The following is a 52,190-nucleotide window of genomic DNA, read 5'->3' on the forward strand; positions in this document are numbered from 1 at the left end:
AGCCTTGCGCCCGTCGCGCCCCTTGCCCACGCGACGATCCGCCCTTAAAGCGGGCCGCCATCAAAGCCGCATTTACGGACTTTCCTCCATGCTTTCAGTCTTTCGCCGTTTCATCCACTCCAAATTCGGCGCCTTCGCGGCCCTGATCTTCCTCGGAATCGTCGCGGCGGCCTTCATCTTGGGGGACATCACCAGCGGCAAGTTCGGCTCGTCGCTGGGCGCCGGGGAAACCGCGGCGAAAGCGGGCGGATCGCGCCTGACGGTGACGGAATTGCAGGAACGGGTGCAACGCGTGTTCGAAAATGCGCGGCGGTCCAATCCTGGCCTACAGATCGGCGATTTCCTGGCGCAGGGCGGTGCGGCACAGGTCTATGACCAGCTCGTCTCCTCGCTGACGCTGAAGGAATATGCGAGCGACCAGAAGATCCATATCTCCAAGCGGCTGGTCGATGCGCAGATCGCGCAGATCCCCGCCTTCCAGGATGCCGCCGGCAATTTCAGCCAGGAGAATTTCCGCCAGTTGCTGATGCGCGAGCGCATCACCGAGCAGGCGCTGCGGGACGATATCAGCCGCGAGATACTGGAACGGCAGATGCTGGCGCCGCTCGGCCTTGGCGTGAAGCTGAGCGATTCCATGGTTCTGCCCTATGCCTCGCTGCTGCTGGAGGCACGGCAGGGCACGATCGCGGCGGTCCCGGCCAGCGCGTTCAAGGACATCAAGGATCCGACCGACGCGCAGCTCAATGATTTCTACAAGAGCAATGCCGCGCGCTACACGATCCCGGAACAGCGCCGCATCCGCTATGCCGTGATCGACGTGGAGCGCTTCGCCCAGGCGGCGCAACCCACCGATGCGGAGATCGCCGCCTATTACAACCAGAACAAGACGGCCTATGCCGCCAAGGACAGCCGCAGCTTCGAGCGGCTCATCCTTCCGACCGAGGCGGGCGCCAAGGCCATTGCCGATCAGGTGAAGGGCGGCAAGTCGCTGGCCGCCGCCGCGCAGGGCGCGGGCCTTTCCGTCTCGGAACTGAGCGACGAAAGCCGCGAGGCGCTGACCGCCGCATCGTCCGCCGCCATCGCCAATGCGGGCTTTGCCGCCAAGCAGGGCGAACTGGTGGGGCCGATGCGCGGATCGCTGGGCTGGGTGCTGCTGCGCGTCACGGCGGTCAAGACGACCCCTGTCCGCACGCTGGAAGCGGTGCGCAGCGAAATCGTCGCCACGCTGCGCACGCAGAAGGAGAAGAAGCTGCTCAGCGACTTCACCGGCAAGATCGAGGACCAGATCGCCAATGGCGGCAGCTTCGAGGAAGTGGTGAAGGACAATGGCCTGAAGCTGGAAACCACCCCCTTCCTCGTGTCCACCGGCAAGCAGGTCGAGGATGCGGCCTATCAGCTGCCGGCCGATGTGAAGCCGTTGCTCGCCCCCGTCTTCGCGATGAGCCAGGACGACGATGCGCAACTGATCCCGATCGCCGCCGACCAGCGCTATGCGCTGGCCGCGCCCGGCGACGTCCAGGCCGCGGCGCCGCCGCCCCTCGCCAAGATCAGGACGCTGGTGGTGATGCAGTACAAGCTGGCCCAGGGCAATGAGAAGGCGAAGGCCATCGCCGAACAGATCCGGGCCAAGGTGGCCAAGGGCACGAAACTGTCCGACGCGATCGCGGCGGCCGGCGTCGCCCTGCCCGCACCCCAGACCGTAGGCGGCCGCCGGGCCGACATCATGCGCAGCGGGCAACGCCCCCCGGCGGAAGTCGCGATGCTCTTCTCGATGGCGGCCAACAGCGTGAAGATGCTGCCGATCGGCGAGGATCGCGGCTATTTCGTGGTGCAGTTGAACGGCATCAAGCGCGGCGACGCGGGCAACGACAAGGCGCTGCTGAACCAGGTCCGCGACCAGCTCAGCGATGTCGTCGGCCAGGAATATGGCCAGCAGTTCGAGCGCGCCGTCGAAAAGGAGATGGGCGTCAAGCGCAACCCGGCGGCCGTCGCCAGCGTCCAGCGCGCGCTGACCAGCAGCAATGGCAGCGGCCAGTAAGATGGCGGGCGGAACGGCGGGAATGGATGGCATCGACAGCGCGCGCAAGGCACTGGCGGCGGGGCAATCCGCGCTGGTGTGGCGGCGCCAGATCGCCGACACCGACACGCCGATTTCCGCCGCCCTCAAATTGTTCGAAGCCGATCGCGGCGACTTCCTGCTCGAATCGGTCGAGGGCGGCGCGGTGCGCGGCCGTCACAGCCTGATCGGCCTGGCCCCCGATCTCGTCTTCCGGGCGCAGGGACAGGTGGCGCAGATCAACCGCCAATGGGCGACCGACAGGGAGGCATTCCAGCCGGAAAGCCGGGGGGCGCTGGACGCATTGCGCGCACTGGTCGCGGAATGCCGGGCGCCGCTCGATCCGGCACTGCCCGCCGCCCTCGCCTGCCTCGTCGGTTATTTCGGATATGAAACGGTCGGGCTGGTGGAAAAGCTGCCCCGTCCGCCGGAAAACCCCATGGCCCTGCCCGACATGCTGTTCGTGCGGCCGACCGTCATATTGGTGTTCGACCGGCTGGCCGACGCCCTCTTTCTGGTCGCGCCGGTCTGGAAGGGCAGCTTCACCGATGCCGGCCGCGCCGTCGAAGAGGCGCTGGAGCGGATCGACGCCGTCGCCGCGCGGCTGGCGGCGCCCCTGCCCGCACAGACCGCTCCTGCCGAGATCGCCGATGTCGCGGTGACGCCGGTGCTGGAACCGGGCCGCTATGCCGCGATGGTCAACAGGGCGAAGGATTATATCGTCGCGGGCGACATCTTCCAGGTGGTGCTGGCACAGCGTTTCACCAGCCCCTTCACCCTGCCGCCGATCGCGCTTTACCGCACGCTGCGGCGAATCAATCCCTCGCCTTTCCTTTATTATCTCGACTTGCCGGGCTTTGCGATCATCGGGTCCAGTCCGGAGATCCTGGTCCGGGCGCGCGACGGCGAAGTCACGATCCGTCCGATCGCCGGCACCCGCCCGCGCGGCAGGAATGCCGTGGAGGACGCGGCCAACCGCGAAAGCCTGCTGGCCGACCCCAAGGAGCGGGCGGAGCATCTGATGCTGCTCGACCTCGGCCGCAACGATGTGGGCCGGGTCGCGACGGCAGGCAGCGTGACGGTCACGGACAGCTATACCGTCGAATTCTACAGCCATGTGATGCACATCGTCTCCAACGTAGTCGGGCGGCTGGCGCCGGAAAAGGATGCGCTGGACGCCCTGTTCGCGGGCTTCCCGGCGGGCACGGTTTCCGGCGCGCCCAAGGTGCGGGCCTGCGAGATCATCGCCGAGCTGGAGCCGGAAACGCGCGGCGCCTATGCCGGCGGCGTCGGCTATTTCGGACCGGACGGCAATATGGACAGTTGCATCGTGCTGCGCACCGCGGTGCTCAAGGACGGCGTGATGCATGTCCAGGCGGGCGCCGGGATCGTCGCGGATTCAACCCCTGAATATGAGCAGCGCGAATGCGAGGCGAAGAGCGGCGCGCTGCTCGCGGCGGCGCGGGAAGCGGTCGCGCTGGCCCGTCAATCCGGCTTCGGCCAGTAAATCAGGTCTCAATCCGCCGTCGTCGGATCGATCGTCGCGCGCACCTCGGCAATGCTGTTGGCCGGGAACCCCGCCATCTTGGCATGTTGGCGGATCAGATCCTCGCTGGGCGCGCGATAGACGCAGTAGATCTTGTCGTCCGTCACATAGCTGTGCACCCACTGGATGTCCGGGCCGAGCTGGCGCAGGACATTGCAGGACCCCTGCGACGCGCCCTTGAGCTGCTCGCCCGACAATTGGCCGACGCCCGGCATGTCCCGTTCGATCACATATTGCGGCATGATATCCTCCCCGTCTGAGGGCCGGGGGAGTGTACGCCTTTCGCGCCCCCGGTTCGAGAGGCGATATCGGGGTAGGCTTCCACGGCAGGCGTGGCGAATCCGGTCTGCCGATCACAGGTCGCCGTGCCTCAGCCGCGCCGGACGGTCCCTATGGATTCCGACGTCACCGGATAGCCCAGATGGGCGGGGATGCACAGATGCCGCTCCCCATCCCTGTCCTCGAACCAGGGCGTCACCTTCTCGACCGGGATCGACCAGGCGTGGGCCGCCAGAGCGCCATAGCTGCCAAATTGCGCCAGCCGCTCCAGATTGCGCCGCGTCGGAAAGACGATCCGCGCCTCTCCCCGGTCGCAATATGCCAGCGTGTCGGCAGCGCCGCTCCAGAAGAGCCTCACATTTTCGGTGGCATCGACGCTCGCCACCTGCCCTTCCGGTGCGCGGGCGAGATAGAAGCGGGTATCGAACACGCGACGCGCCATCTCGAACGGGGCGGGTTGCCAGCGGGCGAAGGGCACGAGCGCATCCAGTGCAAGCTCCAGCCCGTGGACGTTCAGGACCTCGCCGAAACCCATTCCTTCCGCCAAGGCCCGGCGCATGGCCACGATCCGATCCGCTTCGACAGGCCGGGTAAAGGCGATGGCGAGGCCGCTTTCCTCCAGCGTTTCACGGATCGCCGCGATGCGCGCCGCGGCTTCGTCAAGCGCCAGTTGCCCGCCGATCGCTGTCGCTAAGGCGTGATCGCCCGCATCCAACGCACCGCCGGGAAAGACCAGGGCACCCGCCGCGAAGGCCATGCTCGATGCCCGTTCCATCATCAGGATTTCAGGCGCGGAACCAGGACAATCGCGCAAGATGACCACCGTCGCAGCCTCACGGCTTTCTGAAACACCATCTGTCATGGAACCGCCATATGCATTGAGCATGCCCGCGGTAAAGTCCCTTCCGGACAATCCCGGGGAAGCGATTGTGGGAGCCGAGGTCGGTGATCATCGTCCGCGCTGGGCAAACCCATTCCGGTGACCCACTCGTCGACCGGGCGGGCATATTGCCTTGTGCTTATGTGGGGCAGCAGCATGGTCTGTCCGGCTGAGGAACGCATACTCCTCCTGATTCATCTATTCAGCTGCCCAGAAATGGACATGGATCGGCGTCCAACCTATCGGCCGAAACTGGCCCGTTCCGGTTGCGGTTGATTTTGATTGACCTCCAACATTTTCGGAAGCCGGGGTTATCCAGCCTTTCTTAACCATATCCGCGTAAGAAACGCCCGAGCGGCCATGGTTCCACCTGCCAGTCGCTACTTCGGGACAACTGGCGATAAATATATGATCCCCTTCACGACATTCAGGGGTCAGATTTGGTCGTCGAGCCGCTGGAGCAACGCCTGTCCGTCTTCATTGTCACGACCAAGGATGTAAAGCGCACCGAAAGGCGAAATATTCAGAACCTTTCGCCCCGTGCCCCGTTACGAAGGACGATCGGGTGGACAACAGGGGATAATCCGTATCAAGGCGAGGCCATACTGACTTTTCAATATCGCCGACCCGAAGCGTGCGAATTTTGCTTTTGCTTGCATGGCGCGAGTAGCCGGGATTGACGCAAAGCTGGCAAACAATCTCCAGCCCTTCAATCTCTGCCTTTCAGGTCATCCGGCAACATGTCATGGGCCTGCACCTGATCGATGAGCCCCCTCTCTCCGCCCCACTATGCTGCATGGCCTTGCAAAGGGCATGAAGGCCGGGCATTGCACAACGTCACCGCGCAATGGACGCCGCACTGGTTTACGTCGCGATTGATCCCGAGAATCCGACAGGAACAGCATGAATCGTGACAACGCTTCGTCAAGGCGGTCTTCTGCCACACAGACTGGCATCAGCGATGACCGGCAAACCAGGACCGCCAAAACGAGCCGTCTGCCCATAGAAACGGTGGATGTCGCGGATATTCCGGGCGGTGGCCAATTGCATCTGCTCAAATGCGGCAAGGAATTCTCCATCCAGTTCGGCCGCGACGAGTTGATGGGAAGTCAGGATCATCTCTCGGAAATGGCGCTGGCTACCCTCACGAGCGAGCGCTTGGCCAGGAAAGACGGGCACGTCCTTGTAGGCGGGCTTGGCATGGGCTTCACCCTGGACGCAGTCCTTGCATCCTGGGCTTCCGATGCTTTCGTGACCGTGGCGGAACTGGTTCCCCAGATCGTCGTCTGGGCCAAGGGGCCGTTGGCGCATCTGTTCAAGGAAAACCTCGCCGACCCCCGCGTCAGCATCCGCTTGCACGACGTCTATGATGTCATCGTGGAAACATCCGATCGCTTCGACGCCATCCTGCTGGATGTCGATAACGGGCCGGACGGCTTCATCACGCCCGGGAATGATCGGCTCTATTCCCATGCCGGTCTGGCCGCTGCCTACGCCGCGTTACGGCCGGGCGGGCTCCTCTCCGTCTGGTCGTCCTATGCCGACGACTGCTTTGCGGGGAGGCTTGAGGAATCGGGCTTCGACGTCGATGAAATCATCCTGCCCGCCTATGTCGGCAGCACGGAGCGTTGGCATAATATCTGGTTCGCGACCAAGCCGGGCAACCTCGCCCGGCTATCGAGCGTGCAGTGAAGCCTCTTCCTCCCGGCGCAGAACGGAGATGATCTTGGAATAGGCGCGCGCCTGTTCTTCATGCTTCCTTTTCTCGACAGGACATATGGCGAGATCGGCATGATTCAGTTCCGCTTGCCTGCGACGATCGAGATAATCGAAGCGATCCACGGCCTATTTCCGATGGAGCGAAGGGGCCCATTGCCGGGCCATGTGAGAAGCGGATCGCGTTACGGTGCCCTCGATAAGCTTGTCCTGCATCAATATGCGGAAGGCGTCGGCATCCCTTGGATCCAGCATGACGACCCTTGCGCCGCCGGAAACCAGCGCTTCCACAGCGGATATCCGGAATGCGTGTTTCGCGCATGTCTCCTTGATGACGTCCGTAGTGGCCCAGACGTTGACGACCCTGCTCATGCCGCACCGCCTTCCACGTTGAAGGGAAAGGGATTGAATGGGGTGGAACCATCCGCTCGCCGTGAGCGGTAGGGGTGAGGATGACGGCGGATACGGGCCGCATATCCCTGTGCAAGCCGTTGATGGGCGCGACGTGCGGCCGGGTTATGCGCGATCCGGGCGCGCAGCAACTCCTCCTGCTCGCGTTTCAGCAGATAATTCAGGTCTTCCATGCGATGCTCCTCGGCTGGCAAGCGGGAGCACGATGGTCTCTCTGTCACGGCGAATGCTTGCAGCAAATTTCGCGCAATAATGGCCTAATAGCATGGAAGGTCCTTCCCGTCTCGCTGGAAAAGTCTACAGATCTCAGAAAATTCTGTTCGGTTCGCATGAGGGCTGCTACAAAAGGCTATCGGGTCTTCCTTCCGCACGATCCGACAGAGAGACTTGAGTGCTCCCGCATATATGGGAGCATCTCATGCAGGAAGATTATCTTTCTTTTCAGGCAGCACTGATCGCATCGGTCGTCGTTCTGCTTTTTCTTGGCTGGCGTATTTTCGGACGCGGCGGTTGATACTTGCCCTGCAATGGCGCCGCAGATGCGCCGGTTGTTCAAGACCATGATCGAAGGCCCATGACGATCCAGCCCCAATCTTCCCAATCGCTCTCCAGAATTCAACAGAACTGGCTTGCCGCCAATGAACGGCGGGTGCTCAACTGGCTGTGCCACCGGATGCCTCCCTGGATAACGCCGGATCGACTGACAGCGACGGGCATGGCGGGCGCGGTCATGATCTTCGCCGGATATGCCGCCAGCAACATCGCCTCGTCCTGGCTGCTGCTCGCCATTGCGGGCTATGCCGTGCAGTGGTTCGGCGATTCCATGGATGGCAGCCTGGCGCGATACCGGCGTATCGAGCGTCCTTCCTACGGATATTTCATAGATCATAGCTGCGACGGGCTGGCGACATTGCTCATCCTTGCCGGGATCGGCCTCAGCCCGTTCGTCACGATGAATGTCGCCATGATCGCGCTTGCGGGTTATCTGCTGCTGTCGATCCACGCCTTTCTGTCGGCGCGGGTGCTGGGCGAATTGAAGCTGTCCTATCTTTCCGCCGGACCGACCGAACTTCGGTTCATGCTGATCGGAATGACCGTCATGATGATGGTGCTGGGCACGGCTCCCGGCCTCTTCGGACGCTGGTCGGGCTTCGATCTCTTCGTGGGGACGATCGGTTCGATCCTGATCGTCCTCTTCATCGGCCAGACGTTGGTCACGGGGAGAAGGCTTGCTCTCGCGGAAACGGAACACCGCCTCCTGAAGTGAATGGCAAGGGCATCTTTCCCTCCTCGCCTGGGAACCCCATTTGCTGGAGACCATCATGACCGCCCACCTTGCCAGTTTCGCGATCGAGGCCGAGGCGGAACGTTATCGGCTGAGGCTGACCCTGGACGACGGCACGATCCTGGACATCGGCATATCCTTCGATCAACTCGATGAATTGGGCGAAGAGATAGACCGGCGCCTCGACGCCGATCAGGATTTGCTGCCGCCCGAATTCTGAAAATCCCGGCGGGAAGACGTCAGGCTTCCGCCCATTCGTCCAGACGCTGCTCCGCAGCGCGCAGACCTTCGATGCTTTCTATGGCCAGGTCGAGCGGCCTTCCGCCCAGTTTCTCGTCATTGCCGTTGAGAAAGGCGATGGCCTCCCGCGCGCCTAGCCGAGCGATGGCCAATTGGGAAATACGGCCTTGCCGTGCGGCCTGTTCCGGAGAAAGGCGGGGACCGCTGAAATGTCTGCCTGATTGTCTAGCCAAAGGGCCGCTCCTGCTGGACCGCCTTGTCGGCGGCCTGTTGTTTTCGGTTCCCCTCGCCTTTCAGGACCCGGTCGGCCATGGCTTGCCATGCCGCCTTTGCGCGCAAACAGCGGTCCCGCACATTGGACAGATCGGTTTCGCTTGCCTCGCGATCGCATTGGGCGACTCGCGCAAGATAGAAATCGCTGGTGACGGACATGGGCAATCTCCCGGATGAAGTCGGGCTGCGGTATTTCAGCCGAGCATTTCGGCCACGATGCGGCGCAGGTCCGGGGCCGACAATATACCCGCGGGCGTGGGCCTATTATGGTCCGCCCTACGCATCTTGCGAAAGGGGGAAGGCCGATTGGAAAGGGTGCAGATATTCGGAAATTTGAAATTCATGATGATCCTGATGAACGCCTATGGGCGCACAATGATTGAGAATGGCGCATATTCGGTGCGGCCTATGCCCTCCTTCATAAGGACGGGCTGGATGTATCGAGACGAGTTTCTGTCATCCGACACATGGAAATCGCCAAACCGCAATCGGGCTCGGCGACAGGAGAGGCGTCCTGCCCTCCTTCAAGTCCCTGAACATTCCCCGCGCTCTTGCCAGCCATAGGGGCAGGAAAGCGGGGAATACAGCCCCGGCACCAAGGGGGTCGTGCCGGGGGAAATTGATGTCAAGCGAACGGTCCGCTTGACCGTCCCGTCAGGCGCTGGCGAGATTGACGGCGGACTGTTTGCCGCGACGGTCAGTCTCGACCTCATAGCTCAGCCGCTGGTCCTTCTGCAGTGTCGCCATGCCCGCGCGTTCGACGGCGGAAATGTGCACGAAACTGTCGCTGCCACCGTCCTCGGGCGCAATGAAACCATAGCCTTTGTCGGCGTTGAAGAATTTGACGATGCCGATGGGCATGGGATGTTTCCTTTCACGAAAACAGGATACCCGCCCGCAAAAGCACGAGCGGAGCTGATAGCGCGAGAAGGGAAGGAGCACCCAGTGGGGCAAATTCCGTCGCAGGCGACGTTTAGCCCGCCTCATATGGCAGTCGACGGAGAAAAAGTCAATCCGCCCTCCTCCAATGCCCACGAAACCCTCTGATTTTCAGGTTGCGTTACTATAGAATTGACGCGGAACAATAGGAATTGACGACTGTCTCAATCAATCGATAGCGCTGAAATAACAGATCGCCACCTTCATTATTGTGTCAGCTTATCCAATGCTTCGTTAAGCTGGTGGACCTCCTCTGCTGAAAGATCAAAGCCGCTTTCCAGTTTTGCCTTCGCATTGCGCAAAAGATGGGCAAGACGGTCGAGTTTCGTGAGTGAGCCAGCATCGTCCGATTGCAACTGCCGGGTCGCCCCGATCAGCATATTGGCAAGGTCGAGGCCTTTCGCGGTAGGACCCATGATGCACTCCCGCTTGTTGAGGGAGCGCATATGTCTCTCAGTCGCTTGCAATATGCGGCGATGCCAGAACGTAGCATGGCGGCGCCGTCATTTCCATCACGGCCATCGTTTCAACTATCGCCTATTTGTCTGACCCTTGCGCCACCGGCGGTACGGCGCAGGGCATCGATGGCATTCCGACAGTCCCTTGCATTGGCGTAGCTGCCGCTGGAGGCACGGACATGGCCGTCGGCCGTGCAGAAGCGCCACCGCCAATCTTCATGCCCGGCGCGGTTGGCCAGCATATGCGCAGGCGTGACCCGATAGATTTCGAAATAGGGTTCAGCCCGGTCGTTGGACACCCATAGGGGTATGGAGCGCCAGGGAACCGATCCCGACAGGCCAGCGTCATTCCGGGCGGATGAAGCATGGCCCGGTGGCGACTGTTGGTTGGCCATGTCCGGTTCGACAGGCTTTCCGGAGCGAATCCCAAAGGCATCAAGAAACCTATGATCCAGAGAAGCGGACATCGTCATCCTCCTGCTGTGCAAGCGGGAGCGCATATGTCTCTCTGTCACAGGAAGCTTGCGGCGAAATTCGCGTGATCATGCTCCATAGCACATCCTGCCATGCACTTTGCATCGATTCGCAATGAGGCCGGATTGAAGGCTGGCTTCATATCTACCGGCCCTATATTGTCCATGGATCGTTCGCGCGTTCCTGCAGGCTGCGACCGGCTGAGAGACCAGATTGTGCTCCCGCTTGCCGATGGGAGACTGAAAATGACGGAACCTCTTCTCCATCGGAACATCGTTCAAAGCTGGCACGAGTGGGAGATCGACGGACGCGACCGGCGTCTCATCCTGGTGATTGAAACCGATGTCGAGATGCGCCCGGAAGCGGAGAATTATGACGCGGCTTTGATGGAAGAGGTGCGAACGGCAGCGGTCGCGTTGATGCGCACCATTCCCAGTGCAATCGACCGTATTCGGATCGTCCCGGTGCGCTATTGATCGCTTCCCATCGCGTCACGGCTTCGTCTCTTGAAGATCAAATCGCCAATCCGGCAAATATCGACATGGGACCGCCTTCGGGCAGAGGCGAAGCAGCGGCTCCCCCTATTGGTCATAGAAACAGACCGGGAATTGAATCGACCGATGGCTCTGGTGCATGGCAGAGCGTAACCCACGTTCCGGCTTTTTACGGACAGCATAGCGCTTTGGCAGGATTGAGCAGCTTCGCAATAGACGTTCAGAGCGGATTCCGATCTGAGTCTTTTATTTGCCGTGATTTCTTAACCGTCAGATGATGCCATCTGACTGGAAATCGCTCTAAATTCGCGCGTCCAGATAAGATGGTTAGATTTGCGTGAATAACTGAAGGTTCCGCCGGCACCCTTAACTATAGACGAGGCTTATTTTCCGGCAAAGTTCATTGTCAAAGGTCTGTAAAAGACGAAGCAAGGTCTGACTTTCTCGTTCGAGAGCAACTTTTGGAGAAAGCTGTCGAATCCGAAATACATGAGCCACGCTTCAACGGTTACTTCCCAAAGCATTTAGCATTTGCGAAAGAACATGATCAAAATCATGCATCTTAATTCCAACCGGATTCATAATTGCATCTTGATCTTTTGTCTTAATTCCGTGGATTCCATCAAGCGCGACAACATGTTTATTAATTGCCTGTCGACACATTTTCTCAAATAAATCAGATGATTTAAATGAATTTGTGGGATTTGCGAACTCAGTAACAACATTTATGCTGTAATAACAGCATACAGAAATCAGAGGTTCCGTTACTTTAGAAGTCTGATCGAATTGTCTCTTGCACTGATTCAGGACATAAAGCGATACCCGTTCAAGATATTCTTCAATGGCCGCATGTTGAAGCAAAACATAAGATTTAAGCTTAAGCTCATCCAAATCGCCCCGAATAAGATGATCAGGAAGATCCTCTATGATCTTACGCGCCGTTGCCAGAGCAAGATCAAGATAATGAAACTCAGGAGTTGTCTCTAGCATTTGCGATCACAGGAATAGATAGATCAATGTTATAGCTTTTTTAATAAAACCATACCATGTAGTGAACCGCTCTCGCGTAGCATCAATGCTCTTGGTAGTCACTTCAATTGCTCGACGGAAATTGGCGTCGTCACACGCTTGCTGCCAAAGCTTCACGAAGCTCTCTGGCTTTTTCCGTACTGCATCTTGCACGGCCCGATTGACCAATGATCCTGCAATTACGTCGAAAGCAGCTCGATTGAACGGGCGGTCAAACTTACTTTCATCTGGGAGATAACGGCGACTGAAGAATTTCGGACCAAAAGCTTCAAGCCCGATTGCAATAGCAGCATTCAATTCATCCAGATCAGACAGATTTTCTCCCTGCCTCGCGTAATCCACATTCCTCAACCTACAATATTCATCCAAGAACTCTTTCAGGTTACCTGCGTAGACAACTCGCCCGTCGTTGAAAGCCATGTGCCTGATTGCGATTTCGACATCTCGCATTCGCTTGTCGGGAACTCTCAATCCAAGCATCGCTTGAATCGCCGCCTCTTCACTGGTTTTGCGCACAACGGATGCGATAAAGGGCCCCCGCACAAGAGCCATTCTGAGTTCCATCGGCGAAAGACGAACAGAACCGGAATTTAACCGATGGAAAATCTCATACAAGATGTTGTCATTTCTCCAACCTCGTATAATTGCTGTTCGAATTTGGGCTGCATCGATTGCACGAGCGTCTTTTGGAAAATCAATTACAATGCCGTCCCAATCTCTTCCATTGAGGCGAGAAAGATCATTAAGTCCAGTGAGACGAAATTTTACGCCATCCGATAGCCTGCCCTGAAAAAACTCCTTTATAGTCAGAAGGCGCTGCTTACCATCAAGTACGAGGTAGTGATTCCGCTGTTCGTGGCTTTCTGCTAGCAGAATTTGCGGGATCGGAATTCCCAAGATCAGCGATTCAATGAATTTAGATTTGGCAGCAAGAGACCAAACGCTTCGGCGTTGAAAAGCAGGATCGAGGTCCACGATCTCGTCCAGTTCGCCACGGAGCGTAGATACATTCCAGTCCGACGGGATAACAAAAATATCGGCAAAATCTGCGGGCGTAACACGATAATCGTCGCTACCCTCTGTAAAATCATCATAATCGAGGATGTCGTCATTCTCGCTTGCCATTGTGGCCTTACCTCTGATGCATCGGCCCGCAGTCAACAGACCACGAGTTCGCGTTTGAACTATGGCTTTTAGCATGAAGTTCGGTTTTGGCTATGCTTGGCAACCTCATGCGCAGAGCAAAGATTGGGCGAATGCCTCTAACCTCTCAACGCCGATGCAAAGACAGGGTGACCAACTTCAGTCCCGCCGAATCATAAGCCCAAAGCACATCCCACTGGGAACCCACGACGGACCCATCTTAAAGCGCTTTCAGTAGGAAAAATCTGGCCCATAAAGCCAAGGACTGGTGCCGCTTACGTGACTCGAACACGTGACCCTCGCATTACGAATGCGATTTTTCGAGGGGTTTTCACGGAAAATGGGGCCTAAAATGCTCGGTTTTCCGTGAACAATTCTAGAACAAACGGCAATCTGCGATACCAGTGCGATACCAGATCAGGAGGGTGAAACGCCCTCCCCTACCCCAATGTCTCATGATACTTAAACGGCGATCAGGAACGGAGATCATCAATATGACCTGGAAAGCCTATGCCATCATCCCGATTGATTGGACCTGGGAGTTTCTGCCCACCGTTCAGGAGATGGCTGGTCGATTTGCGGAATCAGATGCTACCCAGAGAGTGGAAAGCGTCGATTATGATCCGCTCTACCTCGACAATTTTTGGAAGCACTTCGAACTCGCGAAAAGGCTCGCAGCCCAAGAAGGATGGGAAGGTGATTTTCGTCAGCACCCCAGGGTGTTCTTCTTGCCCGACGAAAACCAGTTCCGATACGGCTTCGTATGGAAGCAGGAAAACAATGGCACAACCTTCGTGGTCTCTCCCCAGCCGCTTTCCTGGCTTGACGGGTATACATAGACCAGTCCCGACCCATGCCGCTCGACGATTGGGAGCTATGGGCCTGCGCTCAGCAGGTCATAAAACAGTACGGGGCAAAAGCGCCCGTGCATGTCGCCGGCCGCATTGGGGAACTGGCCACGGCGGGCGACCTTGACGGCGTTCAGGCTTGGCAGGCCATTGCGGAGCGCGTCGAGCAACTGATGGATTATCGGACAGGAAGGCCCTTGAGCAAACAGTAACCGCCTATCGACTCTTGCGAAATTCTGCGCCAGCATTGCGGAGGGGGCAGAATGACAGACCAGCCAGAAGAAGACTACATTCTCAAATTCAACCTGGTGCCGGGGCTCTACCCCCGCGCTGAGGCTGTTGCCGAGGCGATAATCGCATACGTCGATACGGTCCGCACTGCGGCTGGGCTAATCGATCCAGTGGCACAAGTGGCGGTCGAAATAGTTGGCGTTGAAGAAGGAAGCCAGATTTTCAAGCTGGCCCTGCGTCGCATGGAAAGCGCTGGCGAGCGTATGAAGCGCGGCGCCGACGAATATCCGCTGGTCGGCAAAGCGGCGATGGCGTTGGGATCAATGATCGCCAGCGCAGTGGTTGGGCAGGTCATCGTAAATGCGATCTCGCCTGACCCACGCATCCCTGATGATCAGATGGAGGTCTTCCAGAACATCGAAGAAGATCTACGCGATTCAGTGGAGTTGCAGCGGCAGTCTGCGGACCTATTCGGCGGCCTTCAGGCGGAACCTGCGTTCATGAGTGTCCAGATACTGTCCAACACGCGCGTCCCCATCATTACTGTTCCGAGAGATGAATTTGCACTGCGGGGAGGCGTGTTCACGCCTAATCCGGAGCCTGAGCCGGACCGGATAGAAAATAGGGTAGCGATCTGGGACGTAACGTTGATTAAACCAGCCCTGATTCCCGAAAAGCGGCGATGGACGTTCGCGCGTGACGGCATTGAGTTCAGTGCGCTCATGGTCGACCAGGCGGTTCTTGATGCCATCCATAACAAGACGTTGCCGATACAGATCGCTGAGGGCGTCGTGGTGAAGATCGAAATTCAATATCGCGAGCGGTATAGCGGGTCGACTTGGATCACAGACCCTACGTCGCGGCGGGTCACGCGGCTTTTACAGCCGCTCCCTCCAGCATCTCCGAGCCTACCCCTTTTTCCCGCCTCCGGCCGCCCATAGGAAGGCGACAAGGCCGAAGAAAATGACTGTGGACACTACAAGCGTCCAGCCGACCGACACACGAGCGAAGCCGATAAACGAAACGATCACCGCGATCACCACGGCAAGGCCAGATAGCCATGCGCGCGTCGCGCCACTCTGATCGTCATTCGGTTGCATGTCGGTTCGCACAATTTAGAATCGCACGTATGCTGGTGCCATGCAACGTTCGCGTTTGCACCTATATGCTGCTGAAATCATCTTTCGGCTCGCGCGGCGGCCAGTCATCGTCGCCATAGCCATCAGGATCAGACGCAGGAGCCCGGCGCTCAACCGGCTTCTCGACCGGCAAGACCGGCGTACTGCCGTCGAACGTCGCCCGGATCACCGCGCCGAATGTGTCCGCACGCTGGAAAATCGCTCGGATCACGGCAAGCTGGCCGCCGATCCATTGTGCTTGTTCGGCAGGGACGTAGCCGATCTGGATACCGCGTTCGGAATAGACCCCAATCGCCCTGCTGTCCGCCGGGTTCTTGGGCTCGCGACGAAGCTCGACCGATTCGCCCGGAACACACATAGCGATCTCGAAGCGCCGGGTGGGCCCGCGCTTGTTCGGGTAGCCTGCGCCGACGACGGCGATGGACATGGGCGGTCGAGCCATAGCGCAGGAATATTATGATGGGCCCTGTATGGCAATGGAGCGGCCCGACGGGGTCGCACCGTCCTCGCACGCGGGGGCACCGCGCTCGTCCGATGGACGGGCCGCATAAGGAGCAGATGCCGCTGCTTGGCAGAAACTGCAACTGCTCACCCTAAGAAAAACTTAGGGTGCATAATCGGGCTTCGGAAACGGCAGCGCCGGATAGCGGCACCCCTTCGCGAATCGGGGCTTGAGGAACCGGAGATACCGAAACTGGCGCAGCTTGTGCCGTGTTGCCCGATCAAGGCCGGCACGGATGGCCATGGCTCTCGGCCCTCCGCTCTTGCCATTGGTGACAAGGCTGTTGTGATAGAAGTCGCCATCCAGTTCCCAGAAGATGCCAATATGCTCGCCGTGGTAACTGAACCCCGCCGCCTGATAGACCGTCCCGAACAGGCCGCACCGCTCATCCGCAAACGACTGTATCCATTTGACGGTCGGCCGGACGCGCCGGATCAGCCGGATCGAAAAGGCGAGCGCCCTGCTCTCGCTGTTGCGCGGCGCAGCGTCCGAGAGCCACATGCGGTTCAGTTCGAGATATTCCGACATGGCCGTACCGGCGACGACGCTGTCCGCGCTCGCTGGGTTCATGGCGAAGCCATATTGGAGCACGCCCACCATATTGGCATCAATATATACGCCAAGGTGAAGCGTGGATGCGGAATAGACCCGCTTGCTGTAGTGGTTGGCGCGGATGATCTCATTGGCCAACAGCCGGTCGATGATGACGACTCGGAAGGCCTGATTACCGAAGCCGATGGCCTCGCGCTGATTGAGAAGGTCCGCAAAGGGATCGAACAGATAGCCGACATCGTCGCCAGCGACACCGAAAGGCGTCTGGCCGTTTAAGGACTCCATAATGGTTTTTGCTCACACAAGCCCCGCCTGGTGCACAGGCGCGGGGCGACGCGGCGCGCGCGGGCCGCTCGTAACGGGGTGTGTCGAACCTTCCCGTTGGTTGCTGGGTTGCCGCCCAGCACCCCCGCTCGCAGTTGTACGATGCTGTCGTACATCTGGCGGCGGACGTGTCTCAGATAAAAAGAAACCTCACGTTACTTTTCGCTTGCGCGATGTAACGTGAGGTGTCATAACCTTCCTTGTCAGACGGCGATACCAACCCGGTGAGCCCGCTGACAAACCCGAAAGGAGCGAGAGATGCATCTCTCAATCCGGCTTCGGATTTGGAAAGTGACCTTCACAGTCACAATCCAACTCTAAGAAGCCCCCCGCCCCGGTCTAGCCACCGGGGCGGGGATAGGGTGAGGATAAGGCTTTAGCGATGGCAATGCAATCTAGCGTCCTGCGGCCATTCCGGCTGGCAGAGAATTACACGGCAGAGGACGTCACAGCCCTATTCTGCGCCTCAAAATCGGCCTTACTCCGCCTCCATGCAAATCTGGAAGTCGAGAAGCAGAGCCTGCGTTGCGGCGACGGAAAGGGCGGTCTGCACCCCTTCTGCATGGATGAACTTTCCGAGGACGATCGGTCATGGATCGGCCGCCAGCAAAAGCTGGTGGATGGCCTCAGCGGCGCCCTCGCTCGTTTTGGATACCAACTATGACCCCGGATGAACTGAAGAATATCAGGAAGGGCTTGGGCTGGACCCAGATGGACATGGCTATGGCGCTGGACATGAGCCGCAAGGCAGTCGTGGAGATGGAGGGCGGGAAGGCTGCTATAGAGCATCGCACGGGGCTTGCCGTCCTGTATCTCGCGGAGCATCCCGAGGTACTGACGGAAAGGCGGGCACTACTGCAGGAATTTGCTCAGCGCGTGGGCATTGAGCAAGCTATGGCCGCTCAAGGAAAAACGCGTGGGCGTATAGGATGACGACGGTGGGCGCCGGTCTTCGGTCCAAGCCGCGAGTGCCATGATCGACGCCATACTGGAGGAAGGCTGACCGAAAACTGGGGCTAATTGCCTCAGTTTTCCTATTGACCACAGGCCCCTCCCGCCGCGAATTAAGATGCTCGGGGAGGGTATGAGATGAAACTGTACGGAATCCTTGGCTTAACGATTGGCGCGCTTATGGCGATCGTGGCATTGACGCTTCTGCCGTCAACCGTCAGCAACGAAGAAATGACCACGCTTCCATATACTGGGGCGGTGATAGGATCTGGCAAGTTCGTCGAAACCTACAACCTGCCGCGCGCTCAGGTTCGCGAGATGGTCTTTAACGGCGGCCTCGCCGTCTTTCTTGCGGGAGCCATATTCTTCGTCGGCGGCTCGATCGGGGAGCGCCTACGCCAGCCTTCCCATCACGCGCCATCGGCTGCTGATGGCGATACCCCCTCTATTCAGACACCGCCAATCCCAGCAGCGCTCGATATTCCGTTTTCCAACGATGAGGCGACAAGGAACAAGATGATCCTCGCCGCCATAATGCTTCCGATAATAATGCTGGTTCTGGTCTTCCTTGCAGCCCAGTTAAGGCTGTCCTGACCCGGTGCCATCTGGCGGCAGAATAAGCCGTGCGGACGGCTCGGCCTTAACTGCCGCCTGCTCTGCCGCCCATTCCCGGAGCTTGATCAGGTTCCACGCCTGCCTCTCGGCTATTCGGAGCTTGGCAAGAAGTCCGTCACAATCGGTCCCTGCATAAGCTCGGCAGGTGGCGTCGCTGGCGGTGGACACTGGAGCCGGGTCGGAACTGCGGAGATCGGCGCGGGCGGCGAGTTCCGCGCGCACGCGCTCATAGCGAGTATCGACATCAGCATAATGGCTCTTGAGGTCATTGACGGTCCTTTCGGTGATGGCGATCTGTTCGGCCTCGACGCGCTTCACGTTCCTGGCCGCTTGGCGCTGGGCTTCGGCGCTGGCGGCGCGATAGTTCGCTTCGGTTTGCCTATGGGCCTGATGCTCTGCCGCGAAATCGGTTCGTGCCTTGTCACGCTCCGCCGTGCGGACATCGACCTTCATCGATGTCAGGGCGAGGGCGACCATCAGGCCGATGATGACGGGTGCCCACCAGAAGCGGCGAGCGAGCGCCAATGCTGCGGCCCAGCTCATGCAGCGGTCGCCACGCGGTTGAGAAGCCAGCCGTAGACGAAAGCCTCTTGCGTCGGATTGCGCTCGGCAATCCCCAGATAGCGTTCGCCCTGAAGCGCGTTCATGGCCTCCAGCAGGACATCGATTCGGCCGCGGCGGGGATGGGCAATATAGGCAGCAAGCGCCGCGTCGCTCTTCGCGCCATAGTTGCCGTCAACCTTCGCCAGATCCGGCCAGAGTTTCCCGCCCTCGTTGAAGGCGTTGAGCGCGCGCTGAAGAAACATGACGCCCCAGGGCGCGCCCATATTGACGCCGGTGTCCAGCGCCTCCGCAGCAAGCGCCGGCGCCCGCTTGGCGAGTAGATCGATGCCGGTCGCCGTGACGAACTGCCGCCAATAGATGTCGAAAGCCAGCGAACGCGGCAGCGCCTTCATGTCCCCCTGATAACCGTTCGCCCGGGCAAGCGTCTGGACGATGCCGAAGCGGGTCGGCCCGCCGCGATCGGCCGGATGGTTCACATAATCGCCTTCGCGGGTGATGACGTCGTCGATCATCTCCTTCGGCGTCTTGGTCATGTCATTCTCCCATGGAAAAGGGCGCCAGAAGCGCCCTGTCGTTCGTCTGTTCCCGGAAATCGGGATTGTCAGTCGCTTACTCGCCGCCGATCGCCCGCTTGCCGGAGGCGATGTCCTGCATCGTGCGGTTCGCGCTCAGTTCAGCTTGCACTTCTTCCCGGATAGCCGCCTTGCGGTGGGCCACTGTGTCCAGAAGGACCGCGTCAACCTGGCGGAGAAACCGATCGGTATAGAGCTTGACCACCCGGTCGGCGCCGACTGTTGCTGCCGCAGTCAGAAGCGCGGCTCCTTCGCCGTCCACGCCCGCCTGCTTGACGATCCAGAACGCTATCAGGGCGACCATCGGCAGCAGCAGAATGTCTGCGATGACCAACCATGCCCTGATCTTAACTCCGCGCTTGATCAGCAGCGCATATTTCGCGGCCAGCCCAAACGTGAGGCCGACCCAGATCCATCCGTATTTGGCGATCAACGCCTCAACCCCTGGCGTCATTGCCGATGTTCCTTGCTGTGTGAATGTTGCGCCCTGCATCGATCACGCTCCGTCCAGCGCACTGAGGCGGGCGGAAAGGGTGGCAATCGTCGCTTCCATGGTCTGAAGCGCGGCATCTTTGCGCGCCAGCTCACGCCGCTGCCATGCCGCCTCCATGGCTTGGCATTCGTCATAGCGCAGGCCCCAGCGGTCGCCGGCTTCTAGCGTCACGCGCGTCTCGCCAGTATCCTCCTCGACCTCATATTCTTCCTCAACCTCGACGGTTTCGAAGTAGGTTTCTTCCACTTCGATCGTCTCGATAAAGGGCTCGAACAGGCTTTCCGGATCGTCGGGATCGAGCCGCCGGAATCCAGGGCGCTCCTGTTGAACGGTGCGCGTGCGGGGTTCTTGGCGCTCCACCATGCGGGTCTTTGTGACCGTCTCGTAAACCGGCTCGGTCTTCTCGTCCCACTGGTCGTAGCAGAGAAGGCCGATGGCCTGAGCGTCCAAGCCTGTCTCAGAAAAAGCGTCCCGGACAGCTTGGGCAACAAGGCCCAAATGCCAGCGGGCATCATCACCCTTGGCCTGTACGGCGTCGATGAACTTGTAGCGCTTCCAGTCCACTGCGGCCCAAGCGTCGAGCCACTCGTCCGGGATGGACGCAATGTCCTGCTTGGCGCGGGCGTCGGAGGTGTTGATGGCGCCGGTTGCGGAGAATACCACGCTTGCACGGAGAGCCGCCGTGCCAAGCGAATATGAGTTATCTACTCCTGCGGCAAAATGACCGTTGTTTTGCACTTGCCACCGTGTATTTGCACCTGCCGTCTGAAACGCAATACTTTCAGCTAACAGAGTGATTTTACGCCAAGCAACACCGGGCGAAATTGCGCCCATTATCGCACCGTCCGTGTCATTGTAGCTAATGCCTAACGCGCCGGAGGATGCGCCTGCGCCCCCGAATACGGCTGTTCCAGCATCCCAGTTGCCACCCCAAAAGAACGACGATGTAAGCCCAGTGTGAAGCCGTCCCGCTGGCGAACTCGTGCCAATTCCAACATTGCCGCCGGTATTAATCCTCATTCGTTCTGCGCCAACATCAACGATAAACGCACCGCTTCGCGTACCAAGTCGGATTGCTGCGACGCTATCACCGATCAGAACGCCAGAATTGGCACTTGTCGAAATGAAGCCCGCAAGATCAACTTCGGAGCCTAGAACATGATGCCGCCACAGCGGGTTGTTTGTGCCGATCCCTACATAGCCACTGCCGTTGATGCGGACACGCTCGGTCCCGTTGGTCGCCCAAGCAATCGTGTTGGCCCCCGGCCTATAGAAGCCGGTATCCTCGTCGCTTGCGAACCTGATACCGGGCGTCCCGACAGTCCCATCGGGAAACTTCCCCTGTCCCACGCCATCACGCACCGTGACGAAGGACAGCACCAGCGCTGCCGCCTGTGTCGCCAGGTCGCGCAGATAGCCCTGCACAGGCATAATCCGGTACGTCTGACCCGACGCCGTTACGCCGCGATAGTTGCTCGCCAGCGTGATGGAGGTCGCTGAGACGACCGAAGCGATCTCATACGGAAGTCCATCGGGCCCGATGAACGACTGGCCGGCATCGACATTATCCGCCCATGTCGTACCGGTTCCGGTAACGGTGGCGCTATTATTGGTGACGGCGACCGTCCCAGCATTGTACCAAGCCAAGCGAAGTCTCCCTGATTGGAGTGTTATGAAGCTGGGTGTTGCGACGGCTTGCAGTCGTCGAATGCCGGTCGCCGGAACGTCTTTCAGCAGATCGGCATGAAGACAGGTGCGCCGCCAATGCCATCGGCAGCGCCGTTGAACGAACCGACCTGGATTGCATTGTCGTTCCGGATCACGCGGACCTCCCGGCCTTCGGCCTTGGCCGCCTGGATGGCCTTTTTCGCGGCGGCTTCGGCTTTGCGGATCTGGTAATCGGCAACGCGCCCGCCGATACCGCAAACGCGACTGTTGTCGATAATCACGATGAGCGGCGGGCGGGCGCCCTGGGGACCAGCCGTCGACGCGGCAAGAGCAAGCAAAATGGTCAGCATAGAGCCTCCTTCTCGAAGAGGCTGCGATTGATCCGCTTGCCTCCATAACTGATATGACTTATCATAAGTGATATGAGTTATGAAGTGCCAATAAGTGATATGAGGAATTAGTTCTTGGCCGAGAAAGTGATATGCGATAGTCCGCGCCGTATGGGACGCCCGCCGCTCTGGTCCGAAAACATGCACGCCCGCTTCCGCGCGGGAACGTTCAATCGGATCAACGCTGTTCTGCGCGAGGACGAGGACAGGACCGATTTCGTTCGCGAGGCGGTGGAGCGAGAGATTGAGCGCCGGACGAAGGAAGCCAAATCATCTGGCGCTGGCGAAAATCGTTAGTAATTCGTCACGTCTAGTATCAGGGCCTTGAGATCGCCGCGCGTTTCGGTGCGAAAATCCACCGGATCGGGCGCTGAATAATTTGTGTACTGCGCAAACCCCATCGTCACTGATCCTGCCCCGTCGTTTATCGTGGCGATGCCCATGCGATCCTGAATGGTGAAATTGCCCCCTCCCTGATCGATCGCGACGCGCTGAGCATACGCCGAAGGCTTCAACACCGCATATCGGCGCGACGAATCGCCAGAAAAAGGCGCCCCGCTATCAGCACGGCCGACGATCCGAGCAGGGCGGCAAGCAAGTGAAAATGTACGCACGCCGCTCGTATTGAACATCTCAAGCCCGCCGGAAACCGCCGGCGGCGGATCATCGGAAAAGATATACGCCGTGACGTCCGCAGTCGCGTTGCTCCGGGTCCAGACCTGATATCGCCAGTTGCCGCCGCTCTGGGAGACGAGATAGAACCCTATCGGTGAAGCGCTGCGGAATGCCACGAGCGGGCGTGCGATCGATGTTGAAAACACGAAGGTCGTCGAGCCCCAGGTGCCGAAATAGGGCGCGCCTCCGACCGATGCAGCCGTCTGCGTGACAACGGAAACCAGATGCAGAGGCGAGAAGCGCGCCGCCCATTGGAGCTTGCCGTCAGCAGTATAGATTTCAGCGTTGGCGTCAGGCATCACCAAAACCCATAAACGAGTGTCCCCGACCATGTAGTCGATTTTGGGTTCGACCAACTGATCGTGTTCCCGGAGATGCTGATCGTGGGGAAGCTGCCCCAGGCGCCACCGATGGCAGCGAAGAAGAAGTCGGCGTCGCCAAGTGCGAAATCGGTATTGGTTATCGACCCACTCGGATTGCTGGCAGAATTGATCGACACGCTCCCCAGGATCTTGAAAACCTTCGTGGTGACGGATGCCACCAGGACGCCCGCCGCGTCATAATACTCCATCCCGGCGGGCATCGATCACCACACGCCCAGTCGGACGCGCAACACGCCGCTGCTATCGTAAACGCGCCAATTGCCGCCGCTAAATTCCGTTCGAGCGCCGCCAGTAGGACTGGAAACTTCGAACAGATCGGCCCTGAATTTGATGCTGCCGGTCGTCCCGTTATTGTTCAGCTCATAGCCGATCGTATAGCCGTTGACGTCCAGACGGAGCGCATAACGGGCGAACAGAGTCGTAATGTTGCCATTGGCTGTCCCAATTGCCGAGGCATTTGCCGAGATGCTCGCCGTATGACCGTTCACCGTGACGGTCAGGCTGTTGATCGAATTAGCCAGGCCCGTGTCTGCGGTCGCTCGCGTCGATGCTTCAGCGTTTATCGACGCTGTATTATCGCCCACGGTAGCAGTCAGCGTATCGATGCGGTTCGAGAGGGCGGTGTCTGCCGTGGCGCGAATTGTTGCTTCACTGCTGATACCAGCCTCGGCCGCACCCATTCGGACGTTGATCGCATCGACTGAGCGAGCGATCACCTCTTCGGAATTGGCGCGAATCGTGCGCTCGCTCGAGAATGCGGCCGATTGCTCGCTGGTCTTGATCGTAGCGGCGAGCAGTGCGCCAGCGACGCTTTCATTGTCAGTCACCATGACGCCGAGCTTGTTCGAAAGCTCGGCCATGGCCTCCGTACTCAACGCTCGGATCTGTTCGGCAAGCAGTTCAATGTCGCCTGAGTTGGTCGCGACATTAGCCTCGATCGTGGAAATGGCAGTGCCTTGCGCTGCTATTGCCGCAACGGCCGTATCGATTTCCGACTGAGCCGTTGCAACTGCGGCGGTAGCGGCGGCCGTGTCGGCGTCAAGCTGGGCAAAGGCGAGCGCTTCGGCATCGGTCATGCCGACGGTCGCACCATCCTCCGGCTTCGGATGATCCGGATCGTCGTCGAGCACCCCAGTCCACGGGATTTCGTCCGTCTTGATGACTTCTGCCGCGATGACGTCCTTGTCTTCGGTGGCGGCAAGCGCTGGCGACGGCGGCGCGGTCCCGGTCCGGCCGAGCGCAAAATCATGCTTCCCGGCCGTCTCGGTTTCGAGGGTCAGGGTGACTTTCATCGACCCCGGATCGACGCTGCGCTTCAATATGACCGCGTCCATGCCGCCGAGGGCATGGTCCGCTCCCAGGTTGAGCGTGATCATGTCGCCGGGGCCAAAGGTCCGCATGTGCGGCTTACAAACTAGTGTGATCGGGCCGATTTCTCGACCGTTCACCAGCCGGTAGGCGGCCAGCTTCGCAACCTGATCCTTGTTCTGGACCAGGTCCCACTGCAACTCCTCGAATTTTTCTTCGCCGTCCTCGGTGATGTAAGAGGGGATCGAAACGAGGTCGGAAGAGACGTAGGTCCATTTGTTGGCTTCGGACCGGTACTTTGGACGGATGCCGTTGCGGCGCTCGCGCCATGTCTTGGCGGCCGGGATCTCGGCGTCATCCTCGGTGAGATCACTGGCTGTCAGGTCATAGATAGACACGCGCGGAGCATTGATGCGCAGGCCGAGCTTGCCGCCGATGAACAGCGGTTCCGCACCGCCCGCCTCAAGGATGCGTTTCAGATTCGCCCAACGGTCGCCCGGCTCATAAATGACGCCGCCGACTTTCCAGCCGTTCGCCTGGCAGACATTGGACAGTTCAACGAAATGCTCGACGATTATGCCATCGACCGGCAGACCGACGCCAAAGACCTTCTTGCCATTCCGGAACCTGCCCAGCGCATAGGCAAGCGCGTGCTGGCCTGGGTCCTCGGAATATTCCCAGGTGCTTTCATCGTTGATGCGATGTGCGCCCGAGCCGCCGGGATAGGTGCTGTCCTTGCGCGCGTCATAGGTCTTCACGCCGCGCCAGACGGCGCCGGTCGCTGGCCATCCGGAGGCGAAGCGCTTGCCGTCCTTGTCGAACTTGCCATTGAGCAGGATCGCCGCCTTGCTCGATAGCTTGTGGTTCGACGTCCAGTTGGGCATGCCCGCGAAATGCGGGGTCAGCGCGGTCTCAGTCGTCAGCCCGACACGAACGTCGCGATAAAGATAGCCGCTGTAATAGCCCGTCGCTGCACCACCGGCGAACGGCACGACGGAATAGTCGACATAGATGTTTTCCAGCCCATCGCAGGGGCCGGCGACCGAATATTCGATCACCTGGCCACGATAGGGGTTCGGCACCTTCTTGAGCGTCGCGCCGTATCCGACGTCGTGACGCAGGACACCGCCCGAATAGGTACGGCCCATCATGTAGGGCGCGGGCGGTTCGGCCGAGATGATGACCTCGTTGACCGTGCCCCGCGCTGGCGGCTTTTTCGCCGTGATCTGGGCGCCGATCGAGGCCGCCATACCAACGGCAGATGCGACGGTGGCGACGGTAGTCGCAGTGGCGAGAATAGACGCGGAGGTGAGGCCAGCGACACCAGCCGCCGCCGCAGATGAGCTTACACCGATAGCACCGATGCTCGCTGCCGCTCCGACGCCAGTCGCAACCAGGGCGACAGCACCAGCAACAAGAGCAACGGTACGCAAGGTTTTGGACATTCGTTAACTTCCCCGGCATACCGTGCGCCTGAAACTCTGAGAGGCGACGGAATGAAGCTTGGTGTTGTGATCGCGGCATGCGTGACTTTGGCGGGATGCATGTCCGTTCAGGACGTTCGATCGCGCCCCGTCATGTTCTCAGGCAGCAGCCCGAAGGCAGTGAACGACATCGCTGCCTGCGTGACGCTGATTTTGCAGTCTGGTAAGGCCGTCATGGTGACGGCAACGCCGCTCAAGAACGGCGTTTCACTGACCCAGTCGGTAAATGGGCAGTTCGGAAACACGGTCTTCACTGTTGCGGACATCGAGACCGTCAGCAGTGGCGAAACATCCGCGCGCGTCTATGCGGTCGGTCGCGTCCCGAAGAACTTCGATCCCGGCAAATCTCGATTCGCTACCTGTATGTAATCAAGCCCGCCAAGCGGCAGGCAACGGGACCAGCGCCATCAACGGCTTGACGCCGTCTGGCGCATCCTCGTTGTAGCCGATCAGCTTCCCGCCCGCCGAAATGACGATGCCCTCCATCCCTTCATCGCCAGGCAGAATGGCAATATCTCCGACAAGCATTTCGGCGGGGGCGATGCGCGGAAGAAGGCTGTCCAGCAATGCGGTCAAATTATCGAACCCTGTGTTCTGAAGCGCCCGGCGGGCGCCTATCACAGATCGAAAATCGGGGATTGGCGGCGGTCTGTGGCCCATGTTGCGCAAATGCGTGCGAGCCATATGAATGCATGTCGATCGCGACTTCCAGTCGAAAGGCCGCGCGCGGTATTTATTGATCGTCAGGCGGGTCGCCTCTGCGCGACGCAAAAGATCACTCATCCCAAAAACCCATCCATCCGTTCTCTCATGGCTGCCGTGTTGGCCGCGATGCTTGTCCAGATCGTCTGCGAATTGCCTCCGGGCTGGGCTTCGGTGCCCCAGGCCACGCCCACGCCGAGGCCCGTCGCGTTGTCCTCCCCCAATTCACCGGGATAGACCGACTTGTGAAAGTTCGCGGCGAGCGTGTTTCCTTCGACGATCGTGAACAAGCGTTCGGAGTAGGAGACGAACTCAATATCCAGTTCGCGCTTCCGAAGGCCGACGCGGAGCACGGTCCGGTCGATCATGCCATCGAATTGCAGGTCAGGCGTCCCGACGGGCAAGCCGGAATCGGGGTTGATCTCCGCTATCCAAATCCGAGCGCGGGAGCCCTGCATACCTGGCGCGGACAGGTCGGCCGCTGCGGTCGTGCTGACGGGCAGAAAGGTAAGCTGGAAGGCGGGCACCTCGTCCCCAACACCCTCCTCCAGCGCCTGCATCGATCCTATCATTCCGAACTGCGTATCGGACGACCGAAATATCTCGGCGCCCCAGAGTACGAAGCCACCATCACACAGCCGAATGATCCTGCCGTCGCGCAATTCGATCTTCATGAGGCCGGATAGAATTACCCGGTCCATCAGCCCATTTCCTCGATCATAAAGGCAAGCCCGGTAATGCGACCGCCGCGTACGATCTGCCAGGATTGTTCATTGCCGCTGATCTCACCCTCGATCATGGGCTGGGCAAGGAACACGGCAGCGCCGTCCGCGAATGCATAGCGCAACATGGGATTGATGGGCAGGGCGAGCAGGCCGCCAGCGTTGGCCGTTGCTTCCGCGCGGACGTTATGCAGGAAGTGCTGACCCGCTTCGTTGACGATGGAGACCCAAAAGCCCTTCCGCGCGATATATCCCGGCGTTAAGCCACGTAGGTTGATGGTCTTGCCCGCCTGCGCCGCTCCGTTGACAACTGGGGCGCCCGGAACTCCCTGATCCACCCCCTGGAGCGGATAGGCCATCCGTAGGCCTTCCTCCTTCGCGGCGATGAGATCGGCAATCAGCCCTGCTGCGTCGTCGGCCCTACTGATCGGCATGGTGACGGCGGCGCGAAAGTGATTGCCGAGGCGGTTCAGGCGAAGGCCCTTCGCATTCGTCGCGCTGCGCATGGTGGCGCCGTTATCGACGAAGGCGGGCGTCACACTCGCGGGCAACTTCGTTGGAGACAGTACGATCACGCGAGGCGCCTCCCCGCCCGTCGCTGCATGGCAGCCTGCGCGCCCTGGCTACTGCCGGCCGCAATGACCGGCGCTGATTGAGCGATGCGAGTGTCGGAAACCATAGATACCTCTGCATCGAACGTTGCGCCCTTGAGGGGGCGCACCTCGAAAATGACATGGCTGGACGGTTGCATCATTTGGCGCGTGTCGCTGGCGCTGTAGATCTTCGATCCGCGCGGAAGATCAACCAATTCGCGCCCCTGCTCCCCGACATAGGTCATGCCGCCGGACCAGTAGGAAGTGCCGACCGCATTATGCCCCGGCTTCTTGCCGATCCCACCGAGGACAGAGCCGAGTGTGGGCAGGCCATCACCAAAGAGCAAATTCTTGATCGGGTTGACGATCGCGAGTTTCATCATCTCGTTCTGAAGCTCGCGCAGGATCGTCTTGCCAGCGCCGCCCCAGCTATCCCACGTGGAGGGAGACAGGACCGTGTCGACGAACCCGCGCCCAAATTCGGTGACCTCCTGCCAGTCGCGCCCGAAGTCTTCGAGCAGCCGGTTCATCTCGATCTGGCTTTGCTTCGCCTTCAGCAGTTCCGCGATCTGCTCGGCCGTGGCGCCGGGGAACTGCCGCGCTATGTCGAGCCGATAACGCTCAAGCTCCAGCATATCCGCCGCAACATCACGGCTCTTGCCGCGCAATTGCCATTCGATGTTCAGAAGCGCGGTGCCGCTGGATATGTCGGAGCGCATTTCCGCCATGGCGCGCCGGTTTTCAGCTAGGCGCTCGCCTTCCTGGCCCAAGGCGGCAGCCGCACCTTCTCCGACATGCTGGCCTTGCTCGTTAAGCCATTCATTGCGCTGCTTTTCCAGCGCTAGCGACTTTCGGACCTCTTCCGCGATCAACTGCCCCATGATCCGAGCGCTGTCCATCTCGCCCTTGCCGCCCGCCCAGGCGACATGGAAATGATCATTATGGCCCTTGTCGCCCGGACCCAGCAATTCCTTGATCTGAAGTCCGGCACCTTCCAGCAAGGCGCGGATTTGCTCTTTGCTGATCGCGCCCATACCGCCCGTGGGCACAAAATCCACCGCCTGGCCGCGATAATGGTACGAACCCTTCACATGCTGGCCGCCAGTGGTGGAAGTGATCGTCCCGCCAAAAGCCTCAAGCAACAATTTGCTGACCTGGCTCGGCGTTGCCGTGTCGCCGTCCCGGCGAGCATTCGCGCTCTTGCGGAGTGCATCCGACTGCTCGTCGATCCGTTTCAGTTCTGCGGCGCGCGCAGCCTCCAGCCGGTTGATCGCGGCGGCCTGCTTGTTCGCGTCCCCACCCGCCTTGATGATGGCGTTGACTTGCTGATCGTACTGCTGGTTGACGCGCCCGGACGGGGTCCGCATGTCACGCAGGATTTGCGCGATATACTGGCCCTGGGCGATATTCGCCGTATCGGTCTGCCGTTTGAGGGCGGCCTGGTTCTCGGCCAGCAGCTTGGCCAGGCGGTCGACTTCCCGAGACGCGCTGACGAAGCCCGGATTGACGACATCGCCGCGCGCCGTGATCTTGACGTCATCACGCTTCTGTTCAGCCACCAGCTTGGCCTGCTCAAGCAGCGCCTGCGTCTTGTTGCGGGTGGCCAGCGCCGATAGCCGTTCGCTTTCGGCCTCGACGAAGGAAGCGCGGGCCCGGTCCTGTGCCGTCAGGATCGAATCACGCATCGCCTTGTTAAGCGCCTCGACCGCGTCGCGATGCTTATCGATCGCCTTTTGCGCTTCCTTGGCGGCATCGCCACCATCGAGCAGCTTTTCCGCCAACATGGCGGCGGCGGGAATTGCGATACCAAGGGCGACGCCCCAGGGGCCGCCCAGCAGGTTCATGAACGAAGAGAACTTGCCTTTACTGCTGTCGGCGTTGTGCGCCATCAACTGTAGCGAGCCGATGAACTGAGGCGCCTGCATTGAGAAAGCACGCAGGGCGCCGGTCCCGCCATTAACCTGCACAAGGAAGTCCTGGACCTGAAACCCCGCCGATTGCAGGCCAGCCTTCATGGCGTTCGACGACGTCGCAACACGACCATGGCCAGCGCTCGCCGCTGCCAGCGCCTGCTGTTCCTGCCACAGCTTCTTCGAATATTCGTCGAGGGAGATCGCCCCGTTTGCGAGAAGGGTGCGCGCCTCCGTTATCTCGGCGTTGAAGCGCTGCTGGGCAGCAAAGGCTGGATCGAGCGCCGCACGCAAACGGGTTGCGCCGCGCTCATATTCTTCCTGCGCCGCCATCGCTTCGCGAAACGCGGCGGCCGAAACACGCGCCGAGCCTTCATTCAGCGTTGATCCCGTGCCCACCGCGTCGTTGATGCGCATCTGGGTAGCAGTCTGGGGGGCGATGGCAGCGATCTTCGCGGCGGCAGCGGCCTGCCGTCGCTGGGCCGCCTCGATGTCGGATGACGCCTTGTCCCAGGCCGTCCGCGCGCGATTGGCCGCCGCTTCGTTGGCGGTGCCGACGCTCTCGACGTCGCGCCGGACATCGGCGGCGCCTTCGGTCCCGAGGCGGATGGCGATATTAGGCCTCGGCATCGTCGCCCTCCCTATCGAACTGCGCCAGGACGACCGCCTCTACATAGGGCAGCGTTTCGGCCAGCATCTTCATGTCGGCCCCCTGCGCCTGCCCCATTGTCAGAACGGCGCTGAAATCGAGCGCAAAAGGCCCGCCCATGTGCGCGCGCAACTGGCGGCCGCAACCGGATATGACGTCCCAAACGCCCGCACCCGCCTCAGTCTGGGCCTCATTCTCGCTGTAAGGGCAGCCCTTTACGCCTTCGGCTTCGTCCGCTTTGCACCTGCCCTCTTTGTGCGCCTGGCAGATGTCGCGGCAGTAGGCGTCGCCCCCGCCGAACTTCCAGTCGGCAAGGGCGATAATCCGTTTTTTTCCAGTTCCCTCGTCACGAAGGGTTGCACATAGGCTTTGTCGAGCCGCTCGAACCGCATCGGGTCGGCCAGGAACTGGCGAAGCCGATCCGGAGTGACCTCGACGGGGGTATCGCCCACGCCCACGCCTTCCCAGGCCTTGATGCCGGCCATCAGCAAACATTCGCTGAGAGCATCGCCCGCCAGTTCGATCAGATCAGCCGGCACTGGCGCATTCTCGTCATCGGGAAGATCGGCATCAAGCACGACCTCACCAGCAGCCCGGCGCGCTGCCCGAAGGGCGATTCGGCCGATCGGATCGAACAGCACCCGCACAGCGGGGCGGCAATCCTCTTCCTTCTCCGCTTCGATTGCGGGGTAGAGGGTAAACCACCAAGGTTTGGACCGGTCCTGTTCAGCTTCAAGATCAATGGCGACGGTCATTCGGCCGGCACCCCTTCCGCCCATTCGAAGCGGATGGACCGATCTTCGGTGATCGTGACGAAGCGGTCGTTCTTGCGGACAAGGTTACCGTTTTCCACGGCGAACCGCGTCACCTGGCCAGCCGCAACATCCGCGGCGATGACCTTTTCGATGGGCTCGCCCGAATCAGCGTCGACCACCTTCACGCGGGCACGCAGATCGACCGGCGTGCGGGTGTCGATCGCCGTCGGCAAAGACTCAATCACGGGCGTAGGATCGCGCTGGTCGACGGGATCGACAATGAGCGCTTCATCCGGGCCCGTCGGGGGCGTCGGGTCGGTCAGGTTCGTGGTTTCAGCGGCAGACTTCGCCGCCTTCGAATTTCCAGCCATGGGGGCGCTCCTCAATAGGTGGCGGTGGTGTTGATCAGCGTCGCGGTGACCTTGTGGCCGCCAGCGCCGGACGCCTGGGCCGTGAAGTCGGCCATGATCCCGCGCGGCCCTTCGATGGGCTTCTTCGGGCGCGGCAGGAACACGCGGGGCAAGGCGAACTTGAGGGAGTTCGCCCCCGCTACCCAGCCGACCTCCAGCGCGATCGGCGTCTGGTTCGTCGCGTCGTTGAAAAGCTGAAGGCTGTTGAAGCGGGTCCGGAGGGTGATTGTGGCCGCAAGAACGCCGGGAACGACGCCATCGATCCGGCCGTCTTCGCGAATCACCTCCACCTTGTCGAGGCCATTGCTGATCGCCAGTTCGGCCGAGACGACCGCGCCCAGAGCCACGCCGCCGCGCTTGATGGACCCGGTAGCCTGCGCGAACCGGGTGCCGGTCAACGCCGTCGGCGTGCCCGCCGCAGACGCGGGGTCTTCGGCGGTCTCGCCCTGGCACATGAGGCTGATGGTGGCGTTCAGCATGCCGCTTCGCGCCAGGGCGATGCGCATCTGATTTGCCACCGCACCATAATGCGTCGAGAAGGAAGGGACGTCCGGATTGCCAATCTCCAGCGACATCGACGGCAGGGACGCCGAACCCGACTGAAACACATGGGTGTAGGGGCCTGCTCCCGTGGTGGCGGGAGCACCGAACATCGCTCGCAACCAGAAGCCGATTGCGGCCTGGTCGACCGGAATGACAATATCTCCGTCATTGGTGGCGACGTCATAGGAGGGGTCTAGCCCTTCGCGGCCGAAACCGAGTTGATCGTCTTCGATCAGCGGGCGCTCCTCGCCCAGCGTCGAACTGACGAAAGGCAGCTTCTTGAAGCCGCTGGCCGGCGAAATGCCGTAGGTGCTTTCGAACACGCCGTTGCAAACGGCATTGATACCCTGGCCGTATCCCATGGAAGACTCCTTGTCGTGAAATCAGCCCAGGGGGCTGCTGGTGCTGTAGGAAGCGATGATTTCGAACTGGCCGACTAACTGGCTCGCTCCACCAGGAACGACCGCGTCGACAATCTCCAGCGCGGTCACGTCGATGAAGGTGCAGAGACCAGCGAGGAACGGATCAGAGGCGATTCCGGCACCGATCGCGCCCGCGCGCTGATCAAGCCGTTCGCGCATATCGACGTTCGGGCTCGCCAACGTCATCAGTTCGACCGGAATGCTATGGTCAAAATGGTAAGCGGGCGGGGAAAGATCGATCGCGGGCTCGCCCGGATCGCCGTCGCGGATGACGATCGTGTCGAGCGGGGAGATCCTGAGGGGCCGATCCGCCTCATTGGTTAGCCCGACAATTTCGCATGTGGGCAGCGCATTGGCGATGACCGCCTTCACGGCGGCGAGGACTTGAAGGCGATGGGACATTTTACCTCCAGCGCGCCTCAAACAGCGCGGGCAGCTTGGCGCCCCAGCGCTCGGCTACGCTTTCGATCTCGAACCTACGCGGCAGCTTAACCGTCTTGCGCAGCACGAACATCAGCACGGGGCGAGAGCGGCGGCCCTGCGCTCGGCGTCCGGCTGTGTCGCGGCGCCACGCGGCGCGCTTGGCGTTCAGCCCGGCGGTCAGGTCCATGAATGCGAGCAAGGAACCCCTCCGGCCGGGTCGAACAGTGAACTCGGTGTTGAAATGCAGTTCGCATTCCTCCGGAGACATCGCGCTCCCGCCACCCGAGCGGCGGCTAAGGTTCGAGCGGTAGCTTCCGGCGCGGCGATGCTTCGGAACGTTCTTGGTCGGTATCCAGAGATACTTCGCGCCATTCACGGGCCGGAGTGTCGCGCCGCGCGCGAACGCATCGATGATCAGCGGGGCGTTCGACCAGACGACGCCAGCCGGATTGATACTCTTGCGGCCATAGACGGAGGGATAGACGTCCGCCCGCCAGGTGTTCGCAAGGCGCTGGCCCATGCCAGCCTCCAACACCTGACCGCGCAATTCATTCTTGAGACCGGCCACCGCGTCACCCATCGCAGCGGTCGCGACGGAGGCGATGGACAGTTCGATATTTTTGAGATCGTCCTTGATCGAGCCGAAGCTCGCCGCGATCTTCACGGCGCGATCAATTCCGCGCCGCAGGACCAGGTCAGGCCCTCGACATCGCCCATAGGCTCGTCGACCAATTGATAGCTGGCCGAAACATCGAGCACGCCGTCAGCATCGCGTTCGCCCACGCGCACTGTCGCGAAGCGGGCCGGGTTCGAAACTTCGGAGCGTCGAATGTCGATCACCATCGTCGCGGTGACGATCTGCTGCCCAGCGCCTGCAAGCACGTCGGGCTGGCTAAGGATCACGCGAATTGGGACGACAGAAAGTCCGTCATCATAGTCCGCCGCCGCAGAACCAGGCGCGTTGAAAAGCGCGTCCAGCGCTGCGGCGAACGGACCAGACATATCAGGCAGCGACGCGCAGAAGCGCCTGCCCGGAGGTGTCGCCGGATGCGGCGGCAGCCGTGGCAAGCGCCACATGGGTGTTGCCAGCGGAGGTCGTGGTGAGACGCTTGTTGGTGTTATCCCAATACAGCTTGACGCCAGCCGTCCAGGCCTCGCCGGTCGCCTTGGGCAGCGTGAATACGCCGCGCGTGACCAGCACGACGGGCGCGCCATTGGCTGCGTCTGCCGATGCCACGCCGAAGATGGAACCGACAAGCGCGCCAGCACCGCTGGCGAGCACATAGGGGGCGGTCAGGGTGAGATTGTCGCCCTGCTGAACAAAGTTCTTCATGACTTACGACTCCTTGATCGCCGCGCCGCGCTTGGGCTTGGCGGAGGTTTCCTGCTGCTCGTCTTCGACGGGCAGATCTTCGGGTTCACCATCGAGGCGGCCAGACTTCTCCAGTTGCTCGGCCTGTTGGTCGGTAACGGTGAGCGCACCCTCGATGGGATAGCGGACGGCTCCGGCGATCACGGCCGGGCCACTGAGATTGACGATCTTCATGTCACGATCTCCATGCCTGACGCCCGGAGGCGTCAGGGCTTGGTGGTGGGGATGTCCGGATTAGTTGCCGGGGTTCTTATACATGCCGCGCCAATCGATCGGCGCGCCGCCAACATCGAGACGCGCCTTCGTCTTGACGCCGTCGACATCGAAGCCTGCCTGGGTCTCGATATAGACGCCCTCCTGACCTTCGAGATGCGAGAACTCGATGGTGTCGATCGATGCTGGGTCCGCGATGAGATACCAGCTATTGTCAGTGATGCGGGGCTCCACGATGAGCTGCAACTTGCCGACGAACGGATTTACGTTCGTGTTCTGTGTTGCGGCAACGGCGGTCAGGAACTGCTCCGCTTCAGTTTCCTTCGCGGGACCGACAACCAGATAAGCCGGGCGGACGGTGATGAAACCGCCTTCCGCGCTCTTCTGCTGCGACATCGCAAGGCGGCCCGCCGCCACGGTGGTGACGCTGATCGCGCCGCCGGCAGCCGCGAGGTTACCGTGGGCGACGCTGAACAGCGCGTTACCGTCCGCCATGACCGGGTTGCTGATAATCAGGCCCCAGACCAGATCGCTCTCAAGATCGCGAGCCTTGAAGCCGAACTGGGTCGGGATGCGGCTGAACAGGCGCTTGTCATCGTTGATCAGAGCCTGACGGGTGATCGCGATGATGCGGCCATAGGTCTGGAGGCGATAGGTCATGCCGGTATCGGACATCGCGCCATAGGTGAACTCAGCGTTTTCGCGGACCAGCAGCAGCGACGGGGCATCGCCCAGGCCGATGATGTTGGTATCCTTGAAGTCCGGCAGGGTGCCGCGCGAGACGATGGCGCCAAAGGTCTGCGGAGCCGCCTGATAGGAATCGCGGACCCGCTTCGCGGCGGCGCTCGAAAGCGCGTTCGCGAAGTCGCTGGTGGTCATTGCGCCGTAGCGCATGCCGAGGGCGGCGCCAGCCAGTTCGAGACGCCCCATGCCGACGGTGGAAATGCCCGTCCGCTGGAGATAGTCGCGGCTCAGTTCCATCAGCGACATGCCGGCGAACTCGCGGGCAGCCGAGATGTCCGCAGCGTCGAACTGGACGCTGGGATCGGCGCGCAAGATGACCGCCGTCTCGATCGCGCGGCGATAGCCCTCGCTCTCGGTGCCACTGGCGCCCGCGCGGACGTCGATATGCGGCTGCTGGCGGCGATCCAGCAGACGATCGCTGATCGCACGCTCAAATTCGACTTCCGTCATCGGATTTTCTTCATTCCGCTCGATCAGTTCGAGGGCGAAGTCGTTGCCGAGGTCGGTCGAGCGGGCACAGCGCTCCCGAATCGTGCGTGCCGTGACCGCCAGCGCGCGCTGGGCGGGTTCCGGGGTCGTGCTCGGTGCCGGTTCGGGCGTTGGTGCCGGGGCCGGGGCTGGAGCAGGCGAAGGGGCGGTCGTCGGCGCGGGCGCCGGCGCCGGGGTCGACGTCGGTTCAGTCATAGTTACTTCCTCAGAATGCGCGGTCGCGCCGCGAATGGTGCAGGGATGGCCGCCCTGCTCGGCATTCCGGGCGCGAACCTGCGCATCGGGATCGAAAGGCACCGAGACAAAGGAAACCTCTACCGGCTCCCAATCCGTCGCCAGCATGTGAGGGTGCTGGCCTTCGCGCTCGGTGCGCACAAATTCATAGACGTTGTAACCCACGCTCAGGGAGCGGATATGGCCTTCCTTGATCTTGGCCACGACGTCGGCAACGTCGGGCGTCGTCGCAAAGCGGACGCGGGCAAGGCCCTGACCATTCTCGATACGGACGCTGCCGGGCACGATCGAGCCGATGACGCTCGCCAGCCGATAGCTGCTGTGGCTGTCGAGGACACTGGCGCCGGCATTGAGCCTGTCGAGCCGAACGGCGCCCGGCTCCATGCTCAGTTCCTCGACATAATAGCCGCCATCGTACCAATCGAAGCGGAGCCCGGCCGCGCCTACCGACCAACAGACTTCGATGGAGTTGTCTTCCTCCCGATACGACGATGGCCGCACGTCGGCGGCGCGCGTCATCATGGGCGCGGTGACGGCGCGCGCCTGCGCCGCCGAAGCTGGTGCGTTCATCAGTTGGTTCCCGTGGTCGGTTGCGAGGATGCGGCGGCCTGGGCAGCCGTGAACGGGTCACCCTTGTAGAAGAGGCCCTTGTCCTGTTGCGCCTTCAGGTCGGCGGCGGTTTCCTCCATGAACGTGTCATGGTCGAGCCCGCGAGCATTGAGCAGGCTGCGGCGGTTCTCAAGCCCGGCCTGCATTTCGAGAATGTCGGCTTCCGCGTCGCCCTTGCGGTCGATCGATTTGCGCGGCGGCGGCGTCCAGCGCATGTCGTAGCTGAGCTTCGCCGTCTTGCCGAACTCATAGGCCGCCTGACAGAACCATCCCCAGACCCGGTTGAGCCCAACAGGAATGATGGTGTTCCACTGGATACGCTCGATCGAGGCGTCAAACTCCAGCGCGCCAGCGCGATAGGATGAGAAATTGACGTGCGACAGGTCGCCGGTCAGGTGCTCATAGGTCACGCCGATGCCCGCAGCGGTGGCAAGCAAGTTGATACGGACCGCCTCGCCCAGTCCGCCAGCGGGCTTGGGATCACCGAATTTTATGTCCTCGCCAGGCGAAAGCGTGCTGATCATGCCGGGTTCGAAGAACTCGGCCGGTGGCTCGCCTTCGGCGCGAGCCTCCCGCACCCCCAGCGGCACGTCAGCATCTTCCCAATTCAGTGTGCGGAAGCCGACGAAGCACGATTCGATCTTGCGGCGGACCAAATCGGCGTCGAGGGCGTCATCGATGTCGCCCATGCGCTTGATGACCGGTTCGAAGACCGACCGCCCGCGTTTCTGCCCCGCTTCTTCCTGAACGAACAGGTGAATGACGTCGCCGGCCGGGTACATCACCGGGGGACGGTTGCGCCGGTAGGTCGATCGCGCCTGATGAAACCAATAGCCAACGACATTGCCGTCGGCATCATATTCGATCCCATCCTCAATATACTCGCCCACCTTGTCGATCGCGAGCATTCCGGCATCGAGGATTTGCAGCCGGAAGGGCAGAACGGGAGCGTCGCGAACCCAGCGGCGGACGATGAAGGATTCCCCCTCCCGGAACATCGTCCGCACCGCCAGTTCCTGGAGACCGAAGAAATCGAGCCGGCCGCGATAGTCTGCGACCTTGATCCACTCCAGCCATAGGGTCGAAACCGCTTTCGGACCCTTTGGTGCCCCGGTGATCCCCCAGCCGATAGAGTTATTGACCAGCGTGTTTATAGCCTTGCGGCCATAGGGGTTTTCGTAGGCCAGCCGCAGCAGCGTTTGGCGATCGATGAAGCGGCGCGGGCGCGCATCATCGGGGTTGCCGGTGTTGACGCCGAAATTAGGGTCCTCGCGAAGCCGCTTCTGCGCCGCACGTTGCTCGATGCGGGCGAGAGTGTTGATCTGCGTGCGCGCGTAGGCACGCTTTGCAGCGTAGCGCGGCGCTACGGCGGCGATGGCGCGTTCGAACCGGTTCACCTGTGACGAATCCTGCCGACGACGGTGCGGACGCGAGGGTTCACCTGGGCAGCGCTGGCGCCCAATTCGGCTTTGACGTCGGCCCGGAGGCGGCGCAGTTCGTCCAGTGAATGGAACTCGGTCGACCGGCCGTCCGCGAAGGTGACTTTCTTGACACCGGACAGGAGGGCGGCATCGATCTTGTCGAGATCCTCTGGCTGGTAGGCCATCAGCGCCTCCTTGAAGTGAATGGGTTTTGCCGTCGCTGGGCGGGAGCCTTCGGGGGCGGCCGGGTGACAGTTTGTTTCGGCACTGACGGCGCGGAAACCGGCATCTGCGCGGGCTTTTCCATATCGCCCCGCGCCTTGGTCCAATGCAGGTTCGTCCAGCGGTCAACGCCCAGGCTGATCGCGACCGCGCGCGCATAGATGGCGTTGTCCAAAGCTTCGTTGCGGTCGCGGGTCTTGTCCCATTTGCGGCGGAATCCACCACTCCGCAGCTTGATCAGCTTGAACTCTTCCGCGACTAACTGCTTAATCCACTCGTCCGACGTGCCGTTGGGCAGATAAATGTAACCCTCCGGATATTCGTCGCCGTCCACCGGCTTTTCGAGGCTGAGTTGCCCATAAAGCTCGAACTTCAGCATGGAGGTGCCGATGTTCCAGAGCCGGACGCCCCGTTTCAGCTTCCGACCATTTACCGTAACGTCCTGCCAGGTCGGCACGCCTATGGCTTGCTGGGCAGCGATGCTCTCCCGGCCTTTCACCGCCATAACAAAGCCCGGATGACGCCGGGCCCAGGAGTAGATTTCCATCGTGTTCTCGCCATCGCCGGAGTCGACGGCGACGCGGGTCAGGCGCATCGATCGCCCGTCCTGCGAAAGCCACTCGCGCGCGACCTCCAGATCGAGTTTCGCCCACGTCTTCTTGTCCGAGATTGGGCCGAACACCTCGATGCGCTCGACAAAGGCCCTCTTTTTGCCGGGCCCGAAGGCCCATATGTCCATATCGATGCGACCGCCACCGCCGCGCTGAACGTCGGCAGCGCCGATCAGCAGCCCAGCCCATGATGGAGGCGTTCCAAGCTGCATATCCATCTCGCGCCGGTCATAGAGCCGCTGCCATTCCGGAGCCTCGCCCCGCTCCGACCATGCCTCGCCCAGCACTTGGTTGACGAAGGTCCGGAGCAGATTCGGGTCCTTGCGGACCTCCATGAACTCGCGGGCAATTTCCAGCCAGGCGGCGCCGGGATGCTGGCTATATGCTGCCCAAATGTGGAAGGATCGATGTCGGGGGAATGCGGCGGGGTTGTGCGCCCGCCATTCCCCGTTCTCGTCCATCCACGGCTTATGCTCCTCCTCGATGTCGCAGCCGTTTTCGCAGCGATACCAAGCGTGGGTCGGGTTCTCCTTCGGAGCCCAGCGGATGCCCGGTCCTGTGCCGTCACCGAACACCAGCTTCTGCACGTGGCCGCAGTGCGGGCAAGGCACGTACCGATATTCCTGGCTGCCCTGATCGAACAGGGCATCGATCCGACTGAAGCCTTTGACCTTGGGCGTTGAGCCGGCGGCGCTGAAACGACGCGGCGATGTCAGGTTGCGCTTGAACGCCAGCCGAGCGGGGTCGCCTTCCTCTTTCGAGGCCCACGGGTAGCCATCGCATTCTTCAAGGAAAACGTCATCTGACGTGACGCGGCGGAACTCCTTGGGGCTGTTCGCGCCCTTGATCTGTATCCAGCCGCCCTTGTACCGCTTCGCCCTGATCTGGTTGTCCGAATGTCGGGGCTTGAAAGTGGCTACCGACCGGACGACAGTCCATTGCAGGACCGGGTCAAGGTCGTCCTTGCTGAACTTCTCGGCGTCATCAATCGTCGGCTGGTAGATGAGCGTCCGCGCCGGATCGTATTTGATGCGCCAGGCGACAAAGGATTGCAGGATAGTGGAATAGCCAATGCGGCTACTCTTCCTGACCGATACCTGCGCCGTTTCCGGATCAGTGAACGCGTCGGCCAAGTCCGACTGAAACGGAAACGGCCTAATCTTCGCCCCGTCATCGGACCGGGCGTGGTCGCACATGAACTGCGATAACTTCGGCCGTATCTTCGGAGCGAATGCAGCGAATGCCTGCTCCGCCACCGCGACGCCGTGCGCGCCACGGACGGTTAGCGTATCAGTCGTCGTCTTCGTCGGGGGCGTCATCCTCATCCAAGCCCCCGCCCACCGCCTCCTCGACGCGCGTGACGCTGATGTCGGTCAACACGTCATTGATCGCCGTCTCGATGCGCTTCCGTAGTTTCACATCGCCCTGCGCAACCTGCGCGCCCACCTGCTGGAGGCGGGCCACTGCCATTACGATCACGCCAGTAATTGCAGCGATCATGTCGGGACGCGGCGCCAATTCCTTGCGCCGCTCCGCATTGTCCATAGCCACTCTGTCGGCCTGCTCTTTCGCGAGACGGGCACGTTCGGCTTCAAGATCGAGCCTGCCGTCCTCATCGGCCCGTTCGAACTTCCGCAGCTTAAATTCGAGGAAGGCCTCGACATATTGCTCTGCCGTCTCGCCTGGGCGGGGGAAGTCCCCGGCCTGCATACGGTCCCGGACCCAACTGTCGGACATGCCCACCAGCCACGCAACGTCCGCGCGGGTAAGCGTCATGGTGTCGATGCTGGAAATTGTCGCCTCCCATTCGCTGAAACGCGCTAATTTCCGCCAGAAATGACCCCAAGGCGGCGGCACCTATGACAATCTTGTGGCTAGCGACCTTTTGCGCCTTTGCCCCCCTCACTGGCAGATTGCCCGGAAGGACCCGCGACGGGGTCCGATCGTTGCTGGTCGCCGCAACAATGTTGCGCTTCCATCAGCAGGGCGGCCGTAATGGCGGAGGCTCCTTCCCGTGGCCGCACTCTGCGCACCATCGGCGCCAGTGCCCGTCGTTCGTGACCCATTCATGCCAGCCGAAGGTGCAGCGAATGCGAGACACGATGCCCCGCCTCGGACGCCATGGCGCACCCGTCTGCGTTGTGGGCTCGGGTGCCTTCGCCATGCCGCCTCCTGAATGACTGCCGCTGACCCCTCCATCTCAGGGGTTACCGAAAGGCCAGCGGCTTCCACCGTTGCCGGGGGAACTGGAGCGGCCAGCCGGGTTCGAACCGGCATCATCGGTTTGGAAGACCGAGGCCCTACCGTTGGACGATAGCCGCATGAATGGAGCTAGGGGCGGGACTTGAACCCGCAGCCTTCTCATTACGAGTGAGCGGCTCTACCGTTGAGCTACCCCAGCAAGTGGGACAAATTGTCCCAAAATGTCGTGACGCGGGCCGGGCTTGATACCGGCTGCTGGCGGGTGTCCCTCTGGCTGTACCCATCCATTGCTGATCGGGGGCCTTGGCTGGTGGTTCGGTTAAGCCAGCGTTCCTTGGCCTGCGCTTCCTTCAGCGCCGCCGCGTCGGGGTGCCGGCCAGATTTCGTCTCGGTCTGTCCGGTCGGCAATTATGGCCCGTCACCAGCGCGGACGCTCATAGCACGTCTGCCTTACCGCCCGCCGTGGCGACGGATTAGCTGTTGGCCTTGGGCAAGCCCGATAACTGGAACGGCGCATGCACCGGGTCGCAACCAGTCAGAGCGGGAACAAGAATTTCGTGCATTGCGCCGCAGTTCGCCGGAAGCGAGGCTTCCTGCGTTTGGCGGCGAGGGCGCCGGTCCAGATGACCAGCCGACCGATTAACTCTCCGAAGCTGCTATGGCAGCGGCGCCTTTCGGCTTGCCGTTCATTTACCTGAGAAGGCGACTCGCCGTCAAGCGGCGGTTTTCGCAGGCAGAAGGTCGCAGATCTCGACTTCCAAATCCAGGCTTCCGAACATAACCACCGCCTTGCGGCGCTTCACCTTGAGGACGACACCGGTCAGTCCGCCCAGCATGCCGACAGGGTGTCGGACATTGTCGCCCGGCTTGAACGTGGGGAGCTTGGCGCGGAAGCGACCGCGCTGCTCCGCCTGACGCAGCGGGTCCAAGGTCCGGTCAGCAATGCGAGGGTATTTGCCCTGATACCGGAACACTGAGAAATAAGGGCATCCCCGGATTTCCATGCGCTCCGTCTCCGGGTTCCAACGCTGGTACGTCAGGGATGGCGACCGGGACATGGTGACGAGATCGTGCAGCCGATCGTCAGCCGCGAAGATGATGCCGGGCATCAATGGCAGCGTGACCTCCTTGGTCGCCTTCGATCGCGGCCGGCGACGCTTCTGCAATTCGACCGGCGTCCAGACGCGGTATCCGGTCTCGGTCAATGCCGTGGCGACCGGCAGCGTCGCCGCGCCCGACATGCGCAAGATGCACCACCGATCATTCATATCCGTCACCGCTTCATGCTCCCCAGGTCATCAATCACGTCGTCTATTCGTTCGCAGGCTTCCCTGCGCAGTTCCGCCACCAATGTTGGCATGGCGCCGTTCATCCCTTTGATCAGGAGCTTTACCGCCGTCAGGGAGGCGGCGAGGTCGGCGGGGGTCGGACGGGGCTTCCTCAAGCGACATCGCCCGCTGTCGGGAGGCGCGGCTGGTGCTGGCCGCACCAGTGCCCATCCCAAGTTACCGGCCATTGCGCGCAGCCCGCTGCATCTTCAGTGCTTTGGAATTTGTGCGCCCGATCATCCAGCACAGGCGGATTGCGCCTGCACTCCCCAGTCCCTTCGGCAATCTCGAAGAACGGCCCCTTGTCCTGCGCTGTATAGCGCATCCAGAACCGGCAGGTGGCGCATACGTTCATTTCCATCAGTCGTCTCTCTTCGTCTGCCATCTCGATTTTTTTCGACATCTCTCATCCAGCCCCTTGGTCGGGGTTGACATGGCGGGGGTGTCGGGGGTACGCGCTGAAGGCGCTACCCCCGCCCGCCATCCCGACCGCCCCGCCCTGGCTAGCCTCCACCCATTTCCACAACGGCACGCCTCCACCAGCGACCAGCTTGCGTTGAAAGGTCAGCGTGTCGCGCGGCGTGACCCGGATCAGGGCCGTGTCGCGGTCGATCGCTTCGACAGCGTTCCCCCGCAGCAAATAGACCAGCCCCACGACATCGAGCCGTCGCATGCCCGGCTGGCGCGCAACCCCGAAGATTTCCAGTGTCGTCCAGCCGAGCCCAAACAGGTCCGTCCCCCAATTTTGGAGCAGCATGCGAGCGTCCATGACCAGCGCCCGCCACGCCATGTCGGTGATGCCGTCCGGCGCGCGCGACCGGGCTGCGCGCTCGACTGCCAAACTCCAATTTGCGACACTTGCGACATCTGCGACAGGCTGTGTCGATTGCCCCTCTAAGCCCCGAAAATGCGCGCTTTCACGTGTCGCAAACTCTGTCGCAATCGGGGGGGTCGCATTTTGCGACACCTCTGCCTCAACGCCTAGATTTGCGACACCTGCGACACTTGCGACAGCATCGTCCGACCAGCCGAAATCCCGTGCAAATGCGGGGGCGTCGCCTGTCGCGACAGGTGTCGCACGGGTTTGCGACAGCGGCGGGCGAGGCTGCGACGGCGCGCCTTTGTCAGGTGTCGCAACGGGTGTCGCAGCGTCCGCGACATCGCCCCACGCAAAGCCGGCGCTGAACAGGTCGCCCTCGCTCATTCGGCACCTGCGGGGATCACGGTGTAGGCTTCGGCGTAGAACTTCGCCTCGCCTCCAAGGTCCAGCCGTGCGCCGCCCTTGATCGGGACGAGGTGCTTATATTCCACAAGGATTTCGAGCGCCCGCTTGAGCGCCGGGCCGTTCCGGGTCTGTTGGGGGCCACGTCGGTTCAGGAACCGCGCGCCGACCGCTGTTAGCTCGCGCTTTCTGATCCATTCGATCAGTAGGGCTGCGTTGGCAGTATCGTTATCCAGCGCGGAAGTGCCATAGAGCCGGATGGCTTCGCTGGCATAGAACTCCATAAGCGCGATACCGGCTTGCACCGCCTGTAGGCTGAGCCCTTTGTCTATCAGCGCCCCGCCTCCCTCGAAATATCCGATGGTTGCCGCCAACCGCGTCGCGTTCTCAGTCATCTTCGATGCGAAATCGGCAATCTGCTCATAAGGTCCGCCGGGCCCGAGCAATCGCTCGCAATGGTCGCTGAACTCGATCAGCTTGGCTTTCGCCTCTGGGGTCAGATGGACGATCGCCAAGTCCAGCGCCCGGGTCTGGGGATCGCGGAATGAAAATTCTGTCGCCAGCATACGGCCGAGACGCTGGTGATATGCGGCAAGGTCTTCCCGGTGCTTGTCGCTGGGCTCCGCATAAAAGCGGCTTCCCTTCAAGCTTTTTGGCGCCGCTGGGAGGATACGGCTCAATAGGCCCTGATTACGCACGGCCGGATTGCCCAGCAGCTTCCCGGCAATGTCGGGCTGCACCATCAGGTGCAGGCAGAGACGACGCCCATAGAGGATCTGTGTCCCGTTCTCCTTGTCGGCCCGGATACGCTTGATAGGCGAACCGTCCCAAAGCTTCGACAGCATGCCGCCAGTGGCAGCCTGATTTTCCTCCTGCATCGACCAGCCACCAAGGAAGGTGGCGCCCTCGTCTGAAAACAGGCCAAGCGCCGGCATGGCTTCCGCAAACAGGCGTTGCATGCCCGGCCCGGTCGGCTCGTCCACGGTGAGCAGGGGCTGAATGGGCGGGATCGGCGGCTTGCCCACGCTCTCCAGATCGCGCCGGATGTCCTCCCGCGATTTATTGCTGCCGTTCTTGGCCTTCTGCGTTGCGGCTTTGAACGCCGCGTCATCAATGGCAAACTCATGCTTGCGCTGCTCATAGTGCATCCCAAGCTGCTCCTCCCGCTCCTTCACAGGCTTGATTGCGAGGCTGTCGGACGTGGACTTGCGATCACCGGATGCAGCGATGCTCAGCAGAAAAACCGACACGGGGACGATCTTCCCGTTCACGATGGTTTCGACGTTGATGAACCCCTGAGCCGCCAGTGACGCGGCCGACAGAACTGATTGGGCTGCAAGCGAGATCGGCACCTGCGCCATAGCTTCAATCGCCAAAATGGCGTTCCGCAGGCGCGGGCTGAGCGCATCGATAGGATATTCGACAGCATCAGCCATTGCGCCGCGCAGATCCAACGGCTGCGGCGCTACAGACTCGACGTCTGCAAACTCGGATGCGAAGCCATCAGCCATTGGCCAGCGCCCCGCGCAACTGATCGTTCCAGTCGTCAAAGCGCCTATCTGGCCAAGCGAATGCGACCTCAAGCCCGCGTTCCGACAGTGAAATCGCCGCCTTGTTCGCCGCGATCCGGCCTGCGGTATTATTCTGACCGGCAATAATCACCCGCCGGACTTCGGGCGGGAAATCGACAGCAGGCATCATGCTTGTGCCAAACGGCACCCAGACGGGCAAACCAGGGCCCTCCTGCAAGATCGACATGCCGTCTTCCGGGCCTTCTGCCATGATGATTGAGCGTCCCGCCGGTGCCAGCCGCAGCGCAGACCCCTTGATAGTGCCGAGGCTCAGCTTGCAGTCTTTCTTGCCGAGCTTGGGATCATCGTTCTTGAAGAAGATCCGCTGGATACCGACCACCGCCCCAGACCCATCCTGCGCGCCGCAGATGACGGCCGGGCGTTTGCGACCCCATTCGCCGGTTTCCTTGCTTCGCCATGACGGAACCATGCCGAAGCGCACGAACTCCGGCGCTGCGACAGTGATGCCTCGCGCCTGAAGATAAACCTCGCCGGGCGTCCCCACGATCGGCAAGGACTCTGAGAAGAAACGGCGGGCGTCCTTCTCCTTTTCGAGATCTTCCAGGCGCTGACCGGCCTGCGCCTTCGCGCGTTCCTGTGGTGTCCATGTAGGGAGATCGTCGTTCGCGAGGCGCTGATATGCCTCCCGGAATCCGCATCCTTCCTTATCCATGACGAACCGGAAAATGTCGCCATGCCAGCCGCAGCCGAAGCAGTGGCCAAATTCCTTCGCATCATTGACTGTGAAGCTGGGCGTCTTTTCCTGGTGGAACGGACATAGCCCCTGATAGTCCCGGCCTGCCCGCTTCAATTTTATTGCGCGGCCCATCACGCTTGATGCAGGTATCCTCGCCTTCAGTTCATCAAGCAGATGACGAAGGTCGGCTTCGTTCACTCGACTGCGGCGCCCGGCGCTCGCCTTCCCCCGAGACATCGGCGTCACTTCGCCTCGGCATGGGGGTCATAATTGCGCATGAACGCGCGGACGCGTTCAGCCGTCTCTGGCCACACACGCCGACCCTTTCGCACTTTGCGGACAAAATGCCGGTCACGGGTTGCACTGATGCTAAACCGCGTGGGCTTCATTCCGGTCAGCCGGAGGAAGACCTCGATTTCTTCTTTCAGAGGGTCAGTCATTAACCCCATTGATAGGTGTGTTTTGAAACACTTTCCAGTCAAAAGTGTGGAATATCACCATCTAGCGCGAAAGGCGGCTTTTTGACACACGACCTTATGAGCACCGGCACCGAACGAGCGATTGACATCCTGAAGGACCGCCTGGCTGCGGCGATCAAGCATCGGAACACAAACCCGAAGGCTCTCGCGAAAACCGCTGGTGTGGGCGAAACCGTTGTTCGTGACATCCTCCAAAAGGACACGCAGGATGTGCGCCTCGGCACTGTCGAGAAATTGGCCAAGGCTCTAGGTCTTTCCGTGGGCGACCTATTGCCAGATGCATTCGGGCGAGCAGCGTTGGTGCTTGTGGAGGGCGCAGAACCATCGACGTCCCGGTATCGCGGCGACGATGATGAAAGCGACGACGTTGAAATCGAGCAGTGGGACATTGCCTACGGGATGGGTGGCGGCACCTACCTCGACCTTCCCGTCACGGGCGAGCGGCACAAGTTCTCTTTATCCTGGCTGCGGCAGTTCACGAATGCTCCGCCCGACAAGGTTGTTCTGGCCACCGGCACCGGCGACTCTATGACGCCCACCATCCTCGACAGCGACATGGTGATGATCGACACGTCGCAACGCGAAGTTCGGATGGCCGACAAGATATGGGCCGCCGCGTATGGCCAAACCGGGATCATCAAGCGCTTGCGGCCGATGCCCGACGGCAGCGTGAAGATACTCTCAGACAACCCCAACGTGCCGCCCGAAACCGCCTATGACGGGGAATTGCACGTGGTCGGCAGAATCGTTGCGATCATTCGGAAGACCTGATCTCGGACGGAGTGTGTTAAAAAACACTTTATGCGCTTGACAGGGTGGTATTCCACACCGCATATATGCCTCATCACCTGATCGCCCACGGGCCGAAAACGGTGATGAAGGCAGGAGCGCGCTGGCGTCCGTAGTTTTCCCGAAAGGGAGCAGGGCAAGGCATCTCCTGTCACTTTGACACAGGAGACCCCGACTATGCCTGACGGCAACCAGTCGCGGAGCGATAGCGCTCCGCGAGAAGCGACCCCGCGTCTTGCTATTCCGACCTTGGCGGATCTCCGCGTAATGGAAGGGTTTGCTCCCTTCGAGAGCGCAGATGCGGATGAATTTTCAGACCAAGGCTTCGCGCTGCTTAACCTCCTGAGCGCGAGTTTTCACAACAGTTGCGCGATGGGTCCGGCCGGGATCGAGCGTGGCGGGCTTTTTCACGAAAATCTCATCCAGACTAGGCGTCACGACATAATCGCCCAGGCGCTCGACGGGATCACCACCCTCTTTGCGCTGAGTGTCCATTTTAACGACGTCCATCGCGCCGAGCAGTCGAACGCCGAACTGGATCGCCGGGAGGGCCGCTGAGATGGACGTGCCATTTCCCGACCGTATGTCGTCGGCCGAGCGGGCGCAGCCGAACATCAACTATGATGTCACGCAGCCGCGTTGCGCCACCTGCCAGTTCTGGGCGCCCGATACGTTCAGGCTGGAGAAGGGGACGAACGATCCTTCCTTCGGCTTTGGGGCATGCCGTCGGCGCCCGCCTCAGATCATCGATGCGCTTGCTCGGGTCAATATCAACCCGCCTCGGCCAGGCATGCACCTCGACAATGACGAAGTATTCAGCGTCGACGACGCCTTCGATTCCACGATGTTCCCGGTCACTTTCTACACCTCTTGGTGTGGAGAATTTGAGTGGCTTCCTGAACTTTCGGAAAGGGCCTGACATGCTCTCCAGCACCATCGTTCGTGGCGATACCGCCTTCCCTCTTCCCCCAGTTCCCGCTGGCACCAGCCTTGAACTGGCGAAGCACTACACGCTCATGGCCCGGTCCTTTGCGTCGGATGACACCGACCAGTGGCAGCATTCGAAGCAAGCTATCCGAGACTTTCGCCCGAATTGTGGCGCTGATCTCGCCACGAAACTTATTGCGGCGCTTCATGAGATGGCCCCATTTCTGACCAACGGCAGCACAGGCGATGCCGCCATTAACCCCGGCGAGTTTCCGACTGACCTCGCCTTCCAGATGATAGCCGTTGCGGTCAACGATGCTCTGCATATGGACACGCGCAGCGAATGGAACCGACGCCTCGCTGCCTTCGATGAGGCGCGGGCTGCTGACATCGCCCACGCCAAGCTGCACGGCATCGACTGGGGCTTACCCAAAGAGCAACTGGAAGCGGGATACGCGATGGCCTCGAAAGAGGTGCTGGAGGAAGACGATCGCCTCGGAGATGTCGCGGGCGAAGCGGAAGATTCCTTGATGGAATGGCCGGCACCGGACGCCACCGCGTTCGCCCTCAAGGTGCTTCTCGCCCATGGCCGGATGATCGACCGGTATGATGACATCGTCTTGGCCGAAGCGAAGCACTTTAGCGGAAGGGCCAGCCGATGACCATTTTCACACGTACCCGCCCGCGCGCGATGCTGGTCGCCCAGACTGACCAAAACATCATCGCCGCATGGAAGTCCTTCGCTGGTCGCCAGTGGGCAAAGCTCAACAGCGATGATCCAGAGAACGATACTGTCACGATCGTCGATACCCCTGCGGAGACCTTGGCAGGGGTGATCGCCAAGCTGCGCATGCTCATGTTCACGCAAACCGCGATTCCCCTGATCGAGGCGACGGCGCTTGGTGCCACGATCCCTGGCTTTGATGAGTCTATTCGCGGTGAAGACTATCTGACCGAACTGGTCTGGTCCGCGATCAAGGACCTTGAGGCGATGGAGGCGCGGTCATGACCGCGACCATCTTGCGCTTGGTCGTTAATAATCCCGGCGACAGCGAGATCGAAGAAGCGCGCCGCGTTTGTCATCGCCTCACTGCTGTCGACCGCGACCCCGCCACCCGTTCAGGCACGAAACTGGTCGCCCCAGGCTGCATCCTTGGGTGCGAACCCTGCTTTCGCGCCTGCGCTGTCAACCGGATCAAGCTGAACTGGTGGATGGCGGAACTCTCCTCTTTGCTGGAGGCGCAGCCATGAGCTGGATCATAATCAAGTACTCGCATCCGCTCGACCAGATTTGGTCGAAGGCGATGGCCGAGGTCGATGACGCGCAAGACGCTATCGATGCCCTACCCGATGGTTACTCCGATGAGGAAATCGACGCGCTGGTCGACAAGCACTCGACTGCGGCGCAGGCGATTCTGGCCCTCCCCGCCCGGAACGTTGCGGACTGCATTTACAAGCTCGACCTGACAGGCCCGCTGGACGGCGGTCAGATCGTATGGGCTGACCGCGACGCCATCACAAACGAGGCCTTGACGCTGATCGACGCCGCCGTCGCGCGCGGCGCGAAGCTTAAGGCCCGGCTCAACCCAGAGATTCTGGAGGGCATTGCAATATGATCCGCGCCCTCAACTATACACCGAAGGCCATCGAAAGCCTGCGGTCTCATCCCTGCCCCGGTGCGCCGGGCGTACGGCAGGGCATGGATTACCTTATCAGAAAGTTGGAGCAGGCGGAGGTATTCGTCCTGCCCGACAACGGCCAACTGATGGACAGGGCAAAGCCACGCGCCGATCTCCCCGGCATGGCGCTCAAACCGCCGTTCGAAGTCGTGGCGCTGGAATATTCAGCGCTGAACGGGGTGCCGTGCGGCGGAGAGTATAATGCCGAAACTGCCTCGCGTCGCATATCCTTGGCCTGGGAATGGCGCGACGATCTTCCGCCCTTGCTGGCGGCCATCGCGCCGCCGATTGATGAGCCGGGCGTCGTTATCGCATCGATTACCTACTTTGATCGGCAGAACCTGTGGATGCCTATCGCTGGCGCGGCTTTCGTGCCCTTCGATGGCGGCCCGGCTCCGGCCGACGCGGTCAATCTCGACTTTGTTAAGGCCATGGTCGCTGATCGGCGCGTCACGCGAAAATCGGCTGAAACCGGAATGTCTTTGGGCTTTATTCCGATAATGCCCGAAGCCGTCATGGCGGGCGCTCAGCGCCAGGGCATCGACAAGGTACTCAACGACATTTCAGCCGATGTTATGGATGAGGTTTGCGCCTACATCGACCTCTGTCATGTCCTGCTCTGCAAGAATGTGCGGGCGGAACGTCAGCCAGCATCGGCCGCCCTGAATAGGGCGCGCAACAAGTCCCGGCCGCCTCTCAGGGATTTTCATATCCTGACGATCGACGGTCATGGTGAAGGCGAGGGAAGCGGAGAAGCCTTCTCCGGTCCGCGCAATGGACCCCGCTCGCACCTGCGGCGCGGTCATATCCGCCGCCTCGATGCGAGCCGCGTCACCTGGGTCAATGCGACCATGGTTCGCGGGCGCGGCGGCTTTGTCGACAAAGCCTACTCGGTTGGAGCCAGATCATGACCGTTGAAACGAAGCGCGCATATAGCGCCGACGAGACACAGGCCTATGAGCGCTACATCAGCGCCGTGGCGAACCATAATATCGTCTGCGCCCGCGCTGGCGCGACGACCAGGGAGAAGATGGACGCCGCTTTTGCCGCCGACGCAGCTTACCGGGAGTTCTGCCGAACCGCTGGCCTTGTGATCGGACAGGCTACCCGGCCGTCAACGGGCAACGACGTGGTCAAGCGGCTGGAGCGCGAGATGTGCACTCTGACGGAGACCGTCCGCACCGCCTATTCAATGATCCACGCCGCCAACGGCATGGGCGTGATTGAGAACCGACCGGCCGACATAGATCAGTGGGATCACGATGTATGCGTCTGCCTATTCACCGATGCGCAGACCGTGCTGCGCCGGGCACTTGAGCGGGCCGACTCGCTATGAGCGGCATGACGATCACACATCGCGACCAGTTCGCGTTCATGGCGTGGCGCCGCAATCCGGAGCGTGATCCTCGCTTCCGGCTCCAGACCGAAGACGAGGCGCTGGCGGAAGCCGAGCGCCTGGCGCGGCAGCGCCCCGGCTCAACCTACATCGTCATGCGCGAGATCGCCCGCGTGACCTTCGATTCAGTTCCAGCCGCGCATGCCCCTGCGGCTGGTGGAGCCGGGCGGCGTTTGTCCCCCCTGCCGTCCGGCTCCAAAGGGGGTGCACGCTGATGGCTACCGCACGATACGAAGCGGAACTGGCTTCAATCGCCAGCGCAGCGGATCGGCGCGGATTCGCATGGTTCTTCCGCTGGGCTGAGCTTGGCAACGACCTTGGCAACGACGAGGGAGGCGCGCTGCGGTTGACGCACCAGGGCGACGAGGAATCGCTCGCCATGGTCAAAGAGCTTCAAAGCGATCCTCTTCTCGCCCACGCGGTCGGACGCGCCTTCCTCGACTATCTCCGGTGGGATCACGCAACCAATCCGGGAGACGGAGATGCCTGACCTGTTCGGCTATCCAGACAGTCCAGGCGCAAAGGCCCGTGAAACGTCGTTTCAGGCGGCGGATGAGATCGCGGACAAGGCTCCCATCCTTCGCGCCCGATGCCTCAAGGTACTGGAGCATTCCAACGGCCTGACCGCCGACGAGGTAGCGGGGCGGCTGGGCTTGTCGATCCTGTCCGTCCGGCCGCGCATCACCGAACTGGCCCGCGACGGAAAGGTCCGCGACAGCGGCCATCGGCGGCACAACGCCAGCGGCAAGCGGGCGATCGTATGGATGCCGGTCAACCCAGCACGGCTGAAAGGAGGTAGACGATGACGAACGCTCGCAGCCCTCGCCCGTGGACGAGGCACTTCGGCCTCCCTCAAATCCCCGTGGTTATCGTAAACCCGAAAGCGTTCGTCCAGATCAAGGAAGACGGCGTTCGCGGCCGATGCCGCGTCGTCC

71 protein-coding genes and 3 tRNA genes (1 of these 74 running past the window's edge) are annotated in these 52,190 nt (G+C 61.1%); 27 read left to right on the forward strand and 47 right to left on the reverse strand.

Going from position 1 to position 52,190, the window contains the following annotated elements; all coding sequences use genetic code 11:
- Positions 1-88 precede the first annotated feature (88 nt).
- Together YP76_RS09770 and trpE are read left to right on the forward strand one after the other, a co-directional pair.
- A complete protein-coding gene (locus tag YP76_RS09770; RefSeq protein WP_046763420.1) occupies positions 89-2,038 on the forward strand; it encodes a peptidylprolyl isomerase in 1,950 nt (649 codons plus the stop codon).
- A gap of 22 nt (positions 2,039-2,060) precedes the next feature.
- Positions 2,061-3,563 (forward strand): anthranilate synthase component I, encoded by a 1,503-nt coding sequence (gene trpE, locus YP76_RS09775; protein WP_046763421.1) that lies wholly within the window; start codon positions 2,061-2,063, stop codon positions 3,561-3,563.
- Positions 3,564-3,571: 8 nt separating this feature from the next.
- Here trpE and YP76_RS09780 read toward each other — a convergent pair whose 3' ends face one another.
- Entirely contained in the window at positions 3,572-3,844 is a 273-nt protein-coding gene (locus YP76_RS09780; protein ID WP_046763422.1) for a DUF4242 domain-containing protein, read from the reverse strand.
- A 128-nt stretch (positions 3,845-3,972) separates the two neighbouring features.
- The gene (locus YP76_RS09785) at positions 3,973-4,743 is read right to left on the reverse strand and encodes an NUDIX hydrolase (RefSeq protein ID WP_046763673.1); all 771 of its coding nucleotides are present in this window, start codon (positions 4,741-4,743) and stop codon (positions 3,973-3,975) included.
- A 1,029-nt stretch (positions 4,744-5,772) separates the two neighbouring features.
- Here YP76_RS09785 and YP76_RS09790 point away from each other — a divergent pair.
- Complete coding sequence (locus YP76_RS09790) at positions 5,773-6,453, forward strand: spermidine synthase family protein (RefSeq protein ID WP_408640434.1); 681 nt, start codon at positions 5,773-5,775, stop codon at positions 6,451-6,453.
- On the opposite strand, the gene YP76_RS28205 is transcribed toward YP76_RS09790, so the two are convergent.
- Together YP76_RS28205 and YP76_RS09800 are read right to left on the reverse strand one after the other, a co-directional pair.
- Complete coding sequence (locus tag YP76_RS28205; protein WP_198147461.1) at positions 6,436-6,603, reverse strand: hypothetical protein; 168 nt, start codon at positions 6,601-6,603, stop codon at positions 6,436-6,438. The genes YP76_RS09790 and YP76_RS28205 overlap by 18 nt on opposite strands.
- Before the next feature lie 242 nt (positions 6,604-6,845).
- Positions 6,846-7,061, reverse strand: coding sequence for a hypothetical protein (locus YP76_RS09800; RefSeq protein ID WP_046763425.1), 216 nt, complete (start codon positions 7,059-7,061; stop codon positions 6,846-6,848).
- Positions 7,062-7,462: 401 nt separating this feature from the next.
- Here YP76_RS09800 and YP76_RS09805 point away from each other — a divergent pair, with 401 nt between their 5' ends.
- Both YP76_RS09805 and YP76_RS09810 read left to right on the forward strand, forming a co-directional pair.
- The gene (locus tag YP76_RS09805; protein ID WP_046763426.1) at positions 7,463-8,155 is read left to right on the forward strand and encodes a CDP-alcohol phosphatidyltransferase family protein; all 693 of its coding nucleotides are present in this window, start codon (positions 7,463-7,465) and stop codon (positions 8,153-8,155) included.
- Positions 8,156-8,210: 55 nt separating this feature from the next.
- Positions 8,211-8,393: a hypothetical protein gene (locus YP76_RS09810; RefSeq protein ID WP_157035731.1), complete on the forward strand. Its 183-nt coding sequence runs from the start codon at positions 8,211-8,213 to the stop codon at positions 8,391-8,393.
- A 19-nt stretch (positions 8,394-8,412) separates the two neighbouring features.
- Here YP76_RS09810 and YP76_RS09815 read toward each other — a convergent pair whose 3' ends face one another.
- From YP76_RS09815 to YP76_RS09835, 5 genes are all read right to left on the reverse strand, one after another.
- On the reverse strand, positions 8,413-8,565 hold the full coding sequence (locus YP76_RS09815) for a hypothetical protein (RefSeq protein WP_232307498.1): 153 nt from the start codon (positions 8,563-8,565) through the stop codon (positions 8,413-8,415).
- A 73-nt stretch (positions 8,566-8,638) separates the two neighbouring features.
- Positions 8,639-8,845 carry a hypothetical protein gene (locus YP76_RS09820; RefSeq protein WP_046763429.1) on the reverse strand — a complete coding sequence of 69 codons (207 nt, stop codon included), beginning with the start codon at positions 8,843-8,845 and terminating at the stop codon, positions 8,639-8,641.
- A 495-nt stretch (positions 8,846-9,340) separates the two neighbouring features.
- Positions 9,341-9,547 carry a cold-shock protein gene (locus YP76_RS09825; RefSeq protein WP_046763430.1) on the reverse strand — a complete coding sequence of 69 codons (207 nt, stop codon included), beginning with the start codon at positions 9,545-9,547 and terminating at the stop codon, positions 9,341-9,343.
- A 284-nt stretch (positions 9,548-9,831) separates the two neighbouring features.
- Positions 9,832-10,071 (reverse strand): hypothetical protein, encoded by a 240-nt coding sequence (locus YP76_RS09830; RefSeq protein ID WP_046763431.1) that lies wholly within the window; start codon positions 10,069-10,071, stop codon positions 9,832-9,834.
- 80 nt (positions 10,072-10,151) lie between these two features.
- Positions 10,152-10,478 (reverse strand): YegP family protein, encoded by a 327-nt coding sequence (locus YP76_RS09835; RefSeq protein ID WP_046763432.1) that lies wholly within the window; start codon positions 10,476-10,478, stop codon positions 10,152-10,154.
- A 324-nt stretch (positions 10,479-10,802) separates the two neighbouring features.
- Between YP76_RS09835 and YP76_RS09840 the strand changes: the two genes are divergently transcribed.
- Positions 10,803-11,033 carry a hypothetical protein gene (locus YP76_RS09840; protein WP_046763433.1) on the forward strand — a complete coding sequence of 77 codons (231 nt, stop codon included), beginning with the start codon at positions 10,803-10,805 and terminating at the stop codon, positions 11,031-11,033.
- 519 nt (positions 11,034-11,552) lie between these two features.
- Here the strand turns inward: YP76_RS09840 and YP76_RS27725 are convergent.
- The 3 genes from YP76_RS27725 to YP76_RS27730 form a co-directional block, all read right to left on the reverse strand.
- Positions 11,553-12,041 (reverse strand): hypothetical protein, encoded by a 489-nt coding sequence (locus tag YP76_RS27725; RefSeq protein ID WP_157035732.1) that lies wholly within the window; start codon positions 12,039-12,041, stop codon positions 11,553-11,555.
- 6 nt (positions 12,042-12,047) lie between these two features.
- Entirely contained in the window at positions 12,048-13,205 is a 1,158-nt protein-coding gene (locus tag YP76_RS09850) for a DUF262 domain-containing protein (protein ID WP_046763435.1), read from the reverse strand.
- Between the two features lie 284 nt (positions 13,206-13,489).
- Positions 13,490-13,613 (reverse strand) — tRNA-OTHER (locus tag YP76_RS27730).
- A gap of 104 nt (positions 13,614-13,717) precedes the next feature.
- Here YP76_RS27730 and YP76_RS09855 point away from each other — a divergent pair.
- From YP76_RS09855 to YP76_RS09865, 3 genes are read left to right on the forward strand one after another with little or no spacing between them, the layout of a single operon-like run.
- Positions 13,718-14,062 (forward strand): hypothetical protein, encoded by a 345-nt coding sequence (locus YP76_RS09855; RefSeq protein ID WP_052757368.1) that lies wholly within the window; start codon positions 13,718-13,720, stop codon positions 14,060-14,062.
- A 14-nt stretch (positions 14,063-14,076) separates the two neighbouring features.
- Positions 14,077-14,283, forward strand: a complete 207-nt coding sequence (locus tag YP76_RS09860) for a DUF6961 family protein (RefSeq protein WP_046763436.1) — start codon at positions 14,077-14,079, stop codon at positions 14,281-14,283.
- Positions 14,284-14,334: 51 nt separating this feature from the next.
- Positions 14,335-15,243 (forward strand): hypothetical protein, encoded by a 909-nt coding sequence (locus YP76_RS09865; RefSeq protein WP_046763437.1) that lies wholly within the window; start codon positions 14,335-14,337, stop codon positions 15,241-15,243.
- 220 nt (positions 15,244-15,463) lie between these two features.
- On the opposite strand, the gene YP76_RS09870 is transcribed toward YP76_RS09865, so the two are convergent.
- Together YP76_RS09870 and YP76_RS09875 are read right to left on the reverse strand one after the other, a co-directional pair.
- Positions 15,464-15,868 carry an HIRAN domain-containing protein gene (locus YP76_RS09870; RefSeq protein WP_232307499.1) on the reverse strand — a complete coding sequence of 135 codons (405 nt, stop codon included), beginning with the start codon at positions 15,866-15,868 and terminating at the stop codon, positions 15,464-15,466.
- Positions 15,869-16,045: 177 nt separating this feature from the next.
- Entirely contained in the window at positions 16,046-16,780 is a 735-nt protein-coding gene (locus tag YP76_RS09875) for a Mom family adenine methylcarbamoylation protein (RefSeq protein WP_052757369.1), read from the reverse strand.
- A gap of 699 nt (positions 16,781-17,479) precedes the next feature.
- Between YP76_RS09875 and YP76_RS09885 the strand changes: the two genes are divergently transcribed.
- Together YP76_RS09885 and YP76_RS09890 are read left to right on the forward strand one after the other, a co-directional pair.
- Entirely contained in the window at positions 17,480-17,752 is a 273-nt protein-coding gene (locus YP76_RS09885) for a helix-turn-helix domain-containing protein (RefSeq protein WP_046763440.1), read from the forward strand.
- 156 nt (positions 17,753-17,908) lie between these two features.
- A complete protein-coding gene (locus YP76_RS09890) occupies positions 17,909-18,364 on the forward strand; it encodes a hypothetical protein (RefSeq protein ID WP_046763441.1) in 456 nt (151 codons plus the stop codon).
- Here YP76_RS09890 and YP76_RS09895 read toward each other — a convergent pair.
- The 5 genes from YP76_RS09895 to YP76_RS28210 form a co-directional block, all read right to left on the reverse strand.
- Positions 18,350-18,928 (reverse strand): hypothetical protein, encoded by a 579-nt coding sequence (locus tag YP76_RS09895; RefSeq protein WP_046763442.1) that lies wholly within the window; start codon positions 18,926-18,928, stop codon positions 18,350-18,352. The genes YP76_RS09890 and YP76_RS09895 overlap by 15 nt on opposite strands.
- Positions 18,925-19,482 (reverse strand): glycoside hydrolase family 108 protein, encoded by a 558-nt coding sequence (locus tag YP76_RS09900; RefSeq protein ID WP_046763443.1) that lies wholly within the window; start codon positions 19,480-19,482, stop codon positions 18,925-18,927. The genes YP76_RS09895 and YP76_RS09900 overlap by 4 nt, the downstream gene beginning before the upstream one ends.
- 76 nt (positions 19,483-19,558) lie before the next feature.
- Positions 19,559-19,975: a hypothetical protein gene (locus YP76_RS09905; RefSeq protein ID WP_046763444.1), complete on the reverse strand. Its 417-nt coding sequence runs from the start codon at positions 19,973-19,975 to the stop codon at positions 19,559-19,561.
- A gap of 42 nt (positions 19,976-20,017) precedes the next feature.
- A complete protein-coding gene (locus tag YP76_RS26585) occupies positions 20,018-21,661 on the reverse strand; it encodes a tail fiber domain-containing protein (RefSeq protein ID WP_052757370.1) in 1,644 nt (547 codons plus the stop codon).
- 83 nt (positions 21,662-21,744) lie between these two features.
- Positions 21,745-22,032 (reverse strand): hypothetical protein, encoded by a 288-nt coding sequence (locus YP76_RS28210; RefSeq protein ID WP_046763445.1) that lies wholly within the window; start codon positions 22,030-22,032, stop codon positions 21,745-21,747.
- A gap of 180 nt (positions 22,033-22,212) precedes the next feature.
- On the opposite strand from YP76_RS28210, the gene YP76_RS09920 reads away from it, so the two are divergent.
- On the forward strand, positions 22,213-22,368 hold the full coding sequence (locus YP76_RS09920; RefSeq protein WP_232307500.1) for a hypothetical protein: 156 nt from the start codon (positions 22,213-22,215) through the stop codon (positions 22,366-22,368).
- Here the strand turns inward: YP76_RS09920 and YP76_RS09925 are convergent.
- Entirely contained in the window at positions 22,365-23,102 is a 738-nt protein-coding gene (locus YP76_RS09925) for a hypothetical protein (RefSeq protein WP_157035735.1), read from the reverse strand. The genes YP76_RS09920 and YP76_RS09925 overlap by 4 nt on opposite strands.
- Before the next feature lie 54 nt (positions 23,103-23,156).
- Between YP76_RS09925 and YP76_RS27735 the strand changes: the two genes are divergently transcribed.
- Positions 23,157-23,309 (forward strand): hypothetical protein, encoded by a 153-nt coding sequence (locus tag YP76_RS27735; RefSeq protein WP_232307501.1) that lies wholly within the window; start codon positions 23,157-23,159, stop codon positions 23,307-23,309.
- A 23-nt stretch (positions 23,310-23,332) separates the two neighbouring features.
- Here the strand turns inward: YP76_RS27735 and YP76_RS26590 are convergent, their stop codons facing one another.
- A complete protein-coding gene (locus YP76_RS26590; protein ID WP_157035737.1) occupies positions 23,333-25,882 on the reverse strand; it encodes a hypothetical protein in 2,550 nt (849 codons plus the stop codon).
- 51 nt (positions 25,883-25,933) lie between these two features.
- Between YP76_RS26590 and YP76_RS09940 the strand changes: the two genes are divergently transcribed.
- On the forward strand, positions 25,934-26,290 hold the full coding sequence (locus tag YP76_RS09940; protein ID WP_046763449.1) for a hypothetical protein: 357 nt from the start codon (positions 25,934-25,936) through the stop codon (positions 26,288-26,290).
- Here the strand turns inward: YP76_RS09940 and YP76_RS29245 are convergent, their stop codons facing one another.
- The 26 genes from YP76_RS29245 to YP76_RS29365 form a co-directional block, all read right to left on the reverse strand.
- On the reverse strand, positions 26,291-26,704 hold the full coding sequence (locus YP76_RS29245) for a DUF6950 family protein (RefSeq protein WP_046763450.1): 414 nt from the start codon (positions 26,702-26,704) through the stop codon (positions 26,291-26,293).
- A complete protein-coding gene (locus YP76_RS09950) occupies positions 26,701-27,324 on the reverse strand; it encodes a hypothetical protein (protein ID WP_046763451.1) in 624 nt (207 codons plus the stop codon). The genes YP76_RS29245 and YP76_RS09950 overlap by 4 nt, the downstream gene beginning before the upstream one ends.
- On the reverse strand, positions 27,324-27,884 hold the full coding sequence (locus tag YP76_RS09955; RefSeq protein ID WP_052757373.1) for a hypothetical protein: 561 nt from the start codon (positions 27,882-27,884) through the stop codon (positions 27,324-27,326). The genes YP76_RS09950 and YP76_RS09955 overlap by 1 nt, the downstream gene beginning before the upstream one ends.
- A gap of 32 nt (positions 27,885-27,916) precedes the next feature.
- Positions 27,917-30,478 carry a hypothetical protein gene (locus tag YP76_RS26595; RefSeq protein ID WP_052757374.1) on the reverse strand — a complete coding sequence of 854 codons (2,562 nt, stop codon included), beginning with the start codon at positions 30,476-30,478 and terminating at the stop codon, positions 27,917-27,919.
- Positions 30,465-30,617: a DUF7697 family protein gene (locus YP76_RS27740; protein ID WP_157035738.1), complete on the reverse strand. Its 153-nt coding sequence runs from the start codon at positions 30,615-30,617 to the stop codon at positions 30,465-30,467. The genes YP76_RS26595 and YP76_RS27740 overlap by 14 nt, the downstream gene beginning before the upstream one ends.
- 95 nt (positions 30,618-30,712) lie before the next feature.
- Entirely contained in the window at positions 30,713-31,252 is a 540-nt protein-coding gene (locus tag YP76_RS26600) for a hypothetical protein (protein WP_052757375.1), read from the reverse strand.
- Positions 31,249-31,623: a hypothetical protein gene (locus YP76_RS09970; RefSeq protein WP_046763453.1), complete on the reverse strand. Its 375-nt coding sequence runs from the start codon at positions 31,621-31,623 to the stop codon at positions 31,249-31,251. The genes YP76_RS26600 and YP76_RS09970 overlap by 4 nt, the downstream gene beginning before the upstream one ends.
- 11 nt (positions 31,624-31,634) lie before the next feature.
- Positions 31,635-32,567, reverse strand: a complete 933-nt coding sequence (locus tag YP76_RS09975; RefSeq protein ID WP_046763454.1) for a phage tail tube protein — start codon at positions 32,565-32,567, stop codon at positions 31,635-31,637.
- Positions 32,568-32,588: 21 nt separating this feature from the next.
- Positions 32,589-33,029 carry a hypothetical protein gene (locus YP76_RS09980; RefSeq protein WP_046763455.1) on the reverse strand — a complete coding sequence of 147 codons (441 nt, stop codon included), beginning with the start codon at positions 33,027-33,029 and terminating at the stop codon, positions 32,589-32,591.
- Position 33,030: 1 nt separating this feature from the next.
- A complete protein-coding gene (locus YP76_RS09985; RefSeq protein WP_046763456.1) occupies positions 33,031-33,714 on the reverse strand; it encodes a DUF6441 family protein in 684 nt (227 codons plus the stop codon).
- A complete protein-coding gene (locus tag YP76_RS09990; RefSeq protein WP_046763457.1) occupies positions 33,711-34,052 on the reverse strand; it encodes a head-tail joining protein in 342 nt (113 codons plus the stop codon). The genes YP76_RS09985 and YP76_RS09990 overlap by 4 nt, the downstream gene beginning before the upstream one ends.
- 1 nt (position 34,053) lies before the next feature.
- Positions 34,054-34,383 carry a DUF2190 family protein gene (locus YP76_RS09995; protein WP_046763458.1) on the reverse strand — a complete coding sequence of 110 codons (330 nt, stop codon included), beginning with the start codon at positions 34,381-34,383 and terminating at the stop codon, positions 34,054-34,056.
- 3 nt (positions 34,384-34,386) lie between these two features.
- Entirely contained in the window at positions 34,387-34,596 is a 210-nt protein-coding gene (locus YP76_RS10000) for a hypothetical protein (RefSeq protein WP_046763459.1), read from the reverse strand.
- A gap of 60 nt (positions 34,597-34,656) precedes the next feature.
- Entirely contained in the window at positions 34,657-36,672 is a 2,016-nt protein-coding gene (locus YP76_RS10005; protein ID WP_046763460.1) for a prohead protease/major capsid protein fusion protein, read from the reverse strand.
- Positions 36,672-38,108 carry a phage portal protein gene (locus YP76_RS10010; protein ID WP_046763461.1) on the reverse strand — a complete coding sequence of 479 codons (1,437 nt, stop codon included), beginning with the start codon at positions 38,106-38,108 and terminating at the stop codon, positions 36,672-36,674. Before YP76_RS10010 ends, YP76_RS10005 begins: the two co-directional genes overlap by 1 nt.
- Positions 38,105-38,317, reverse strand: coding sequence for a phage head-tail joining protein (locus YP76_RS28215; protein WP_046763462.1), 213 nt, complete (start codon positions 38,315-38,317; stop codon positions 38,105-38,107). The genes YP76_RS10010 and YP76_RS28215 overlap by 4 nt, the downstream gene beginning before the upstream one ends.
- Entirely contained in the window at positions 38,317-40,290 is a 1,974-nt protein-coding gene (locus YP76_RS10020) for a phage terminase large subunit family protein (RefSeq protein WP_046763463.1), read from the reverse strand. Before YP76_RS10020 ends, YP76_RS28215 begins: the two co-directional genes overlap by 1 nt.
- Entirely contained in the window at positions 40,256-40,741 is a 486-nt protein-coding gene (locus YP76_RS10025; RefSeq protein WP_046763680.1) for a hypothetical protein, read from the reverse strand. The genes YP76_RS10020 and YP76_RS10025 overlap by 35 nt, the downstream gene beginning before the upstream one ends.
- A 471-nt stretch (positions 40,742-41,212) precedes the next feature.
- Positions 41,213-41,286 (reverse strand) — tRNA-Gly (locus YP76_RS10030).
- 5 nt (positions 41,287-41,291) lie between these two features.
- Positions 41,292-41,366 (reverse strand) — tRNA-Thr (locus YP76_RS10035).
- 514 nt (positions 41,367-41,880) lie between these two features.
- Positions 41,881-42,408: a hypothetical protein gene (locus YP76_RS10040; protein WP_157035739.1), complete on the reverse strand. Its 528-nt coding sequence runs from the start codon at positions 42,406-42,408 to the stop codon at positions 41,881-41,883.
- 32 nt (positions 42,409-42,440) lie between these two features.
- A complete protein-coding gene (locus YP76_RS27745; RefSeq protein ID WP_157035740.1) occupies positions 42,441-42,611 on the reverse strand; it encodes a hypothetical protein in 171 nt (56 codons plus the stop codon).
- Complete coding sequence (locus YP76_RS10045; protein WP_046763465.1) at positions 42,608-42,898, reverse strand: hypothetical protein; 291 nt, start codon at positions 42,896-42,898, stop codon at positions 42,608-42,610. The genes YP76_RS27745 and YP76_RS10045 overlap by 4 nt, the downstream gene beginning before the upstream one ends.
- Positions 42,899-42,901: 3 nt before the next feature.
- Positions 42,902-43,336, reverse strand: a complete 435-nt coding sequence (locus YP76_RS27750; protein WP_157035741.1) for a hypothetical protein — start codon at positions 43,334-43,336, stop codon at positions 42,902-42,904.
- Positions 43,337-43,695: 359 nt separating this feature from the next.
- The gene (locus YP76_RS10055; protein ID WP_046763467.1) at positions 43,696-45,228 is read right to left on the reverse strand and encodes a YfjI family protein; all 1,533 of its coding nucleotides are present in this window, start codon (positions 45,226-45,228) and stop codon (positions 43,696-43,698) included.
- Positions 45,221-46,222 (reverse strand): CHC2 zinc finger domain-containing protein, encoded by a 1,002-nt coding sequence (locus tag YP76_RS29365; RefSeq protein ID WP_046763468.1) that lies wholly within the window; start codon positions 46,220-46,222, stop codon positions 45,221-45,223. The genes YP76_RS10055 and YP76_RS29365 overlap by 8 nt, the downstream gene beginning before the upstream one ends.
- A gap of 299 nt (positions 46,223-46,521) precedes the next feature.
- On the opposite strand from YP76_RS29365, the gene YP76_RS26605 reads away from it, so the two are divergent.
- The 13 genes from YP76_RS26605 to YP76_RS10130 form a co-directional block, all read left to right on the forward strand.
- A complete protein-coding gene (locus YP76_RS26605; protein WP_052757377.1) occupies positions 46,522-47,235 on the forward strand; it encodes a S24 family peptidase in 714 nt (237 codons plus the stop codon).
- A 195-nt stretch (positions 47,236-47,430) separates the two neighbouring features.
- Positions 47,431-47,811 (forward strand): hypothetical protein, encoded by a 381-nt coding sequence (locus YP76_RS10075; RefSeq protein WP_046763470.1) that lies wholly within the window; start codon positions 47,431-47,433, stop codon positions 47,809-47,811.
- Positions 47,812-47,836: 25 nt separating this feature from the next.
- Entirely contained in the window at positions 47,837-48,172 is a 336-nt protein-coding gene (locus YP76_RS10080; RefSeq protein ID WP_157035743.1) for a hypothetical protein, read from the forward strand.
- A 1-nt stretch (position 48,173) separates the two neighbouring features.
- Positions 48,174-48,842, forward strand: coding sequence for a hypothetical protein (locus tag YP76_RS10085; protein ID WP_046763472.1), 669 nt, complete (start codon positions 48,174-48,176; stop codon positions 48,840-48,842).
- On the forward strand, positions 48,839-49,189 hold the full coding sequence (locus YP76_RS10090; protein WP_046763473.1) for a hypothetical protein: 351 nt from the start codon (positions 48,839-48,841) through the stop codon (positions 49,187-49,189). The genes YP76_RS10085 and YP76_RS10090 overlap by 4 nt, the downstream gene beginning before the upstream one ends.
- On the forward strand, positions 49,186-49,431 hold the full coding sequence (locus YP76_RS10095) for a hypothetical protein (RefSeq protein WP_046763474.1): 246 nt from the start codon (positions 49,186-49,188) through the stop codon (positions 49,429-49,431). Before YP76_RS10090 ends, YP76_RS10095 begins: the two co-directional genes overlap by 4 nt.
- Positions 49,428-49,796, forward strand: a complete 369-nt coding sequence (locus YP76_RS10100) for a hypothetical protein (RefSeq protein ID WP_046763475.1) — start codon at positions 49,428-49,430, stop codon at positions 49,794-49,796. The genes YP76_RS10095 and YP76_RS10100 overlap by 4 nt, the downstream gene beginning before the upstream one ends.
- Positions 49,793-50,770, forward strand: coding sequence for a hypothetical protein (locus tag YP76_RS10105; protein WP_046763476.1), 978 nt, complete (start codon positions 49,793-49,795; stop codon positions 50,768-50,770). The genes YP76_RS10100 and YP76_RS10105 overlap by 4 nt, the downstream gene beginning before the upstream one ends.
- A complete protein-coding gene (locus YP76_RS10110) occupies positions 50,767-51,195 on the forward strand; it encodes a hypothetical protein (protein WP_046763477.1) in 429 nt (142 codons plus the stop codon). Before YP76_RS10105 ends, YP76_RS10110 begins: the two co-directional genes overlap by 4 nt.
- Before the next feature lie 5 nt (positions 51,196-51,200).
- Complete coding sequence (locus tag YP76_RS10115) at positions 51,201-51,470, forward strand: hypothetical protein (protein ID WP_157035744.1); 270 nt, start codon at positions 51,201-51,203, stop codon at positions 51,468-51,470.
- A complete protein-coding gene (locus tag YP76_RS10120; protein WP_046763479.1) occupies positions 51,470-51,745 on the forward strand; it encodes a hypothetical protein in 276 nt (91 codons plus the stop codon). The genes YP76_RS10115 and YP76_RS10120 overlap by 1 nt, the downstream gene beginning before the upstream one ends.
- Positions 51,738-52,061 (forward strand): hypothetical protein, encoded by a 324-nt coding sequence (locus tag YP76_RS10125; RefSeq protein ID WP_046763480.1) that lies wholly within the window; start codon positions 51,738-51,740, stop codon positions 52,059-52,061. Before YP76_RS10120 ends, YP76_RS10125 begins: the two co-directional genes overlap by 8 nt.
- Positions 52,058-52,190, forward strand: the start of a protein-coding gene (locus tag YP76_RS10130; RefSeq protein WP_046763481.1) for a hypothetical protein. It continues 377 nt past the right edge of the window; 133 of the gene's 510 nt are visible here — the first part of the coding sequence; its start codon is at positions 52,058-52,060; the stop codon falls past the right edge of the window. Before YP76_RS10125 ends, YP76_RS10130 begins: the two co-directional genes overlap by 4 nt.

The sequence above is a fragment of the Sphingobium chungbukense genome (assembly GCF_001005725.1).
Lineage (GTDB): Bacteria > Pseudomonadota > Alphaproteobacteria > Sphingomonadales > Sphingomonadaceae > Sphingobium > Sphingobium chungbukense.

Excerpts from the sequence above, each read along its gene's own strand:
- YP76_RS09860 (WP_046763436.1), top strand. The coding sequence starts at position 14,077 with ATGCCGCTCGACGATTGGGAGCTATGGGCCTGCGCTCAGCAGGTCATA.
- YP76_RS09825 (WP_046763430.1), bottom strand. The coding sequence starts at position 9,547 with ATGCCCATCGGCATCGTCAAATTCTTCAACGCCGACAAAGGCTATGGT.
- YP76_RS10115 (WP_157035744.1), top strand. The coding sequence starts at position 51,201 with ATGACGATCACACATCGCGACCAGTTCGCGTTCATGGCGTGGCGCCGC.
- YP76_RS09800 (WP_046763425.1), bottom strand. The coding sequence starts at position 7,061 with ATGGAAGACCTGAATTATCTGCTGAAACGCGAGCAGGAGGAGTTGCTG.
- YP76_RS10110 (WP_046763477.1), top strand. The coding sequence starts at position 50,767 with ATGACCGTTGAAACGAAGCGCGCATATAGCGCCGACGAGACACAGGCC.
- YP76_RS10120 (WP_046763479.1), top strand. The coding sequence starts at position 51,470 with ATGGCTACCGCACGATACGAAGCGGAACTGGCTTCAATCGCCAGCGCA.
- YP76_RS09770 (WP_046763420.1), top strand. The coding sequence starts at position 89 with ATGCTTTCAGTCTTTCGCCGTTTCATCCACTCCAAATTCGGCGCCTTC.
- YP76_RS10055 (WP_046763467.1), bottom strand. The coding sequence starts at position 45,228 with ATGGCTGATGGCTTCGCATCCGAGTTTGCAGACGTCGAGTCTGTAGCG.
- YP76_RS09875 (WP_052757369.1), bottom strand. The coding sequence starts at position 16,780 with ATGGAGTCCTTAAACGGCCAGACGCCTTTCGGTGTCGCTGGCGACGAT.
- YP76_RS27735 (WP_232307501.1), top strand. The coding sequence starts at position 23,157 with ATGGCAGCGAAGAAGAAGTCGGCGTCGCCAAGTGCGAAATCGGTATTG.
- YP76_RS10085 (WP_046763472.1), top strand. The coding sequence starts at position 48,174 with ATGCTCTCCAGCACCATCGTTCGTGGCGATACCGCCTTCCCTCTTCCC.
- YP76_RS09820 (WP_046763429.1), bottom strand. The coding sequence starts at position 8,845 with ATGTCCGTCACCAGCGATTTCTATCTTGCGCGAGTCGCCCAATGCGAT.
- YP76_RS09905 (WP_046763444.1), bottom strand. The coding sequence starts at position 19,975 with ATGACGCCAGGGGTTGAGGCGTTGATCGCCAAATACGGATGGATCTGG.
- YP76_RS28210 (WP_046763445.1), bottom strand. The coding sequence starts at position 22,032 with ATGCTGACCATTTTGCTTGCTCTTGCCGCGTCGACGGCTGGTCCCCAG.
- YP76_RS29365 (WP_046763468.1), bottom strand. The coding sequence starts at position 46,222 with ATGTCTCGGGGGAAGGCGAGCGCCGGGCGCCGCAGTCGAGTGAACGAA.
- YP76_RS09950 (WP_046763451.1), bottom strand. The coding sequence starts at position 27,324 with ATGGACCGGGTAATTCTATCCGGCCTCATGAAGATCGAATTGCGCGAC.
- YP76_RS10125 (WP_046763480.1), top strand. The coding sequence starts at position 51,738 with ATGCCTGACCTGTTCGGCTATCCAGACAGTCCAGGCGCAAAGGCCCGT.
- YP76_RS10090 (WP_046763473.1), top strand. The coding sequence starts at position 48,839 with ATGACCATTTTCACACGTACCCGCCCGCGCGCGATGCTGGTCGCCCAG.
- YP76_RS10075 (WP_046763470.1), top strand. The coding sequence starts at position 47,431 with ATGCCTGACGGCAACCAGTCGCGGAGCGATAGCGCTCCGCGAGAAGCG.
- YP76_RS09885 (WP_046763440.1), top strand. The coding sequence starts at position 17,480 with ATGACCCCGGATGAACTGAAGAATATCAGGAAGGGCTTGGGCTGGACC.
- YP76_RS09780 (WP_046763422.1), bottom strand. The coding sequence starts at position 3,844 with ATGCCGCAATATGTGATCGAACGGGACATGCCGGGCGTCGGCCAATTG.
- YP76_RS29245 (WP_046763450.1), bottom strand. The coding sequence starts at position 26,704 with ATGAGTGATCTTTTGCGTCGCGCAGAGGCGACCCGCCTGACGATCAAT.
- trpE (WP_046763421.1), top strand. The coding sequence starts at position 2,061 with ATGGATGGCATCGACAGCGCGCGCAAGGCACTGGCGGCGGGGCAATCC.
- YP76_RS09840 (WP_046763433.1), top strand. The coding sequence starts at position 10,803 with ATGACGGAACCTCTTCTCCATCGGAACATCGTTCAAAGCTGGCACGAG.
- YP76_RS09980 (WP_046763455.1), bottom strand. The coding sequence starts at position 33,029 with ATGTCCCATCGCCTTCAAGTCCTCGCCGCCGTGAAGGCGGTCATCGCC.
- YP76_RS10095 (WP_046763474.1), top strand. The coding sequence starts at position 49,186 with ATGACCGCGACCATCTTGCGCTTGGTCGTTAATAATCCCGGCGACAGC.
- YP76_RS09835 (WP_046763432.1), bottom strand. The coding sequence starts at position 10,478 with ATGGCCAACCAACAGTCGCCACCGGGCCATGCTTCATCCGCCCGGAAT.
- YP76_RS27740 (WP_157035738.1), bottom strand. The coding sequence starts at position 30,617 with ATGGGCGGGCCTTTTGCGCTCGATTTCAGCGCCGTTCTGACAATGGGG.
- YP76_RS09855 (WP_052757368.1), top strand. The coding sequence starts at position 13,718 with ATGACCTGGAAAGCCTATGCCATCATCCCGATTGATTGGACCTGGGAG.
- YP76_RS09895 (WP_046763442.1), bottom strand. The coding sequence starts at position 18,928 with ATGAGCTGGGCCGCAGCATTGGCGCTCGCTCGCCGCTTCTGGTGGGCA.
- YP76_RS09805 (WP_046763426.1), top strand. The coding sequence starts at position 7,463 with ATGACGATCCAGCCCCAATCTTCCCAATCGCTCTCCAGAATTCAACAG.
- YP76_RS09920 (WP_232307500.1), top strand. The coding sequence starts at position 22,213 with ATGCACGCCCGCTTCCGCGCGGGAACGTTCAATCGGATCAACGCTGTT.
- YP76_RS09850 (WP_046763435.1), bottom strand. The coding sequence starts at position 13,205 with ATGGCAAGCGAGAATGACGACATCCTCGATTATGATGATTTTACAGAG.
- YP76_RS09830 (WP_046763431.1), bottom strand. The coding sequence starts at position 10,071 with ATGCGCTCCCTCAACAAGCGGGAGTGCATCATGGGTCCTACCGCGAAA.
- YP76_RS09865 (WP_046763437.1), top strand. The coding sequence starts at position 14,335 with ATGACAGACCAGCCAGAAGAAGACTACATTCTCAAATTCAACCTGGTG.
- YP76_RS09990 (WP_046763457.1), bottom strand. The coding sequence starts at position 34,052 with ATGTCTGGTCCGTTCGCCGCAGCGCTGGACGCGCTTTTCAACGCGCCT.
- YP76_RS10040 (WP_157035739.1), bottom strand. The coding sequence starts at position 42,408 with ATGTCGGGCGCGGCGACGCTGCCGGTCGCCACGGCATTGACCGAGACC.
- YP76_RS09900 (WP_046763443.1), bottom strand. The coding sequence starts at position 19,482 with ATGACCAAGACGCCGAAGGAGATGATCGACGACGTCATCACCCGCGAA.
- YP76_RS09785 (WP_046763673.1), bottom strand. The coding sequence starts at position 4,743 with ATGACAGATGGTGTTTCAGAAAGCCGTGAGGCTGCGACGGTGGTCATC.
- YP76_RS27725 (WP_157035732.1), bottom strand. The coding sequence starts at position 12,041 with ATGCTAGAGACAACTCCTGAGTTTCATTATCTTGATCTTGCTCTGGCA.
- YP76_RS09940 (WP_046763449.1), top strand. The coding sequence starts at position 25,934 with ATGAAGCTTGGTGTTGTGATCGCGGCATGCGTGACTTTGGCGGGATGC.
- YP76_RS09890 (WP_046763441.1), top strand. The coding sequence starts at position 17,909 with ATGAAACTGTACGGAATCCTTGGCTTAACGATTGGCGCGCTTATGGCG.
- YP76_RS10105 (WP_046763476.1), top strand. The coding sequence starts at position 49,793 with ATGATCCGCGCCCTCAACTATACACCGAAGGCCATCGAAAGCCTGCGG.
- YP76_RS10080 (WP_157035743.1), top strand. The coding sequence starts at position 47,837 with ATGTCGTCGGCCGAGCGGGCGCAGCCGAACATCAACTATGATGTCACG.
- YP76_RS10045 (WP_046763465.1), bottom strand. The coding sequence starts at position 42,898 with ATGTCGAAAAAAATCGAGATGGCAGACGAAGAGAGACGACTGATGGAA.
- YP76_RS09870 (WP_232307499.1), bottom strand. The coding sequence starts at position 15,868 with ATGTCCATCGCCGTCGTCGGCGCAGGCTACCCGAACAAGCGCGGGCCC.
- YP76_RS10005 (WP_046763460.1), bottom strand. The coding sequence starts at position 36,672 with ATGAACGCACCAGCTTCGGCGGCGCAGGCGCGCGCCGTCACCGCGCCC.
- YP76_RS09970 (WP_046763453.1), bottom strand. The coding sequence starts at position 31,623 with ATGGCTGGAAATTCGAAGGCGGCGAAGTCTGCCGCTGAAACCACGAAC.
- YP76_RS10025 (WP_046763680.1), bottom strand. The coding sequence starts at position 40,741 with ATGACGCTTACCCGCGCGGACGTTGCGTGGCTGGTGGGCATGTCCGAC.
- YP76_RS28215 (WP_046763462.1), bottom strand. The coding sequence starts at position 38,317 with ATGGCCTACCAGCCAGAGGATCTCGACAAGATCGATGCCGCCCTCCTG.
- YP76_RS10020 (WP_046763463.1), bottom strand. The coding sequence starts at position 40,290 with ATGAGGATGACGCCCCCGACGAAGACGACGACTGATACGCTAACCGTC.
- YP76_RS09975 (WP_046763454.1), bottom strand. The coding sequence starts at position 32,567 with ATGGGATACGGCCAGGGTATCAATGCCGTTTGCAACGGCGTGTTCGAA.
- YP76_RS26605 (WP_052757377.1), top strand. The coding sequence starts at position 46,522 with ATGAGCACCGGCACCGAACGAGCGATTGACATCCTGAAGGACCGCCTG.
- YP76_RS26595 (WP_052757374.1), bottom strand. The coding sequence starts at position 30,478 with ATGCCGAGGCCTAATATCGCCATCCGCCTCGGGACCGAAGGCGCCGCC.
- YP76_RS26590 (WP_157035737.1), bottom strand. The coding sequence starts at position 25,882 with ATGTCCAAAACCTTGCGTACCGTTGCTCTTGTTGCTGGTGCTGTCGCC.
- YP76_RS10100 (WP_046763475.1), top strand. The coding sequence starts at position 49,428 with ATGAGCTGGATCATAATCAAGTACTCGCATCCGCTCGACCAGATTTGG.
- YP76_RS09995 (WP_046763458.1), bottom strand. The coding sequence starts at position 34,383 with ATGAAGAACTTTGTTCAGCAGGGCGACAATCTCACCCTGACCGCCCCC.
- YP76_RS26600 (WP_052757375.1), bottom strand. The coding sequence starts at position 31,252 with ATGACCGTCGCCATTGATCTTGAAGCTGAACAGGACCGGTCCAAACCT.
- YP76_RS09810 (WP_157035731.1), top strand. The coding sequence starts at position 8,211 with ATGACCGCCCACCTTGCCAGTTTCGCGATCGAGGCCGAGGCGGAACGT.
- YP76_RS10000 (WP_046763459.1), bottom strand. The coding sequence starts at position 34,596 with ATGAAGATCGTCAATCTCAGTGGCCCGGCCGTGATCGCCGGAGCCGTC.